This is a genomic window from Dyadobacter sp. HNCC25DJ185 (assembly GCF_056895195.1).
The window spans coordinates 115,344-173,014 of record NZ_JBXHAR010000011.1 but is presented as its reverse complement, the minus strand read 5'-3'; the positions used below and the strand labels follow the sequence as shown (position 1 = coordinate 173,014).

At 46.1% G+C, this 57,671-nt stretch carries 55 protein-coding genes (2 of these 55 cut by a window edge); 17 read left to right on the top strand and 38 right to left on the bottom strand.

Annotated elements, in window-relative coordinates:
* From AC1XUF_RS27390 to flxA, 17 genes are all read right to left on the bottom strand, one after another.
* Positions 1-1,729: the 5' portion of a sodium-translocating pyrophosphatase gene (locus AC1XUF_RS27390; RefSeq protein ID WP_483345053.1), read on the bottom strand. The gene continues 503 nt to the left of window position 1, outside the view; only the first 1,729 of its 2,232 coding nucleotides appear in the window; its start codon is at positions 1,727-1,729; its stop codon lies off the left edge, out of view.
* Between the two features lie 150 nt (positions 1,730-1,879).
* On the bottom strand, positions 1,880-3,049 hold the full coding sequence (locus AC1XUF_RS27385) for a DUF2062 domain-containing protein (RefSeq protein WP_483345052.1): 1,170 nt from the start codon (positions 3,047-3,049) through the stop codon (positions 1,880-1,882).
* A 68-nt stretch (positions 3,050-3,117) separates the two neighbouring features.
* On the bottom strand, positions 3,118-3,474 hold the full coding sequence (locus AC1XUF_RS27380) for an ApeI family dehydratase (protein ID WP_483345051.1): 357 nt from the start codon (positions 3,472-3,474) through the stop codon (positions 3,118-3,120).
* 17 nt (positions 3,475-3,491) lie between these two features.
* Entirely contained in the window at positions 3,492-4,127 is a 636-nt protein-coding gene (gene lolA2 / locus AC1XUF_RS27375) for a flexirubin biosynthesis/transport protein LolA2 (protein ID WP_483345050.1), read from the bottom strand.
* Positions 4,114-4,884 (bottom strand): polysaccharide deacetylase family protein, encoded by a 771-nt coding sequence (locus AC1XUF_RS27370; RefSeq protein ID WP_483345049.1) that lies wholly within the window; start codon positions 4,882-4,884, stop codon positions 4,114-4,116. The genes lolA2 and AC1XUF_RS27370 overlap by 14 nt, the downstream gene beginning before the upstream one ends.
* The gene (locus AC1XUF_RS27365; protein ID WP_483345048.1) at positions 4,874-5,812 is read right to left on the bottom strand and encodes a beta-ketoacyl synthase chain length factor; all 939 of its coding nucleotides are present in this window, start codon (positions 5,810-5,812) and stop codon (positions 4,874-4,876) included. The genes AC1XUF_RS27370 and AC1XUF_RS27365 overlap by 11 nt, the downstream gene beginning before the upstream one ends.
* 11 nt (positions 5,813-5,823) lie before the next feature.
* Positions 5,824-7,008, bottom strand: coding sequence for a beta-ketoacyl-[acyl-carrier-protein] synthase family protein (locus AC1XUF_RS27360; RefSeq protein ID WP_483345047.1), 1,185 nt, complete (start codon positions 7,006-7,008; stop codon positions 5,824-5,826).
* A 14-nt stretch (positions 7,009-7,022) separates the two neighbouring features.
* On the bottom strand, positions 7,023-7,280 hold the full coding sequence (locus AC1XUF_RS27355; protein WP_483345046.1) for a phosphopantetheine-binding protein: 258 nt from the start codon (positions 7,278-7,280) through the stop codon (positions 7,023-7,025).
* 18 nt (positions 7,281-7,298) lie between these two features.
* A complete protein-coding gene (locus AC1XUF_RS27350; RefSeq protein ID WP_483345045.1) occupies positions 7,299-7,928 on the bottom strand; it encodes a hypothetical protein in 630 nt (209 codons plus the stop codon).
* The gene (locus AC1XUF_RS27345; RefSeq protein WP_483345044.1) at positions 7,925-9,007 is read right to left on the bottom strand and encodes a beta-ketoacyl synthase N-terminal-like domain-containing protein; all 1,083 of its coding nucleotides are present in this window, start codon (positions 9,005-9,007) and stop codon (positions 7,925-7,927) included. Before AC1XUF_RS27345 ends, AC1XUF_RS27350 begins: the two co-directional genes overlap by 4 nt.
* Positions 9,008-9,046: 39 nt before the next feature.
* On the bottom strand, positions 9,047-9,460 hold the full coding sequence (locus AC1XUF_RS27340) for an acyl-CoA thioesterase (protein ID WP_483345122.1): 414 nt from the start codon (positions 9,458-9,460) through the stop codon (positions 9,047-9,049).
* Between the two features lie 17 nt (positions 9,461-9,477).
* Complete coding sequence (locus AC1XUF_RS27335) at positions 9,478-9,897, bottom strand: hotdog family protein (protein ID WP_483345043.1); 420 nt, start codon at positions 9,895-9,897, stop codon at positions 9,478-9,480.
* Positions 9,897-10,763 (bottom strand): LpxL/LpxP family acyltransferase, encoded by an 867-nt coding sequence (locus tag AC1XUF_RS27330; protein ID WP_483345042.1) that lies wholly within the window; start codon positions 10,761-10,763, stop codon positions 9,897-9,899. Before AC1XUF_RS27330 ends, AC1XUF_RS27335 begins: the two co-directional genes overlap by 1 nt.
* Before the next feature lie 3 nt (positions 10,764-10,766).
* Positions 10,767-11,033, bottom strand: coding sequence for an acyl carrier protein (locus tag AC1XUF_RS27325; protein ID WP_483345041.1), 267 nt, complete (start codon positions 11,031-11,033; stop codon positions 10,767-10,769).
* 193 nt (positions 11,034-11,226) lie between these two features.
* Complete coding sequence (locus AC1XUF_RS27320) at positions 11,227-12,444, bottom strand: beta-ketoacyl-[acyl-carrier-protein] synthase family protein (RefSeq protein ID WP_483345040.1); 1,218 nt, start codon at positions 12,442-12,444, stop codon at positions 11,227-11,229.
* Between the two features lie 3 nt (positions 12,445-12,447).
* Complete coding sequence (flxB, locus tag AC1XUF_RS27315; RefSeq protein WP_483345039.1) at positions 12,448-13,179, bottom strand: flexirubin biosynthesis SDR family reductase FlxB; 732 nt, start codon at positions 13,177-13,179, stop codon at positions 12,448-12,450.
* Positions 13,176-14,705, bottom strand: coding sequence for a flexirubin biosynthesis tyrosine ammonia-lyase FlxA (gene flxA / locus AC1XUF_RS27310; RefSeq protein WP_483345038.1), 1,530 nt, complete (start codon positions 14,703-14,705; stop codon positions 13,176-13,178). Before flxA ends, flxB begins: the two co-directional genes overlap by 4 nt.
* Before the next feature lie 160 nt (positions 14,706-14,865).
* On the opposite strand from flxA, the gene AC1XUF_RS27305 reads away from it, so the two are divergent.
* The 3 genes from AC1XUF_RS27305 to AC1XUF_RS27295 are packed head-to-tail and all read left to right on the top strand — an operon-like array spanning position 14,866 to position 21,498.
* On the top strand, positions 14,866-18,684 hold the full coding sequence (locus AC1XUF_RS27305) for a 1-acyl-sn-glycerol-3-phosphate acyltransferase (protein WP_483345037.1): 3,819 nt from the start codon (positions 14,866-14,868) through the stop codon (positions 18,682-18,684).
* 44 nt (positions 18,685-18,728) lie between these two features.
* Positions 18,729-20,261 carry a phytoene desaturase family protein gene (locus AC1XUF_RS27300; RefSeq protein WP_483345036.1) on the top strand — a complete coding sequence of 511 codons (1,533 nt, stop codon included), beginning with the start codon at positions 18,729-18,731 and terminating at the stop codon, positions 20,259-20,261.
* A complete protein-coding gene (locus tag AC1XUF_RS27295) occupies positions 20,254-21,498 on the top strand; it encodes an NAD(P)/FAD-dependent oxidoreductase (protein WP_483345035.1) in 1,245 nt (414 codons plus the stop codon). Before AC1XUF_RS27300 ends, AC1XUF_RS27295 begins: the two co-directional genes overlap by 8 nt.
* Here AC1XUF_RS27295 and AC1XUF_RS27290 read toward each other — a convergent pair.
* On the bottom strand, positions 21,470-22,543 hold the full coding sequence (locus AC1XUF_RS27290; RefSeq protein WP_483345034.1) for a beta-ketoacyl synthase chain length factor: 1,074 nt from the start codon (positions 22,541-22,543) through the stop codon (positions 21,470-21,472). The genes AC1XUF_RS27295 and AC1XUF_RS27290 overlap by 29 nt on opposite strands.
* A gap of 35 nt (positions 22,544-22,578) precedes the next feature.
* A complete protein-coding gene (locus AC1XUF_RS27285) occupies positions 22,579-24,210 on the bottom strand; it encodes a glycerol-3-phosphate dehydrogenase/oxidase (protein ID WP_483345033.1) in 1,632 nt (543 codons plus the stop codon).
* A 402-nt stretch (positions 24,211-24,612) separates the two neighbouring features.
* On the opposite strand from AC1XUF_RS27285, the gene lysM reads away from it, so the two are divergent.
* Entirely contained in the window at positions 24,613-25,071 is a 459-nt protein-coding gene (gene lysM, locus AC1XUF_RS27280) for a peptidoglycan-binding protein LysM (RefSeq protein WP_483345032.1), read from the top strand.
* A 57-nt stretch (positions 25,072-25,128) separates the two neighbouring features.
* On the opposite strand, the gene rplI is transcribed toward lysM, so the two are convergent.
* The 4 genes from rplI to AC1XUF_RS27260 form a co-directional block, all read right to left on the bottom strand.
* Positions 25,129-25,575 carry a 50S ribosomal protein L9 gene (gene rplI, locus AC1XUF_RS27275; RefSeq protein ID WP_483345031.1) on the bottom strand — a complete coding sequence of 149 codons (447 nt, stop codon included), beginning with the start codon at positions 25,573-25,575 and terminating at the stop codon, positions 25,129-25,131.
* A gap of 20 nt (positions 25,576-25,595) precedes the next feature.
* Entirely contained in the window at positions 25,596-25,847 is a 252-nt protein-coding gene (gene rpsR / locus AC1XUF_RS27270) for a 30S ribosomal protein S18 (RefSeq protein ID WP_483345030.1), read from the bottom strand.
* 3 nt (positions 25,848-25,850) lie between these two features.
* The gene (gene rpsF / locus AC1XUF_RS27265; RefSeq protein ID WP_483345029.1) at positions 25,851-26,231 is read right to left on the bottom strand and encodes a 30S ribosomal protein S6; all 381 of its coding nucleotides are present in this window, start codon (positions 26,229-26,231) and stop codon (positions 25,851-25,853) included.
* A 137-nt stretch (positions 26,232-26,368) separates the two neighbouring features.
* The gene (locus tag AC1XUF_RS27260; protein ID WP_483345028.1) at positions 26,369-27,310 is read right to left on the bottom strand and encodes a hypothetical protein; all 942 of its coding nucleotides are present in this window, start codon (positions 27,308-27,310) and stop codon (positions 26,369-26,371) included.
* A gap of 140 nt (positions 27,311-27,450) precedes the next feature.
* Here AC1XUF_RS27260 and AC1XUF_RS27255 point away from each other — a divergent pair, with 140 nt between their 5' ends.
* Positions 27,451-28,113, top strand: a complete 663-nt coding sequence (locus tag AC1XUF_RS27255) for a YggS family pyridoxal phosphate-dependent enzyme (protein WP_483345027.1) — start codon at positions 27,451-27,453, stop codon at positions 28,111-28,113.
* Between the two features lie 6 nt (positions 28,114-28,119).
* Here the strand turns inward: AC1XUF_RS27255 and AC1XUF_RS27250 are convergent, their stop codons facing one another.
* Entirely contained in the window at positions 28,120-29,178 is a 1,059-nt protein-coding gene (locus AC1XUF_RS27250) for a glycosyltransferase family 9 protein (protein WP_483345026.1), read from the bottom strand.
* A gap of 196 nt (positions 29,179-29,374) precedes the next feature.
* On the opposite strand from AC1XUF_RS27250, the gene AC1XUF_RS27245 reads away from it, so the two are divergent.
* Complete coding sequence (locus tag AC1XUF_RS27245) at positions 29,375-29,752, top strand: DUF423 domain-containing protein (RefSeq protein ID WP_483345025.1); 378 nt, start codon at positions 29,375-29,377, stop codon at positions 29,750-29,752.
* On the opposite strand, the gene rodA is transcribed toward AC1XUF_RS27245, so the two are convergent.
* The 3 genes from rodA to AC1XUF_RS27230 form a co-directional block, all read right to left on the bottom strand.
* Complete coding sequence (gene rodA, locus AC1XUF_RS27240) at positions 29,753-31,036, bottom strand: rod shape-determining protein RodA (protein WP_483345024.1); 1,284 nt, start codon at positions 31,034-31,036, stop codon at positions 29,753-29,755. It lies immediately after the preceding gene.
* A 37-nt stretch (positions 31,037-31,073) separates the two neighbouring features.
* Positions 31,074-32,984 (bottom strand): penicillin-binding transpeptidase domain-containing protein, encoded by a 1,911-nt coding sequence (locus AC1XUF_RS27235; RefSeq protein WP_483345023.1) that lies wholly within the window; start codon positions 32,982-32,984, stop codon positions 31,074-31,076.
* 120 nt (positions 32,985-33,104) lie between these two features.
* The gene (locus AC1XUF_RS27230; RefSeq protein ID WP_483345022.1) at positions 33,105-34,676 is read right to left on the bottom strand and encodes an NFACT RNA binding domain-containing protein; all 1,572 of its coding nucleotides are present in this window, start codon (positions 34,674-34,676) and stop codon (positions 33,105-33,107) included.
* A 219-nt stretch (positions 34,677-34,895) separates the two neighbouring features.
* On the opposite strand from AC1XUF_RS27230, the gene AC1XUF_RS27225 reads away from it, so the two are divergent.
* From AC1XUF_RS27225 to AC1XUF_RS27215, 3 genes are all read left to right on the top strand, one after another.
* Positions 34,896-35,273, top strand: a complete 378-nt coding sequence (locus tag AC1XUF_RS27225; protein ID WP_483345021.1) for a hypothetical protein — start codon at positions 34,896-34,898, stop codon at positions 35,271-35,273.
* A 223-nt stretch (positions 35,274-35,496) separates the two neighbouring features.
* Positions 35,497-35,892 (top strand): VOC family protein, encoded by a 396-nt coding sequence (locus tag AC1XUF_RS27220; protein ID WP_483345020.1) that lies wholly within the window; start codon positions 35,497-35,499, stop codon positions 35,890-35,892.
* 240 nt (positions 35,893-36,132) lie between these two features.
* Positions 36,133-37,293, top strand: coding sequence for an FAD-dependent oxidoreductase (locus tag AC1XUF_RS27215; RefSeq protein ID WP_483345019.1), 1,161 nt, complete (start codon positions 36,133-36,135; stop codon positions 37,291-37,293).
* Between the two features lie 102 nt (positions 37,294-37,395).
* On the opposite strand, the gene AC1XUF_RS27210 is transcribed toward AC1XUF_RS27215, so the two are convergent.
* The 5 genes from AC1XUF_RS27210 to ruvC form a co-directional block, all read right to left on the bottom strand.
* On the bottom strand, positions 37,396-38,970 hold the full coding sequence (locus AC1XUF_RS27210; RefSeq protein WP_483345018.1) for a DHA2 family efflux MFS transporter permease subunit: 1,575 nt from the start codon (positions 38,968-38,970) through the stop codon (positions 37,396-37,398).
* Between the two features lie 32 nt (positions 38,971-39,002).
* Complete coding sequence (locus tag AC1XUF_RS27205) at positions 39,003-40,112, bottom strand: HlyD family secretion protein (RefSeq protein ID WP_483345017.1); 1,110 nt, start codon at positions 40,110-40,112, stop codon at positions 39,003-39,005.
* A gap of 88 nt (positions 40,113-40,200) precedes the next feature.
* Complete coding sequence (locus tag AC1XUF_RS27200; RefSeq protein WP_483345016.1) at positions 40,201-41,544, bottom strand: TolC family protein; 1,344 nt, start codon at positions 41,542-41,544, stop codon at positions 40,201-40,203.
* Entirely contained in the window at positions 41,522-42,166 is a 645-nt protein-coding gene (locus AC1XUF_RS27195; RefSeq protein WP_483345015.1) for a TetR/AcrR family transcriptional regulator, read from the bottom strand. Before AC1XUF_RS27195 ends, AC1XUF_RS27200 begins: the two co-directional genes overlap by 23 nt.
* A 430-nt stretch (positions 42,167-42,596) precedes the next feature.
* Positions 42,597-43,190: a crossover junction endodeoxyribonuclease RuvC gene (gene ruvC, locus AC1XUF_RS27190; RefSeq protein WP_483345014.1), complete on the bottom strand. Its 594-nt coding sequence runs from the start codon at positions 43,188-43,190 to the stop codon at positions 42,597-42,599.
* On the opposite strand from ruvC, the gene AC1XUF_RS27185 reads away from it, so the two are divergent.
* Entirely contained in the window at positions 43,189-44,193 is a 1,005-nt protein-coding gene (locus tag AC1XUF_RS27185; RefSeq protein WP_483345013.1) for a lysylphosphatidylglycerol synthase domain-containing protein, read from the top strand. The two genes, ruvC and AC1XUF_RS27185, sit on opposite strands and share 2 nt — an antisense overlap.
* Entirely contained in the window at positions 44,190-45,311 is a 1,122-nt protein-coding gene (locus tag AC1XUF_RS27180) for a glycosyltransferase (protein WP_483345012.1), read from the top strand. The genes AC1XUF_RS27185 and AC1XUF_RS27180 overlap by 4 nt, the downstream gene beginning before the upstream one ends.
* 64 nt (positions 45,312-45,375) lie before the next feature.
* On the opposite strand, the gene AC1XUF_RS27175 is transcribed toward AC1XUF_RS27180, so the two are convergent.
* The gene (locus AC1XUF_RS27175) at positions 45,376-47,478 is read right to left on the bottom strand and encodes a choice-of-anchor A family protein (protein ID WP_483345011.1); all 2,103 of its coding nucleotides are present in this window, start codon (positions 47,476-47,478) and stop codon (positions 45,376-45,378) included.
* Positions 47,479-47,860: 382 nt separating this feature from the next.
* Complete coding sequence (locus AC1XUF_RS27170) at positions 47,861-48,652, bottom strand: XRE family transcriptional regulator (protein ID WP_483345010.1); 792 nt, start codon at positions 48,650-48,652, stop codon at positions 47,861-47,863.
* A 155-nt stretch (positions 48,653-48,807) separates the two neighbouring features.
* Here AC1XUF_RS27170 and AC1XUF_RS27165 point away from each other — a divergent pair, with 155 nt between their 5' ends.
* The 6 genes from AC1XUF_RS27165 to AC1XUF_RS27140 all read left to right on the top strand — a co-directional run bounded on the left by AC1XUF_RS27165 (position 48,808) and on the right by AC1XUF_RS27140 (position 53,818).
* The gene (locus tag AC1XUF_RS27165; protein WP_483345009.1) at positions 48,808-49,701 is read left to right on the top strand and encodes a MerR family transcriptional regulator; all 894 of its coding nucleotides are present in this window, start codon (positions 48,808-48,810) and stop codon (positions 49,699-49,701) included.
* Positions 49,691-51,196, top strand: a complete 1,506-nt coding sequence (locus AC1XUF_RS27160; RefSeq protein WP_483345008.1) for a phytoene desaturase family protein — start codon at positions 49,691-49,693, stop codon at positions 51,194-51,196. The genes AC1XUF_RS27165 and AC1XUF_RS27160 overlap by 11 nt, the downstream gene beginning before the upstream one ends.
* A gap of 3 nt (positions 51,197-51,199) precedes the next feature.
* On the top strand, positions 51,200-52,036 hold the full coding sequence (locus tag AC1XUF_RS27155) for a phytoene/squalene synthase family protein (protein ID WP_483345007.1): 837 nt from the start codon (positions 51,200-51,202) through the stop codon (positions 52,034-52,036).
* A 70-nt stretch (positions 52,037-52,106) separates the two neighbouring features.
* Positions 52,107-52,637 carry an isopentenyl-diphosphate Delta-isomerase gene (gene idi, locus AC1XUF_RS27150; protein ID WP_483345006.1) on the top strand — a complete coding sequence of 177 codons (531 nt, stop codon included), beginning with the start codon at positions 52,107-52,109 and terminating at the stop codon, positions 52,635-52,637.
* A 9-nt stretch (positions 52,638-52,646) separates the two neighbouring features.
* A complete protein-coding gene (locus tag AC1XUF_RS27145; protein ID WP_483345005.1) occupies positions 52,647-53,120 on the top strand; it encodes a sterol desaturase family protein in 474 nt (157 codons plus the stop codon).
* Positions 53,117-53,818 (top strand): lycopene cyclase domain-containing protein, encoded by a 702-nt coding sequence (locus AC1XUF_RS27140; protein WP_483345004.1) that lies wholly within the window; start codon positions 53,117-53,119, stop codon positions 53,816-53,818. The genes AC1XUF_RS27145 and AC1XUF_RS27140 overlap by 4 nt, the downstream gene beginning before the upstream one ends.
* Here AC1XUF_RS27140 and AC1XUF_RS27135 read toward each other — a convergent pair.
* The 4 genes in view from AC1XUF_RS27135 to AC1XUF_RS27120 are tightly spaced (at most 10 nt apart) and all read right to left on the bottom strand, a layout consistent with a single transcriptional unit that may run on beyond the window.
* Positions 53,815-54,957, bottom strand: coding sequence for an NAD(P)/FAD-dependent oxidoreductase (locus tag AC1XUF_RS27135; protein WP_483345003.1), 1,143 nt, complete (start codon positions 54,955-54,957; stop codon positions 53,815-53,817). The genes AC1XUF_RS27140 and AC1XUF_RS27135 overlap by 4 nt on opposite strands.
* Entirely contained in the window at positions 54,932-55,636 is a 705-nt protein-coding gene (locus AC1XUF_RS27130; protein ID WP_483345002.1) for a methyltransferase domain-containing protein, read from the bottom strand. Before AC1XUF_RS27130 ends, AC1XUF_RS27135 begins: the two co-directional genes overlap by 26 nt.
* Positions 55,629-57,587, bottom strand: a complete 1,959-nt coding sequence (locus tag AC1XUF_RS27125; protein ID WP_483345001.1) for a UbiA family prenyltransferase — start codon at positions 57,585-57,587, stop codon at positions 55,629-55,631. Before AC1XUF_RS27125 ends, AC1XUF_RS27130 begins: the two co-directional genes overlap by 8 nt.
* A gap of 10 nt (positions 57,588-57,597) precedes the next feature.
* Positions 57,598-57,671, bottom strand: the end of a protein-coding gene (locus AC1XUF_RS27120; protein WP_483345000.1) for a glycoside hydrolase family 26 protein. It continues 1,039 nt past the right edge of the window; the window shows 74 of its 1,113 coding nt (coding positions 1,040-1,113); the start codon falls outside the window, past its right edge — the gene reads right to left on this strand; it ends in the stop codon at positions 57,598-57,600.

Here is a 57,671-nt window from a genome sequence, read left to right as displayed (position 1 = left end):
CAACGCATTTATCGTATTCCGGCTTGGCGGTACCTTCCATAATGCCGGGAATTTCACGGAATTGACGGCGAACCTCTTCCACCATTTTCATGGCTGCACGACCCACCGCCGCAATCGCCAATGAGGAGAATATGAATGGTATCATAGCCCCAACAAACAAGCCGGCGAGCACATTTGCTTTGTAAATATCGATGGAGTTAATGCCTGCAACTCCACAAAAAGCTGCAAACAGGGCAAGCGAGGTAAGGGCAGCGGATGCGATCGCAAAGCCTTTTCCTGTCGCAGCTGTGGTATTCCCCACGGCATCCAGAATATCTGTGCGTCCGCGGACTTCTTCGGGCAGATGCGACATCTCGGCGATCCCCCCGGCATTATCTGCTATAGGGCCAAACGCGTCAATGGCCAATTGCATGGCGGTTGTCGCCATCATACCGGCGGCTGCAATGGCAACTCCGTATAAACCGGCAAATTCATAACTGATGTAAATACCGGCGGCCAGCACCAGTGTTGGAATAACCGTCGATTCCATACCCACCGAAAGTCCGCCGATAATGTTGGTAGCATGACCAGTGGAAGACTGATTTACAATAGATTGGACGGGACGCTTACCCATGGCCGTGTAAAATTCTGTCACCATCGACATGATCGCTCCTACAATTGAACCGAGCAAAATAGCCAGGTATACATCCATTGACGTAAAATCGACGCCACGAATTGTCAGGGTACCTTCCGGCAGCATCCACATTGTCAGCGGATAACTTACAATGAGGACAATGATGATAGATCCCCAGTTACCCCTGTTCAAGGCAGCCTGGACGTTGCCATTATCATCGCTTACCCGTACCAGCAGCATACCGATGATCGACGCGATCAACCCCATTCCGGCGATGACCATTGGCAGAAGAATAGGTGAAATGCCTCCAAAATTATCTGTTCCCTGTGCTACGATCTCACGACCTAAAACCATGGTAGCCAGAATTGTAGCCACATATGATCCAAACAAATCGGCCCCCATACCCGCAACATCGCCTACGTTGTCGCCCACGTTATCTGCAATGGTAGCCGGGTTGCGCGGATCATCCTCAGGGATCCCCGCCTCCACCTTACCAACCAGGTCGGCTCCAACATCGGCTGCTTTGGTGTAAATCCCGCCACCTACCCTCGCGAAAAGCGCGATGGATTCGGCACCAAGAGAAAAACCGGCCAGTACTTCAAGCACTTTTTCCATTCCCAGCCCATTGACGTCATTGGGATCAACAAATACGGAATAAAGTATAATGAATAACCCTCCCAGACCGATCACAGCCAGACTCGCTACCCCAATGCCCATTACCGAACCACCTGTAAATGAAACTTCCAGCGCCTTAGTAAGGCTTGTACGGGCAGCTTGTGTAGTCCGTACATTGGACTTGGTAGCAATATTCATCCCGATATAACCTGCAAAAGCAGAAACAAACGCACCGACCACAAATGATATACCAATAAAAGCACTGGAGTTCTCAACGAGCGTGCCTGAATAACCTAATAAAATACTGACAATAATACCAAAAACGATGAGTACGCGCCATTCGGCTTTCAGGAAGGCGAGCGCTCCGTCGGCGATAGCGTCCGCAATTTCTTTCATTTCAGGAGTCCCCGAATCCTGTTTGACCACCCAGCCTCGTTTAAAGAACATAACCAGCAAGCCAATTAGACCCAATGCCGGCACTAAATAGGTAATGTTACTCATGCGCGTTTCAATATTTGGTTAAAGGTTTTATAATTTCGTAAATATAGAGAATGGTGCATCATAACAAAATCGCAAAAAGCTTATTTTTGATTAATTCGTATAGATTTTATGAAATTTTGTAGACTACACCTGTGGCTTGCCGGACGAAGTCTACCCAGCTTTGTGCTTCGGACGCAGAATTGAAAGCAATGCATAGGATATCACAAAGCTGGCCCCCCCCATCAATACGGAGAGTAAAATCCCTCCCAAAAAATACTGTACGAAATTGACATGAATCGATTCCAGGGTAAGGTCGTCCATGGAATCAAGCTGCACACCATTTTTGTAAAATATGCCGCCGAATTTGTAACTCCCGAATATGATAAAAGGTATTAGCGGCGGGATGCTGATATTGGCGGCAGTCAGGAAAAGCACTTTGTTCATTTTGAAATAAATGGAAAGCGGAATGCCGACAAGCAGCTGAAAACCCCAAATAGGGAGGATTCCCATGAAAAAACCAAAGCCGATAGATTTAGCCTTACTGAAATTAGACTCTTCCGGTTTGATCGCCTCGTGTTTGATAACCTGCCAGAGGCCCTTTTTTCGCAACTCGATCCATAGTCTTTTGGGCAGATAATATAAAAGCGTCAGGAGTACCAGCCAGGTGTTCAATATACTGATACGAGTAAAGTCCCTCCATGGCCGGAAATGCGTAACCCGTTCATTTTTATCGTAAATCACCTGGATATTTACAGGGAGGATGGGCACGTTCTTCCACGCCAGCTTGACGATTACTTCAATCTCTGTTTCAAATTTGGTGGTGAACAGTTTCGTCGTTTTCAGTGGTTCCAGCGGGTATAGCCGGAAACCGGTCTGCGTGTCCGGCAAAGTGAGACCTGTTTCAAACTTGAACCAGAAATTAGAGAATTTGTTTCCAAATGAGCTTTTGCCTGGCACACCTTCCTGATCCATATTTCTGGAACCCATCAGCAAAGCGCCCGGATTTTGCATGGCTGCTTCCACGAAAACCGGTATATCCGATGCAAGATGCTGTCCGTCCGAATCAATGGTGATCGCATTTTTGTAGCCTAGCTTGATTGCTTCCCTAAAGCCTCTGCGGAGCGAATACCCTTTGCCTCGGTTGCTATTATTCGTGAGCACGGTCAATTTTAAACCGTATGACGATAAAATGTAAATGGTCTGATCCGTGGAACCGTCATTGATGACGATGACAGTTTGTTTTCCTGCAATCTGAAGCACGCTGTCTATAACCCTTCTAAGCGTATTTTGATTATTGTAGGTAGGAATGATAATGCAACACTCGATATCGGAAAGCGTCATAGAGAAGTTAAATAAACTAACTGAAATAATTTAACGTCCGTTGAGATTGCAGAAAGAGAGGTGTGTGTTTAAAAATAGGTGGCTTGTAATTTAAAAAAAGTTGTTCCGGAGTACTCCCCCGATGCTACGATATCCAACATGCCCATATCTTTATATCTGATATGGATGTTGACTACCGGTGTGTGGTTCGGGTCCAGGACTTCCAGAAATTTGCAGGACCTGATGCTCTTCAAACGAAAGTCCCTGTTCAGCTGACGCTCTAAAACAACCTTTACCAGTTCCAACTGGATCACCCCCGGGGTAACCGGAGCACCAGGAAAATGTCCCTCAAAAACACGGTGCGCTGCATTGATCCGTACTTCCGAAAAAAGGCCTTCATCGGTTTCTCCGATGCTTATGATAGCGTAAAGATCGTTTCCAAGCATTGGCTAACACATACTACTTACAAATCCTGAAAAAGGCTATCCTTAATGTCCTGATTAAATTTTTCGTTCTGAAACTTCATGATGCTCTTGTCACCCGCTTTTTCGAAAAATGCCAGTTCTTTCAACTTCAGCGAAGTTTTCGAAAACACCAGGGAGATTTTCGAATAAATGTTCCTCAGTCTCCTGTTCACCGGCGTGAGCACGATCAGGTACTGTTCTCCGTTTTCCTGGCAGGATAACGAAAAAGCCTTATTTTGCTGAAAATCACCGTTTACAAGGCCAATCATCAGCTCTTTAATCTGCCCGGCCATTCTGCCGGCCTGGCCAACATTTTTCTCTTTTCCCGCCTCCTGCACACGTAGTTGGTTTCCATTAATCAAAATGACATACTTCAAGGGCGCCTTCTGCTCCCACCTCATTTTGTCTTTTTGTTTATAGAAAAAGATACCCGACGAGACTTCCGGTTCTTTCAGCACAGAAAGATATTTTTCTTCAGTAAATGAGGCTTGTATGGACGTTGTTTCCTGGGAAGCTCTCCGCAGCTCTGCCAGTATCTTTTCAGGATTAGAAACTGGCTTGAATGATTGCGCACACAACTGCGACAGATACAGAAAACTAAAAATAAGCGCGGCCAGAGACCTAATTCTGATCATAGGGTTCTTTCTGAATGAGTTGAGGAAGAGGTACGATTTTCAAACCTGTATGTAAGCAATGCTCAATGACGTCTTCCAGGGCATCTGCAGTTACTTGCAGGTGATCGTGCAGTAAAATGATATCACGTGCTTTCAGGCTTGCTATTATTTTGTTAATAATCTGATATTTGCTTTTGGCCCTGGTATCCAGACTTCTCAAAGACCAGCCGATCGAGTTCAGCTGCAGATCTTTCAAAACGGAAGCGTAGCGCGGATTGGTAACACCGAAAGGCGGCCGGAAAAGCACCGGCGTTTTGCCGATCACATCCCTGATCACTTCATTGCAATGCGCGATGTCGGTTTTAAGCTTTCTGGGAGAGAAAAAACCAATGAGGTAATGATGGCTGAACGAATGATTGGCAATCACATGCCCCTCATCGTGCATCTGGCGGAGCAGTTCAGGAAAGCGTACCGCATTTTTGCCGATCACAAAAAATGTTGCCTTGATATTCTTTTCTTTTAAAACCTGCAAAATCCTGGGCGTAGTATCCGGATTGGGCCCGTCGTCGAACGTCAGCGCAATGGCTTTTGTCTTCCCGCTGTTAATTGATTTCAGGAAATAATTGGCCTGGATCTTGAACGAACCATAAGCTGTGGCGCCCATGTAAAGCAGGATGATCAGAATTAAAACAGGCCATAAAAAATCCGTCTCCCAGAAAATGATTCCACTGAGAGCAAAAACGGTAATGGACGTAAATGTGGTGATGTTATGTTTCAACGGATTGGATTAGCGTTAACCCTAAATTACCTTTTAACAGCGAGTTATAAATTAAAATGGTCTTTATATCTTCACGTCGCCCGATTATATCAACTGCATAATGTAAAGCGAAGGAGGAAGCGGTAGGGTAAACCCCTGCAAGATCGGTGTAATTCACCAATTTATCCGGTTTCATTCCTTTTGATTCCAATTCGGCCCCAATGCTCCCAGCGTATAAAACCAGGTCAGGCTCCAAGATGTCATTTTCATCGCAAAATGCCCTTATTTCAGTATGTGCATCATTCACCAGACCAAACGACCGCACGTCTTTGATCTTCGCGAGAGAACCTGGTTTTTGTTCATCGGATACCACAAAAAAAGATGCCCCGGAAGTCAGTTTCGCCTGATCATAGACATGCAGCCGTTCAGAAACCTCATCAAGAAACTCAATATGTTCATCTGCTGCACCAACAAGGATACATTCCTCCCCTTCCTCCAACAGCATCATCGCGTCCTGCAATGCGTGCTCAAACGAGAGCGTGTTCTGGGTATGCGTCATGTTATATCCGTGATTGCCGATGCTTAGCGAAATCTGGCCGGCCATTGTATTATGTGTCGACTGGATAAATGATGTCGGAGGAAGCAGTCCCTCTACCGTGATGGAGTTATTCAGAAACTTTTCTGTATCCTGCAGACAGCCTAATCCCGTACCTACCAAAATCGCTCCGGGCTGATCAATGCCGGCCTGTTCCAGACAATCTTTTGAACAGGCGACGGACATTCGCAGGATCTTACTCATCCTGCGCAACAGGCCAGCCTCTATAAAGGCTTTATAATCAGGACTAATCAGCACCGACTCAGCTTGTATAGGCACAATCTTACCCGAAAATCCCGCATTTTGAAATGTAGGTTGATGAGAGATTGTCGATGCAGCTGAGATATAGGGCACGGGACCGGGTTTTAAATGTGATCTGTAAAGACCAAAGATGAATTATTTCCCCCAAAACCAAATGAATTCGAAAGGACTGCGTGTATTGGTATATTGGTTTGCATACGGGTAACGGGAACGAGCCCCGTTGCCAATATCGGGTCTTTGAAATTCAGGTTTGGGTAAATGAACTGGTTTTGAATAGAAAGCACTGAAAATACCGCTTCTATCGCCCCGGCGGCGGCCAGTGTATGGCCGGTGAAAGCTTTAGTTGAACTAAATGCAGGTATATCTTCTCCAAAAACGTTTTTCAGTGCCACCGATTCCGACAAATCATTGTTCTTTGTCCCCGTTCCGTGCGCATTCACATAAGATATATCCTTTAAATCAAGTCCCGATTTGTTAATTGCGTTCTTGATGGCCAGGGTAGCACCGGTTCCTTCCGGCGATGAGGCGGTTTGATGGTATGCATCCGCTGCATTTGCCCAGCCATTCACAAAACAGATCACCCTGTTTCCCGTGATCTGGATACTTTTCTCGTTTTCAAGTAGCAGGAAACCAGCGCCTTCCCCGAGGTTCAATCCACTTCTGGATTCATCAAAAGGTCGGCACCATTGCTCGTCATAGATCATTAACGAACGAAAACCGTCGATGGTAAATTTGGTAAGCGCATCCGAGCCTCCCACCAAAACCCTGTCCAGCTTGCCCTGCTGCAACAGCCGTGCACCTAACATGATTGCGTTTGCGCCCGAGGAACAGGCCGTGGATAAGGTATTGATATAACCTGAAATACCCAATTCAGCGGCGATGCGCTCAGTAGTGCTGCCACTGTCGTGGGTCTTTAAAATCGAAAAGTCCGGATCAGATCGGGAGAGATAGTCTTTGAAAAAAACCTCGGTACGGTCCATCCCTCCGACAGACGTGGCCGAAATAATCCCGGTCCGGAGCTCTTTGAAAAGCCTGTTGCCGCCCCAGGCTTCCCTGGCCGCTTTCAGGCCCAATAACGAGGTTCTGGAAATGCTACGCGGGCCGGTTGCGAGATCTCTTTTCAAATCCTCGCTTGACAACTTAACTTCTCCGACTAAAAGCGAACGTTTCAAATCCAAAAAGGCCACTTCTTCAATCCCTGTCCTTCCTTCTTTCAAGGAAAACAGGTTCTCTTCCACGGATAATCCAATTGCAGAAACAATGCCAATTCCGGTAATGCGCACGCCCATTAAAAACAGGTTTATCAGTTTTTTCTTTTTCGGATGTAGTCAGCCATCGTATCAATCGACTTAAAGGCTTCTTTTCCCTCATCCGGATTTGTAACCTGGATACCATGGTATTTTTCCAGTAGCACGATAAGTTCCAGGGCGTCGATCGAGTCAAGCCCCAGGCCGGCATCATTGAACAACAATACGTCGTCCCCAATGTCGGCGGGTGTAATATCTTCCAGGTTAAGCTGTTCTATGATTTGCTTTTTGAGGTCTTCTTTTAATTGATCCATCAGAAATTGAGTTGAGCTTCAGTTAATTGTTGTTAGTCTCCTACCGGCAACACCAAGTAAATTTTCCCGGTTGAATTTTAAAGCGCCATCGCCACTCTGTTCCACCAGAAAAAGGAATGTACTGATCTGGTCCCCTAAAATTTCAAGCCACCCGCAAAGTGCGGCCTTTGAGCCGCCGGACAGTAAAATCCGGGCATAATTGAGAAAAAAATCAGGTGCGAATTTAGGTAAAACGGCAAACATATTCTCACCATACCATTTGTTGAGGATTGCAATTTCGCCCAGTACGATATTGGGCAATGTATATACAAATAAGGAAGGGCTTGGCGACCCATTCTTTTCGTAAGAGTTGATAAACCGCAAATCGGTATCGGTGCTAGACGACCTGTTGGCAAAAATCAAAGCGATTTCGTCATCCGCATAGTCGGTAACGATATGGGGATTGGCACGTTTGATCAATTCAGATGCCAGGAATCCCGCCTGGGACAGCATGTCCATCTTGTAAAATTTGGGATAGACAAACTCCTGCGCCTTGTAAATCTGCTTGAACCAGGAGTCGTCGGAGTCAACGTCCCGTTCTGCAACGATTTCTCCGTTTACTGAGCAGGTATCTTCACTTAAATGACAATATGCTGTAATTACACTCATAAACTCCTGATCAACAAAGAGGCATTTCCACCGCCAAATCCGGATGCCGTTTTTAAAATGGTTTTAATGGCCTTTTTCCTGTTTTCCGTGATGAGGTTAAGCGGCCGGGAAGTTCCCGCATGCTCGTACCCTGCACTTTTAACCAACACTCCATGTCTCATCATTTGCATGGACGCGGCAGTTTCAATAACACCGGCGGCGCCAAGCGTATGTCCGAAATATCCTTTCAGACTGCTCAAAGGTGTTTCGCTCAACCCTGCCCGATCGAATGCAATGGCTTCCATTTCATCATTGAAAACGGTAGCCGTTCCGTGAGCAGATACGAAGTCGATTTCAGCTGGATCTACCCGGTTCATTTCCAACGTTTTCCTGATGCTCCTGAAAAGCCCCTCGCCCGTCCGTGAAGGCCCTGAAATATGGTTGGCGTCATTGGCGCTGGTACCAGTAAGTAACCTCAAAGGCGGGTTTTTGTAAATTTCTTTTGTTGCTGATACCACTACGCCGCCACAACCCTCCCCCAGGGTAATCCCATTTCTTGCGGCATCGAAAGGTGCACAGGGCTTGTCGCTGATCGCGAAAAGCGACTGAAAACCAAACAAGACAAAATCCGAAATTACGTCACAGCCAATCACAATAGCATGGTCGTATATTTTCTGGCGTACGAAACTGCCTGCCGCATTGATCGCCAAAACGCCGGATATACATGCATTTGAAACCACGACAGGCTCATTTGCAAGCCCGAAAGTGGAAACGATTTTGGTTTTTGAGGATTCAAACTGATCGCTTACATCGGTATCGAGAGCGCCTTTGGTAGAGCTGAGCAGGACGATCGTGCGGTCGGAAGTCAGAATAAGCGGGTCGATATGCTTTGCAATTTCCGACAGGGCTCTTACGATCAGCTGCGTAAAACGATTTGCACTGTCTAGGTTTATCATTCTGGACAAATACAAGTTTTCTTTATTAAAGCCTGCGTTCTCAAGAAGCGAAATCCCTGTGTGGTTCTTCAAAAGGCCCAGCCAGTTTTCGCTGGCCGTTTCTCCCAATGGGCTAATGATCACTTCGGCACCTATGTGTGTCATTTTCAATGCAAAAATATTAGGGTGTGGATCGAGTAAGGCCTAAACCCGATTTTTTTCTTTCCATTGCCTGTAAAAATCAGGCGTAATCAATTCCAGCACCCTGGTTTCTTTATCCAGAAAAACCTGCATGGTTTTGCCAACCGCACACAATTCACCGGTTGTAAGATTGACTACTTCGTACTCGAACTGAATTTTTGCAGACTTGGCAGGAATATATCGGGTAATCACTTTGATTACCTGTCCGTAGTACACAGGTGCTTTGTGATCGATCTCCGACTTTACGATGGGCGTAAAATAACCTTTGTCAAAGATGGTCAGGTATTCCAGTCCATATGCTTTCCCAAATGCTTCACGTCCGTCTTCAAAAAATTTGAGGTAATTTCCGTGCCACACAACTCCCATGGCATCTGTCTCACTAAATCGTATATCTATCTCGATTTCCGACGCAATCATATTTTTCAAATTAGGGGTTAGCCGGTAACGACAATCTTCATTTCACATCCTAGCAATATACGCCCTTCCATGAAACTTTCCCCTTTAACCAGGTAAATATTTCCCAGCTGATGTGTGGGGGTAACAATCGTCTGAATGGTTGCATGGACCGGCGGAAGTTCGAAAACCTCTAGCTTGCTGATCGCTCCGATAAATCCGATTTTAGGCTGCCCATTCGCTTCCCGGTCCAGGTATCCAAACGAGACGGCACAGGTTTGAGCAATATTCTCAATCAGTCCGGACTCCTGTAAATATCCTTTTTCGACAAGGATATTGTCCGGTTCAATGAAAAAATCCGTTTCAAATCTTTCGTGCCCGACTCGTACCAGGTTGTCTATCATCACAAACGGCGGACGATGTGGAATGAACTGCGTAATCGTTTCTTTCGGGACAACCATCAATTGAAAAAATTGAAGTAATTAAACCATTGCTCAGGATATTCTTTCACTTTTCTCTCCAATTCAGCGACGTAGAGACCCGCAATCTCCTCGGGTTTCATTTTATTCGTAATCGGCAGCGTCGAACTTAAATGGTAGCTATACTTACCATCTTTGGCGGCAAAAACAAAAGTAACCGGCGCATCAAATTTAGCCGCAATGACAAATGGGCCATACGGGAACTTGGCTTTCTTACCCAGAAAGGCCAGCTCAATGTATTTCGCGCCGTCCATATACCTATCAGAATGTATGGCAACAAATTCGTTGTTGACCAAGGCATTGCGAATGGAAATAATGTGCGACAGGTCATTCTTGATCGGGATGACCTTAAACCGTGAACCGCCTGTGGACAGGTCCATATATTTCTTGATGTTCTCCACCTCGGCGTCGAGCATCACAATATTGATGGTTGGCGTAATCCGTCCTTTGAGCAGGTTGCCCGCGGTTTCCCAGTTTCCCAGATGCGCACTTAACAAAATCCCTCCTTTGCCCCGATCACGGATATCGATCAGATATTGTTCATTTTCAAAGACATGGGTAAATTTCTTGTTCTTGCCGAGAAGGAAAGCGGCCCGGTCTACCAGGGTTTGCCCGAAAATGTAGAAGTTCTTTCGGACTAGTTTCCGGGCCTCCCGGCCCGAGACGTGCAATGTATCCTGATAGAAATCTAAGAGTGCTTTTTTAGGTTTGTCCGCAAACAGATAGTAATAATAGGTAACTATCCTTAAAAGAAGATATGCAAACTCTAGACCAAGGAAGTTGATGAAAAACAGAAAAATCTTGTATCCCGTTAGGGATCCCCTGGTCTTACCGTCCCAACGGCTCATTTTTTACAATGAAAGTTTCTTGCGGACCAGCTGATAAAAATCGCCGAAGGTGACAATTTCCTTAAAATCTTCGCCGGTTAATTTAACGTTCAGGTTTTCTTCTATCAAAACGACCAGATCTACATAATCAAGACTGTCCAGATCCAAAGTATCTTTCAGACTATTTTCAGGAAGAATAAGATCCCGGTCTACCTCAAATTCCTCAGATAAAAAATCTCTGGTCTCTTCAATTACTTCTTCCCAACTCATTTTTACGTCGTTATCATGCATGGCTGCAAAATTAGTTTATTCTGACTGATAGTTTAAAAATATTCCCGAATTTTAAAATATAGCTACGCGGCCATACAATAATTTCAAACCAAATTCATTGCCAAACCAGGTATATTCAAGGTGAACAAAAATACTAAATTTCCAGCAGCAGAAACTGCCGCTTGAGAAGATCAGGGTAAGACTGAAGTGAAATTTAGATCTTTCTGAGAATCAAAGTAGAGTTGGTCCCGCCGAATCCAAAAGAATTAGACAGAAAGCAATTGATGCCCTGCTCCTTGGTTTGAGGAATGATATTGATTTTGGCAGAATCCTCGTCAGGATTGTCAAAATTAATGTTTGGGGCGATAAATGAGTGCTGCATCATCAGCAGGGAATACACAATCTCACTTGCGCCGGCCATCCAGCATTCGTGGCCTGTCATCGATTTGGTGGAGCTGACGGGTACTTTTTCACCAAAAACCTCATAGATCGCGCGTGCTTCGCTTCCGTCGCCCACCGGCGTGGACGTAGCATGGGCGTTGATATAATCCACTTCCCCGGTCGTGATTCCCGCCTGCTTTAAAGCCATCCGCAAGGAACGTACCTGCCCGTCGATGCTCGGGTTGGAGATGTGGTCACCATTGGAAGAAAACCCGTAACCGATCAACTCGGCAAGTATCGGTGCACCGCGGCTCACTGCCGACTCATATGATTCGAGGATGACCGTAGCCGCGCCGCCACTCGGGATAAGTCCGTCCCTGTCGCGGTCGAACGGACGTGAAGCCTTCGACGGCTCGGACTCACGCACCGAAAAGGTACCCAGTCCGTCGAAACTCGCCATTGAAATTGCATTGATCTCCTGGGCACCGCCGCAAATGATCCTGTCCTGCAATCCCTGACTGATCATCAGATAACCCATCCCAATAGAGTGGGAACCCGAAGCACAGGCTGCACTTAGTGTGAAATTGATCCCTTTCAGTTTAAAGATCGTCGAAAGGTTCATGTTGACGGTGCTGTTCATATTCTGAAAAATAGCACCACTTCCGATCAGCGTCGTATCGTGTTTTTCCTTTACTTTATCTATAGCCTCAACCACGGACGCGGCCGTACTGTCATTTCCATAGATAATTCCTGTCTCGGACTTTTCAAGAAAATCAATGTCCAGGCCCGATAATTCCAGCGCTTCTTTCGTCGCCATGTAGGCATATATCGCGGGCTGGTGCATGCCTACACGTTGTCTTCTGGAAAGAAAATTCTTGAGGTCCGGCTCCTTCACCATACCTGTCAGCGCAGAGCGAAAGCCAAAGTCCTTCCTTACCTGATCAAATATAATCCCGCTTTTCCCGGCATGCAGTGATTTTGTCACCTCTTCCAGGTTTTCGCCAAGGCAAGAATAAATTCCAATTCCGGTAATGACAACTCTTTGACCCATGGATTATGAATAGATTCCCCCGTTGATATTGATCACCTCGCCGGTGATGTATGCCGCTTTATCCGATACCAGAAAGCTTACCAGATGCGCCACTTCCTCTGCTTTCCCAAAACGGTTCATCGGGATCATTTGTTTCAATTCCTCTTCATTCAGATCCTTGGTCATATCGCTGGTAATAAATCCGGGCGCAACCGCATTGACCGTAATCTTACGTTTCGCGACCTCCTGCGCCAATGCCTTGGTACCTGAGATGATCGCACCTTTTGCTGCCGAATAATTCATTTGGCCGGCCACACCTTTCATTCCCGAAACAGACGCAATGTTGACAATCCGGCCGGAACGTTTCCGGAGCATTTGCTGAATGGCGTTTTGGGTTACATTAAAAAGACCCTTAGCCGAAATATTCATCACATCGTCCCAATCCTTTTCCGGCATCCACATCAACAGCCCGTCACGGGTAATTCCGGCGTTATTCACCAGGACACTGATGTGTTTATCTTCGTTTTTCGCCTTCCAGCCGTTTAAAGCTTCATCCACTTCTGATTTGGTCTGCACGTTAAACTGAATCAGTTCTCCGTTTCCGCCAGCGGACTGTATTTCAGCCAGTGTTTCCTCAGCAGCCTGCTGGTTTGAAGCATAATTCACGAGGATATAGAGCCCATGGTCTTTGGCCAGCTGAACCGCGATAGCCCTGCCAAGCCCCCTGGATGCTCCGGTAACCAATGCACAGCTCATAATTGAAACGGGATTTCTTTAATATATTCGTAAACAGCCGCAATGCTTTCGGCCTGGGGCAGATCTTCCTTTATAAAGTGGGCCTTTTGCCTAATCTGACGGTACACAGACAGCGCATTGGGCGACAATCTTTCTTTTTCGTCGGGATCAAGCAAATCGATCGCCTGGCAGATCGCCATGATGTGGATAGACATCACCTGGAACGCGTTCTCCAAAACCTGCTTAGCCAATACGGCACTGTTGGTACCCATGCTCACAATGTCCTGGTTATCATTGTTGTTTGGAATACTATGGACGTAAACAGAATTGGAAAGGGCCTGATTCTCGGCGGTTGTAGAGGTCGCCGTAAACTGTACGCCCTGAAAACCGAAATTAAGTCCCCAGGTACCGGCATTCAGGAAAGGAGGAAACTTGTTATTTAACTTACTGTTCATCAAAAAGTTAAGCTGCCTTTCCATGAGCATCGACAATTTCGTCAGGACAATTTTGACCTTGTCCATTTCCAATGAAATGTAGTCGCCATGGAAGTTACCGCCATGAAAAACATTGTCGTCCTCCGGGCTCACAATCGGATTGTCGTTGGTAGAGTTCAGCTCATTTTCAACCACTTCCTGTGCGTATTGCAAAGTGTCCAGTATAGGCCCGAGTATCTGGGGAACGCAGCGGATGGAATAATATTCCTGAATTTTCCTTTCAAATTCCTTACGCTGCATGGCGGTATCGTCTTTGAACAATTCCTCCCGGTTGCGGATCATCCCGCTTCCGGCAACGAAATCGCGCATCTGCTGGGCGATCAATTGCTGGCCCTTGTGGTGTTTAACCGCATTAAGCTCCTTTGAAAAAGAATCGTCAAATGCTTCGATCACCTCGTTCAGCATCGATGACGCCGCTACCGCCCATTGAACCAGTCTTTTCCCGTAAATCAGGTTGATTGCCGCCATACCTGTCATGCAAGACGTCCCGTTGATCAGTCCAAGACCATCCCGCAGCTCCATTTTGAGTGGCGAAATGCCTTTTTCCTCCAGTACTGCCGCTGTCTTCTTCCTGATCCCGCCTTCGTACACATGCCCTTCCCCGATCAGGTTCAGGCCCAAATGCGACAATTGGACCAGGTCGCCGCTCGCACCAACGCTGCCATGTTCGAAGATTTCGGGTGTGATGCCGTTGTTCAAAAATGCCACCAGTTGCTTGATTACCCCCGTGCTTACCCCGGAATTGGCTTGCAAAAAAGAATTCAGCCGGGCTACCATCACACTCCTGGCATAGATATCGTTCAGCGGCTTCCCGATCCCGCTGGAATGGCTGCGGATCAGGTTGTATTGCAGGTTACTTAGTTTGTCGGTCTCAATCCGGTATTGCGCCATAGGGCCAAAGCCGGTGTTGATTCCGTATATAATTTTATCTTTGGAAAAATTCGTTAAAAAGGCAAAAGATTTTGATACTTGATTGAGGGCGTCTTCGGCTAAGATAAATTCCTTCTTTTCAAAAGCATACTGCTCGATCTGAGCTAATGAAATACGATTCATTTAGGGATGGCGTGATTAGTAGTGTAAAATAAATCTTTTTTTGCGGTTTTGGCAAACCAGGACACCCCCTTATGAGCCATCGGATGAACGTTGCCGGAATTATACATTTCATTAATTTTGTCAGACACTCACGTTTTACCTTTCAATGGTTGGAGATTTTTTGTTAAGACTGAATCAATTTCTTTCCCGCCACAAGACCGCGTTCTTTCTTAGTCTGATCCTGATTATCATCGCACTACTCGCCGGCATTACCCGCCTCCGGGTTAGCGAAAGTATTTTTGCAACCCTGCCCAAAGGCAAAAGCTTTGAAGAGTTCAACCGGCTGGTAGAAAGCAAAAACATCATCAACCAGATTGTCTTCTCCATTGAACTTCCTGCAGAGACCACAACGGATGATGCGAAATTGGTTACTGAGGCATTCTCCGATTCGCTCAGACGGCATACCAAAGGTTTGATCCGCAACATCCAGGCCGAAAGGCCCAATGTGCAGGAAGATGTTTATCAATACGTTTACAGCCATTTCCCACAATTGATCGATGCCGGATACTATCAGCATATTAGCCCCAAACTCCTGCCCGACTCGATCCGGTTCTCGGTACAATCTGTTTACAATCAACTGCTAACGCCCGGTGGCTCATTCCTCAAAAAGTTTATCCTCAATGATCCGCTGGGAATAACAGGCCGATATTTCCGTGAACTCAACGCCAGCAACAATGCGGGTGGCATGGTGATGGACGACGGCATGATGTTCACCGCAGACCGCAAGAAAGTCCTCGTTTTCGGATCGACCAGCTACGATTCGGGTAACTCGGAGAACAATGTGGCGTTATTTGATCTGACAGAAGCATTTAAGGAAAAATGGAATAAACAGCATCGCTATAACCATTTTTCCTACTTCGGGACCTTTGAAATATCGGCCAGAAACGCGATCCAGGTAAAAAAGGATTCCTATTATACTTCCTTCTTTGCGCTTGCCGGCATCTTGCTGCTGCTGGTATTTTACTACCGGAAAATGCTGATCCCGGTTTACATCATTCTTCCGGGGCTGTTCGGGGCCATTTTCGCACTAGGGATCATTGGTTATATCCGGCCCGATGTTTCCGGCATTTCGCTGGCTACGGGCGCCGTGATTTTCGGTATCCTGCTGGATTATGCGTTCCACTTTTTTACCCATTTAAGACATACCCATTCCATTCCGACGGCAATCAAAGAAGTCAGCGCACCGCTCCTTACAGGAAGTTTTACGACTGTGATGGCGTTCAGCGCACTGCATTTTGCAAACTCCACAGTTTTACAGGATTTCGGTCTTTTTTCTTCATTGAGTTTGCTGGGCGCTGCACTATTCACGCTCATTGCATTGCCGGTCATATTAGCCGCCACGTCTTTTGATTATCAAAAAGCCGCGCATACAGAAAGGACGTTCAGTTTTCCGGCCATTCCCACCCGATGGCGTACCGCCATACTGGGTATGATCGCCGTCCTGACATTGGTTTTTCTGTATTTCGCCCGTTTCACCGAATTCGACAGTGGTTTTGAAAATCTCAGTATCCAGGACGAAGACCTGCGGACGCGCGAGGAGGCACTGACTGGGATTGATCCGAAAAAAGAAAAAAGGATCTACGTTTTCGCTTCCGATCCAACAAGAGCAAACGCTGAGAAAGTCAATTTCGAAGTTTATCAACAGTTAAGTTCGCTCCATCATCAAGGGCGTATCAACAGTTTTGTCTCATCTGGTTCCCTGTTAATCCCCCAGGATCTAAGGCTGGAAAGAAGCAGGCGCTGGCACGAATTCTGGAATCCGGGCCGCAGAGACTCTACTTTCAAAACGCTCGATAAAGCTGCGTCGGCGACTGGGTTTAACCGGTACGCATTCGATGATTTCAAAAGCTGGACTGCCGCGCGGGGACAGTCTTCTGTCTCGCTCGATACTCTTTTTAATGAGCTGGGGATCGACAATCTGATCGACTCCAAATCGTCGGGCACCACATTCATTTCTACGGTTATCCTGAAACAAAGCGAGCTTTCGGGCGTCAAACAAGAGCTAAGAAAAATCAAGGGTGTGGAGATTTTTGACCGGGGCGAGCTGGCCGGTGAAATGCTTTCCATGGTCAGGGACGATTTCAATTACCTGCTGCTGATTTCCGCAGCTATCGTCTTTTTTACCTTATTGATAGTTTATGGTAGAATCGAGCTCACCTTGCTATCCTTTCTACCCATGGTCATCAGTTGGATCTGGATACTTGGCATTGCGGTGATCCTCGACATTAAATTCAATTTCGTGAATGTGATCGTAACGACTTTCATATTCGGCCTGGGCGACGATTTCAGCATTTTCGTTACCGACGGATTGCTAAGCAAATACAAATACAAAAAAGACACACTCCGCTCCTATCAGTCCGCCATTGCACTATCGGCAACCACTACGATCATCGGGACCGGCGTATTGTTTTTCGCAAAGCATCCCGCCATTCACTCCATTTCGCTGATCAGCGTCCTCGGGATTGTTTGCATCCTCTTTATCTCGTTCGTTTTCCAGCCGGTACTTTTTGATTTTTTTGTCCAAAACCGCATTGCACGCAAGAAAGCGCCGGTGACCATGCTGCCCTTCCTGATCAGTGTTTCGAGCTTTACCTACTTTCTGTCCGGCTGTCTTTTCCTGCATTCCAAGCTGGTCACCATCCTGATATTGCCGATCTCGAAAAAAAGAAAGAAGGCCATGATCAACAGTTCGCTTTCTTTTTATGCCAAAACGGTCATCTACTCAGGCCCTCATGTGAAGAAGACCTTCTCAGGGCTCGAAAATCTGGATATGAACAAACCCGTGATTTTCATCGCCAACCATACCTCGTTCCTGGACATTCTTTTGGCGATCATGCTGCATCCAAAGATTGTATTGATGGTCAAAGGCTGGGTTTACAATTCGCCTTTTTTTGGCCCGATCATCCGGTACGCAGGATATATTTACACCGACGACGGCCCCGAAGAAAACATTGAGAAGGTAAGACAGCTGGTCAATGACGGCTACTCCGTAATGATATTTCCTGAGGGAACACGATCGGAAGACGGGAAAATTGCCCGGTTCCACAAAGGCGCATTTTATCTTGCTGAGCAGCTAAACCTTGATATCCAGCCCATTCTGATTCACGGAGCTTCGTACGTGCTCCCCAAAAACGACTTTTTGATCCGCCCGGGCGCGTTAAACGTACGTGTATTGCCGCGTATCCATTACGCGGACATATCCTGGGGTAACACGCTTCGGGAAAAGACCAAAAATATCACCACCTATTTCAGGAAGAAATTCGAGGCTTTTGAATATGAAATGGAAGATGCAGACTTCATGAAGTATAAGATCTTTGCGAACTATGTCTTCAAAGGGCCCGTACTGGAATGGTATTTTAAGATTAAATGGACGCTGGAAAGCAAAAATTACGAGGCTTACAATGAATGGATCGGAGATCGTAAAGCAATTTTGGACATAGGTTGCGGGTATGGATATCTGTCATTTTATCTGCACTATAAGAATGAGGACAGGATGGTCACCGGGATTGATTACGATGAAGAGAAAATCCTGATCGCACAGAACAGCTATCTCAAAAACGACCATTTGAGCTTTGTTTACCAGGACATTATGGCAGCGGATTTTGGTAAAAAAGACGTGATATTTTTAAATGATATCCTTCATTATTTATCCAGGCTGAAACAAGTTAACTTGCTGGACAGATGTGCAGCGGCACTCAACCCAGGCGGAATTATTTTTGTCCGTGACGGGATTACTGACTTGGAAGACAGGCATCGGAACACACGAAAAACCGAAGCTCTTTCGACCGGCCTGTTCTCATTCAATAAAAAAGCCGAAGCATTCCATTTCATTTCCTCAGGGGACATAAAGGAATTTGCTGAAAAATACAGCCTCAGTTACGAAATGATGGAACATTCCAGCAATACGTCCAATGTTCTGTTCATTTTGCGGAAAAACTGATACCTGGCTACACTAAATCTCACCTTATCACTCTAACAACTTAAATGCAATCTTCCAGGCCTCAAAAAGAGTATGATTTCGTGATTGTAGGGAGCGGCCTCGGCGGTTTGGCATGTGCCAGTATCCTGGCAATGGAGGGTCACAGCGTGATCGTCCTGGAAAAAAACCATCAGATCGGCGGGCACCTTCAGGTTTACAGCAGGGATAAAAGCATTTATGATACGGGCGTCCATTATGTCGGCGGCATGGATGAAGGGGAGAATCTTTTTCAGTTTTTCAAATATTTCGGTATACTGGATAAACTGAAACTGAAAAGAATGGATGACGATCGTTTTGATGTGATCCGTTTTGATGACGGTAGCGAGTACTGGTATGCGCAGGGTTTTGAACATTTCGAAAAGCAACTCACAAGTTATTTCCCCGAGGAAAAGACGGCCATTGCAACTTATTGCAGCAAAATCAAGGAAATATGCAGCAAATTCCCGCTCTACAACCTCGAAGTATCCCATGCCGACTATCAGATGGACGGGGATGTTACCAGCGTGAACGCACATGATTACATCGCATCGCTGACAGATAATGTGCGCCTGCGCAATGTGCTGGCCGGGTCTAATTTGTTATACGCCGGTGTAAAAGGAAAGACCCCTTTTTATGTGCATGCACTGATCATGAAAAGCTATTTGTCCGGTGCCTATAAATTCATCGACGGCGGCTCTCAGATCGCCATCCAGATGAGCAAGGTGATCCGGCGACACGGGGGAGAGATCCATAAACATAAAAAAGTAGTTTCGGCCAACTACAACAGCCTGGGCGCGGTCACAGAAGTAGTGCTCGAAAATGGGGAAACGGTCAAAGGAAAACAGTTCATCTCCAATGTACATCCCGCTGTAACCATTGATATTTTCGGTTCCGAGCGTTTTTTGAACGTTTATAAAAACCGCGTACAAGGATTGGAGAACAGTATTTCAACATTTCTGGTCCACATTTCTTTCCATGAAAAAAGTTTTGAATATCTTAACTACAACATTTACCAGCATCACATCGACGACGTATGGGATGGAATTGACTATGATGAACAGACCTGGCCGCAAACCTATTTCATTTGCACACCCTATATCTCTAAAACCGATAAATATGCCGATTCCATGTCCATCATGACCTATATGAACGCGCAGGAAACCGCCCAGTGGGCCGACTCGTTCAGTACTGTTGCAGAACCGGGAAAAAGGGATGCTGAATACGGGCAGTTTAAAAAGGCCAAAGAAGCCCAGGTCATTAGAAAGCTGGAAACGGTGTTTCCCGGGATATCCTCCAAAATAAAAGCGGTCCATAGTGCATCCCCGCTGACTTTCCGGGATTATATAGGCAATCGCGACGGCTCTTTATACGGTATACTGAAAGACTCCGGATCTTCGGCCAGAACGCAGATCAATACAAAGACCAAAATTCCCAATTTGCATCTTACCGGGCAGAATATTTCCCTTCACGGGATATTGGGTGTCACGGTAAGTGCTTTTATTACTTGCTTTTCCTTCGTTGATAAAGAAATACTAGTCCAAAAAGTTAAAAATGCCTGATCTCATACAAACGGTTGACGTGGTTGTCATTGGTGCCGGACCAGCCGGAACTGTAGCAGCTTCTTATTTAAAAAAACAGGGTTACGATGTGACCATCCTGGAAAAAGAAAAATTCCCCCGCTTTCAGATTGGGGAAAGCCTTCTGCCATGTTGCATGATGCACTTGGAAGAATCGGGTTTACTGGAAGCCGTACAAGCGAAAAACTTCCAGAAAAAAACCGGCGCCGCTTTTATGAAGGGGGACCAGCGTTGCGAATTCTTTTTTTCGGAGCAGTTTACCAAAGGATGGACATGGACTTGGCAGGTAAAACGGGCAGACTTTGACTTAGCCCTGGCCGAGGAAACTCGCGCAAAAGGAGTGGATGTTAATTTTGAATGTGAAGTGCTGAGTGTAAGCTGCTCTTCGGAGAAGCAGGTCCTCCAATACCGGGACAACGAAAACAGGCATCATACCGTCCAATGCAAGTTCATTATCGACTCCAGCGGATATGGGCGCGTTCTACCGAGGCTGTTCGACCTTAGCAAGCCTTCGGCTTTTATGCCCAGAGGGGCCGTATTTTCTCATTTGGAAGATAAAAACAGGACTGAAAAAGCAAGCAACAATATTTTCGTTCACTCCTTCGACAACAATAAGTCCTGGATCTGGGCAATCCCTTTCTCCGACGGATCAACGTCTGTCGGAATTGTCGGGGACAAGGAGAAGATCATAGAACTGGCAGAGAATGACGGCGAAAAGTATAAAGAGTTCATCCGGAATTTTGAAGATTTACACGGCCGGTTCAGGGATTCAGCGTTCAAGTTTGAGCCGAGACATATTCTGGGGTATTCGATCGGAGTAAAGAAAATGTATGGAGAAGGCTTCGTACTTTCCGGAAACAGTACCGAATTCCTGGACCCTATATTTTCCTCCGGTGTGACCTTCGCAACGGCATCCGGGTTGCTGTCAGCCAAAATGGCCCACAAACACCTGCAAGGAGAAAAAGTAGATTGGAAGACAGAATATGAAGAGGTGATCCAAAAAGGAATCGATGTGTTCCGAAGCTACGTAACAGGCTGGTACAGCGGCGATTTCCAAACCATCGTTTTCGCGCGCGAAGTTGATAATGATATTAAAAACCAGATTTGCTCGGTATTAGCGGGATATGTATGGGACCAAAGTAATCCGTTCGTAAAAAAGCATGACACCATTTTGCCTACATTGGCCAAAGTCATCCGAATGAAAGAGCAGGCGACCTGAATTTTTTGTCCATTAAAATGAAGCCGTGTTGAACGCCTTTTGTGTGGTTATAAATCAATATATTTTGGGGACTCTCTGTTGAAATACGACTGAAAATGCACGCAGCGGGTATCTGCTTCCCGCCCAAAAGGTTAACCCCAAGCCAGGTAGCGAAAGCAGATGCCGTAGGATAGTCGCCTACCATGTTTTTGTAAACATAAGTATTGCTGTTCGGAAACAGTTTCTGGTGTACATCTTTATAAATATGATCTGTTCGGTTATCGCCGCTGATCCCAAGCACCAGGGTGTCAATGTCTGAAAAAATAAGTCCGTTTCGATGTAGAAAAGCCTCCAATCTCCTTTCAAGGTCTTCCTGTAAAAGATAACTGCTCTGAAACACATCTGCCAGGCGTGCAATTGCTCCCTCTTTATCTTCGGAGCTAACTACAAACATTGCAGCGCCTTCCCCATTCACAGATCCAGGGCTGTCGGAATGAAGCAATGTTTCCGAGGTAAATTCCCCGGTTTTGAAGGAACCTCCCAGCGAATCTATATTATGATTATAGTCTGATATTTCCTCCACGCTGCCAACCAGCAGCGTTTTCCCCTTTTTCTCTTCCAGTAACATCATCGCATCCAACAAAGCAGCCTCAAAAGCCAGGCCTTTATGTACATGCGTGGTATTGTATCCCGTTGTTTTGCTCATCAATGCGAGATTACCCGCAACCGCATTGGGGGTGCTCTGCACAAAGTTGGTGGGCGTCAGCGTACCTTCATTGTAATCCACGATCTGGTTGAGAAATTTAAGGCAATCTTCCAGGCCACCATTGGCTGTTCCCAGAATAATACCCTCAATGTCAGAAGATCGAATCAGCGGAAGCCCTGCACCGACTCCCATTCTCACCGCCTTGCCCATTCTCCTGAGCAACCCTGCCGGGATAAGCCCGCCATAATCCGGCTCGATAGCGGGGTATCTGTCGCCATGATAAACCTTTATCCTGCCGTCAAAAAAAGAATCATCGAATGTTTGCTGAGGCGATATGCAGGCGGTGTTGGTAATATACATCCTTAAATGACAATGGGTTTGATGGTTGCAGCCGATTACCTGGTGTCCGAGATAAACCTGCGGATTTCCTGTTCGTATTGATCAGCATGCTTTTGCTTTTCTTCCTCACTCCACCCCAATTCCTGTGCCATCAGGCTTACAACCTTGGGCAAACAGTTGAGGGTTTCGGCCCAATCGGTGATTTCCAGCCTGATCCTCCTCGCCAGGAAGTCCCTGGGCACAACGGCCATTTCATTCCGGACCCCATAAATCACCTCTGCCTTGATATAAGGATATTTGTCAACCAGCTTTTCTTTCCATGAGGGATTGTCCCGGGTTAAGTCAGCCACTGACCATGCCCTTGAACCGTATTTTCTAACCAGGTGCTGGCTGATTTTTTCCGATAAGCCATATTGCTCAGCCAATTCTTTCCACAGATCAAAGTTATAGTTTTCCCCACCTGCCAAGACGTGAGTGCCGGTAGTGCAAACATTTTTCCTGGCAAAAATCTCATCCGCCTGATCGACCGTGTCCTTTGCCATGAGCCGATAGGTAGTCCATTTACCTCCCAGTAAACTCACCAGGCCAGAGACCGCATCCACTTCGACCTCGTGATCCCGCACAAGGCTTTTTGTTGATTTGGAAGGATCGGCCGATAGTAAAGGGCGCAATCCGCCGAAACCGGCTTTCAATTGGCTGATATCAATCTGATTGGCAAGATACGGGTTGAGCGTATCGGCCAGGTATTGCTTTTCTTTTTCATTCAGCGTAGCCTCAGTGTCAATGTCATCGCATTCCGTGTCCGTAGTGCCAATCATCGTCGCCCCTTCAAATGGAATTGCAAACACCACCCTGCCGTCCGAAGTTTTGGGAATCAGCATGGCATACTCACTGTTGAGGGTTTCGGGTGGCAGCATAATGTGGACACCCTTACTTGGCCTGAGGCGCTCCGGCAATGCCGCGTTGGCCATCAGCCTTACCTTATCCGAAAATGGCCCGGTGCAGTTCATAACCATTTTCGATCTGATGCTAAACCGCGTTCCGCTTAATGCATCTTCTACGGTCACTTTATTCAATTTCCCTTGTTCATCCTTTTCAAATCCCGACACGTTCACATAATTCGCGATAACAGCCCCTTTTTCTGATGCTGACTGCACCAGCGCAAGACAGTAACGTGCGTCATCCAGCTGACCATCGTAGTACAACACACCGCTATGCAGTTTTTTCCGGTTAAGCGTCGGAATCTTCGCCAAAACTTCGTTTTTGTTGAGCCATTTGCTTTTAGGCAATGTATCGTTGATCGCGAAAGCGTCATACATCTGCAAGCCAATTTTGAAGTACAAACCTTCAAACCAGGAATTTACGGGAGTCATCAGGGCAAGGGGCCGTGCCAGATGAGGCGCATTTTTTAGCACAATATGCCGCTCCTCCAATCCATGGCGGACCTGCTTGAGCTGGGCAAAATCCAACTTCTTGAATGCCTGTTCCAGATACCGTACTCCACCGTGAATCAGCTTGGTAGACCGCGACGACGTTTCGGATGCAAAATCCTTTCTATCGATGAGCGCGACCTTATATCCCCTCAATACCGCATCCAGCGCACAGCCGGCACCACTCGCTCCGGCACCAATGATACAAATATCAAACTCTTCATTTTTCAGCCTTTCGAGAGATTCAATGCGGTTCATTATAGGTCTGTATAAATTATGCCTGTTCAAAAGTACGAAGTAGGGGGTTAAAAGCAGCCATTGATAAAGCTTCGGATAGCTAAATTAGGGACATTAATCAAGATCTATTTCATTCACAAATATCCTTCCTATTACCAGTGCAATGACACCAATGAGCAATTGCCTGTCCTGAATCTCATAAATCATGCTGTAATCTGCCTCACATACCCGCCCTTACCATTTACTGCTGACCTGGCCTTGAACTCGTTTCTAAACTTGAAATGGATTCTAATGATAGGCGGTGCGGCATGATCACCCATATGATATTAATCAGATTCGGAATCATGGTACAATAATTGCTCGCACTACAATGAGTCTGAGCATTTTTCTCAGCTCTTTGTCACATTATAAAATTTCAAAACCATGGGTTTACTATCATTTTTTACCGGTACAGGCGAAAAAGTTTTCAAAAAAGAAGAAACGGCCGCCCCTGCCCCTGCTGCGGAGCCCCTCCGTGCGAGCGCATTGCTGGCGCATGTGAAGGCGCTCGGTCTTGCATACAAAAATCTGACGGTTAAAACGTCCGGTGATACCGTCACGATAGAAGGAGACGTGGCTACACAGGAAGATGCTGAAAAAATTGCGCTCGCCGTGGGCAATGTAGAAGGTGTAAAAGTGGTCGATGACCGGCTCAAGGTCGCTACTGCCGCCCCGGCTGCGACTTATCATACTGTGGAAAAAGGGGACACCCTTTCGAAGATCGCAAAAACTGTATATGGAGATATGATGAAGTACCCGATTATTTTTGAAGCAAATAAACCCATGCTGACAGATCCGGATAAGATCTACCCCGGACAAGTACTGCGCATTCCGGCACAATAAAAGCATAAAAAAAGCAGCCTTTTTTCAAGGGCTGCTTTTTTTATGCTTTCTAAAAGATTAATCTTCCTGTGCAATGACGTTCAAAGTAATCTTGTGCTTCACTTCCTTATGAAGGTCGATTGTTGCAGAATAAGTACCGATCGATTTTACATCGTCAACGGTGATTTTCTTGCGGTCGATCTCGAAGCCTTTCGCTTTAAGGATATCCGCAACCTGGGTATTGGTAACGCGTCCGAAAATACGTCCGCTTTCTCCAACCACTGTTTTGATATCAATTGTCAGATCCCCGATAGCCGATGCGATATCTTCTGCATCTTTTTTCAGTTTCTCAGCTTTGTGGGCCGCCTGACGTACGTTTTCAGTAACGATCTTGCGGTTTGACGGATTGGCCAAAAGCGCATATCCCTGAGGAATAAGATAGTTACGACCGTATCCTGCTTTCACGGCTACGATATCGTTCTTATAGCCTACTCCTGCTATATCAGTTAAAAGTATGATTTCCATTGTTTGTAGCTCTTTCTTTGTTATTTCAATTGATCAGCAACAAATGGCAATAACGCCAAATGACGCGCTCTTTTAACTGCCTGGGACACTTTGCGCTGATATTTCAGGCTGGTTCCGGTCAGACGACGTGGAAGGATCTTTCCTTGCTCGTTGATCAGCTTCAACAAAAAGTCAGGATTCTTGTAGTCGATATATTTAATGCCTGCTTTCTTAAAACGGCAATATTTTTTGCGGTTATTGTTTTTTTCAACCGGCTCGTTTACTAGTGACATAGCTTATGCGTTTTCGGTTTTAGATTCGGTAGATTCTTCTCTTTTCTTTCCTACCAATCCTTTACGTTTCTTCTCGTTGTAAGCAATCGAATGCTTGTCAAGGACGATAGTCATAAAACGCAAAATGCGCTCATCACGACGGAATTCAGTTTCCAAAACGTCGACCACGTTTCCTTCTGTTGTGGTGTATTCCACAACGTGATAGAAACCTGAGTTTTTCTTTTGGATGGGGTAGGCCAGCTTGCGCAATCCCCAATTTTCTTCATGTACAATCGTCGCACCATTTGAGGTGAGGATTGTAGTGAATTTTTCAACGGCGTCCTTTGCCTGGGCCTCAGACAAAATGGGAGTTAGAATGAACACCGTTTCATATTGCTTAGACATACGGTAATTGATTAATTATTATAAATGTAAAACCCTCATATTGGAGTAACTACCAAAATGAGGGTGCAAAAATACGGCTTGAAATTCAAAATTCCAAGCAGCCATCAGACATAACTATAAGTTATTCAGTCAAAATATCATTTGACTGTAAAATCACCCTGCCCGATTTTGAAGCCCTCACTGTAGACTTCAATCGCATATTTTCCATCCTTAAGAGGAATTCCGCCGCGGCCATAGAAAATATCTACGGATTGGCCGGTGTTTGTGAAGGTTACTGTTTGTTTAGAACTGTAAATCAGCTCCTTGCCATTTACCATGAAAGAACCCGACCCAGTTGCCATATCCGACAAAACCGCCCCGTCAGGATCAAGTATCCGTAAGAAAATCTCTTTTTCATTCTGTTTCGCCAACGCGTTTTCTCCCAGCTTGAAATTCACTTTGAGCTTGTCGATGCGTTTAGCCTTGTATTTTCCGCCTTCCCGCTCTTTGCCTTTTGCAGAAACGGCATTAACCGTAAGATTTTCCGCCCTTAATGCAGAAGCAATATTGACTTTTTCGCTCAACTCTTTATTTTGGACGGAATAGTTGACGACCGAGTCGGCCAGCTGCTGTTTCTCTGTTTCCAGGCCGGTCACCTTTTGGCTAAGCTCCTCATTTTTACTTGTGACTATTCCCAATTCCTCTCTCAACCTTGCTATCTCCCCATCCTTTTCGGATAAAACCGATTCATAAGACCTGATTTTCTTGTTGTAATTGGCGGCAGAATACGTGCTTGCATTTTTTAATTCCCTTTTGTCCTTTTCCAGTTGTGCTTTCAGGGAAATCAACGAATCCACACTTCCGCCCAGCTTTTGAATTTCCGCTATTTTCACATCCAATTCGACAGAAATAGAGTCCAGTTTGGTCTTAATCGACAACACTTCCTCTGTTTTGGCTGTTATGATTTCATCCTTGGCAAGATTCTCCTGTTTTTCGTGGTATATAAAGTACACAAGCACCAAATTAAGCAATAGTAAAACTGCCAAAGCTGCCCATAACAGTGTCTTTCGATCTTGCTTTTGTTCCTGGTTGTAGTCCATACAGAAGGTTAAATTTTGAATTTAGTTGGTAAAAGAACTATGTTTTTTTCAATTTTGAAATATGTTAACATCGAATTCTGGCAGCAAATAGGTAATTTCTTGCTTTAATCAATTAATTATCAAAAAATTAGTCCCGCTCAATGCCTTCTATCTCCGAGAATATTGCCCGATTGGAAAAAGGATTAAAACAGGAAACGAAACTCGTTGCCGTAACAAAAACCAAGCCAGTTGAGGCTCTTCTGGAAGCTTATGCCGCTGGCTCCAAGAGGTTTGGGGAAAATAAGGTTCAGGAAATGGTTTCCAAATCCGAAGTCCTTCCAAAAGACATCGAGTGGCACATGATCGGTCATCTCCAGAGTAATAAAGTCAAATACATTGCTCCCTTCGTTGCCCTGATCCACTCGGTGGATAGCCTTAAATTACTTAAGGAAATCAATAAAGAAGCTATTAAGAACCAGCGTGTCATTGACTGCCTGCTGCAGATGTTTATCGCCCGGGAAGAAACCAAGTTTGGCCTGTCAGAAGATGAGGCCGTCGAAATACTCGAATCCCCTGAACTTAACCAGTTGGAAAACATCCGGATCATCGGATTAATGGGCATGGCCTCCAATACAGATGATCTTGAAATGGTAAGGTCCGAATTCCGAGGGTTGAAAAATACTTTTGAATCTTTGAAGAAGTATGAAAGCACCCGTGTCGTCATGAAAGAACTGTCTATGGGAATGAGCGGCGACTATCTGATTGCAATGGAAGAAGGCAGTACGCTTGTGAGGGCCGGAAGCGCCATTTTTGGCTCCCGTTGATCCTGTTTAAGCAATTTTCAGACCACTGCTCAATACCTGCTCCACCCTCTCCCGAACAAATTCAAATGTCAACTCGCGGCAAGGTACGCCGTGTTGACGGACAAAAACAGCATTTTCCTGGCGGCCAAATGCCCCTGAATAGGGATTATAGTCCGGAAAATTGTTCAGTGACCCCATTAAAATAACCCCATAGGTGCCGGTCGCATTGGCCAGATGCGAGGGCCCGCTATCCAATCCGATGAACAGGCCTGCCCTTCTGATCACCTCAGCCGTTTCGAGTATCGATAATGGCCCGCAAAGATTCCGGTAAGACTTTGTTTTGACTCTCAGGTCGCTGGCCTGCCCGATCTCAACGATACCATAGTCATAATGGTCAGCAAGCCATTCGACTAGCTGTTCCCAACGTTCCGATGGCCAATCTTTAGGCGCATAATTAGACCGGCAATGCAATACAACAAAACGTTCGGGAAGCCCAAGCGAATCTACTTTCTTGCGATGCGCATCCTCCAGATAAAGTCGCGGCTGGTCATCAAATGGAAATATCCCCCTTTCCGGAATCAGATCGCCGGTTTGGGCGAAAACTTCCAGCAGGTTTCCGTAATCGAAATAATTATAGATATTGATGTTCCTGCGCAATGCGACAGGGTTTTCTACAAATACATTACAAACCGGACAGTGGTTATTATTTCTGAACTGCAATTCGAAGACTTTATCAAATACACCTGACTGGAAAAGCACCTTTCTCTGAGTCACGCAGAATTCACTAAAAACCTCGTTAACAGCAGGATTTAGCGCAACAAGGCTGTTATAAGACGGTTTTACAAACCAGGCGATATGCGCATCCGGATGCAATGACCTCACATACCTGGAAATCGGCTCAGCCGCAATAATGTCCCCGAAATGTTCCGTACGAACGATGGCGATCAGCTGTTGCCCCTTTTTTAACCGGGATTTAACACCCCTGAAATGAAGCGCGGCTTTATAGCCCAGTAAATGGGCCTTAAAAATGTGTGAGTATTTCTTATAACGATGAGTCCAGAGCTGGATAAAGCTTTCTAACGCCATTTTGTAAATCTTTTCCACGAAAAGCGACGAGTGCTGCGGCGCTTTAATTCCAATCCCGCAAGATAATAAAATTGATTCAAACAGTTGGTTGCCCCTCGTCCACGGTCTAACTTTGCCCAGAGCCCCAAACAGCTTGCTTGTTTGGGGCTCTGGGTATTCTTATATTTTTTCAATTCAATAAAATCACTTCTTCACTATGAAATTTATGATTCAGGCCGGAGGTATTCTGGGTGCTCTGGCCGTCGCACTCGGCGCGTTCGGAGCGCACGCGCTAAAAGGGATGCTGGAAGCGTCAAACCGGACAGACACTTTCGAGACCGCTGTCAAATACCAGTTTTACCATGCATTAGCCATGGTTTTGGTGGGCTTGCTGATGCAGCGGGCCGGTGAAGATTCGGTCAGATTGCTTGGGTGGTCGGGCAATGCATTCGCGGCAGGGGTGATTATTTTTTCGGGTTCACTTTATGCGATCTGCTTTACGGGCATTACCAAATTTGGCGCAACGGCTCCTATCGGCGGCGTGGCATTAATTGCGGGCTGGGTTCTATTAATTATGGCTGCGGGCAAATTGTAATCAGCCCCTGGATAAGGTGAACGGACGTTGTGCGTCGATTTTAAGAAAAATAAAGAGCAAAATCGAAAATGACCACAACGAAGACCCTCCATAACTAAAGAACGGAAGAGGGATCCCGATTACGGGCATCAACCCGATCGTCATGCCTATGTTTACCAGAAAGTGAAAGAAAATAATCCCCGCGACACAATAGCCGTAGACCCTCGCGAACCGGCTGCGCTGTCGCTCAGCGAGGATGATCAGCCTGGAAATCAGCGCAATAAAAAGAAAAACCACTATCGCTGTTCCGACGAAACCGTGCTCTTCTCCCACCGTACAGAAAATAAAGTCGGTACTTTGTTCTGGCACGAAATCGAATTTCGTCTGTGTGCCTTGTAAAAAGCCCTTTCCTGTAAAACCGCCCGACCCGATCGCAATTTTAGACTGAATTACATTCCATCCAATTCCGCGGGGGTCCGAATCCGGGTCCAGAAGCACCATAATCCGGCCTCGCTGGTGTTTTTGAAGGACATTGTTCATGAAAAAGTCAACCCCAAAAACAATCCCGATCATGACAAATGCGACGATCACGGTAGCCCAAAGTCCACCTCTGCGCCTGGTCATCACAGGCATTAGCCAGATCACCAGCCCTGCAATAACAATGATCGCTCCTGCGATATACCATTTGACGAACAACAAAGTGATGATCAGCAAAGCGGCCATTACAATACCGATCGCCGGTATAAAACCGGGCATACCTTCCCGGTATAACACGATCGCAAAGGAGGCAAACACCAGCATGGAGCCGGTTTCATTGGACGCCAGGATCAGGAACGCCGGTAATGCGATGATCCCTAAAATCGGGTAATAGTCTTTTAGCTTCCTGGAAAGGCTTATGGCAGGGTCGCTCAGGTATTTTGAGATAGCCAAACTTACCGCTAGTTTGGAAAACTCGGCCGGCTGCAATGAAAACGCGCCTATCTTGATCCATGACCGGGAACCATTGATATTGGACCCTGCAAACAAAACCATGACCAGCAACAGGATAACCACGGCATAGATAATGAAGGAAAACGTTTCGTAAAACTTATAGTCGATCACGAGGATACAGATGATCAGCAAGGCAGCGGTGCCGATCCACATCAACTGCTTACCGGCATTGTTTGACAGGTCGAACATGCTGGTGCGCACTTCCGGATTGTACACGGCCGCATAAATATTGACCCAGCCAATACCAAGGCAAGCGATATATATGAGTACGACTACCCAGTCTACATTCTTGGTGATGGGTTTATTTTCAGCCATTTCTTTGAAATTGAAATTTTATATCGTTGATGAAATCCTAGTTATCTATCGAAACAGGCTGGTTAACCGGCGATTTGACGGTAATAGAAGGCTTCTTTTTGGTCGTATCAACCGGAGCTGGTTTCTTTTGTCCCGACAAAACCACTTTGCTCATAAAATCCGCTTTGAACATTCTCTCTTCCAATGCCTTATTGGTGATCTTCCTGGTGAGAAATTTCTCGATCAAAAGGTTGGCGATCGGCGCTGCTGCGGATCCACCGGCACCGGCATATTCCACAAAAACGGCAATCGCTATCTTGGGATCATCTACCGGTGCGAAGGCAATGAAAATGGAACTGTCGTCACCGCGCTTGTTTTGCGAGGTGCCCGTTTTGCCAGCAATCTCGATGCCCTCCACTTTGGACCTTCTGGCCGTTCCGCCTTCAACGGCACCGATCATTCCTTCAATGACAGGTTCAAAATTCCGTGCGTCGACTCCGGTTTCGTGCCTGATCAGGAACTCGGGGTTCACCGTTCTTTTATCGCCCACGCCGTGGATCACGTGGGGCGTGTAGAAATAACCTCTGTTGGCAATGATTGCAGCGACATTGGCCATTTTCAGTGGGGTGATCAACAACTCTCCCTCGCCAATGCTGAGCGAATAAATATTGGAAAACTTCCAGCGGTATTCCCCGTAAAAACGGTCATAATATTTTTTATCCGGCAAATTACCCTTGTACTCGCTCGGCAGGTCAATGCCAAGCCGCTGCCCGATCCCAAACTTGGCGATGCGGTCGTGCCAGTTATCGAGCCCTACAGCCGATGCCCTGAAAGTGTTTCTGATATTGTTTTTGTAAATAATCCGCCTGAAAACATTGTAGAAATAAGGGTTGCACGAATGCATCACCCCCAGAGCTACTGTCCCTGTTGCCGGGTGATTGTGGCAATGCATCGGGCAATTAGCATGTGTAAATCCACTGCCCGGGGTAATTACACCCTCCTGCAGACCAATCAATGCCTGGATCAATTTGAATGTTGATCCGGGCCGGTAACTTGCCATGACCGGCCGGTTAAACAAAGGCTTGTAAGGATTTCGGGCGAGAGCGGCAAAGTTCTTCGAAAAATACCGGCTCGCCAGAGAATTAGGATCGTAAGTCGGGGCCGATACCATGGTGATGATGCGGCCGGTTTTGGGCTCGATGGCCACAACACTACCTACCTTGTTAACCATCAAACTATCGGCATATTGCTGCACTTCCAGATCGATGCCGGAATACAGGTTTTCGCCGGCAACTGCCATAGTATCAAGCTCCCCGTTCTTCCAGGGCCCCTTGTAAACACCGCTTACATTCTGCATTACGAACTTAGTCCCTCGCTTTCCCCGCAATTCATTTTCATAGATTTTCTCGATCCCGCTCTGCCCAATGTAATCGCTTTGGCGATAGTAGGGCTCCTCCTGTTTTTCGAGTTGCGACTTGGTAATCTCACTCACATAACCCAAAGTATTCGCCAACGTAGGTGCAGTGTACGTACGCAGGGAACTCTTGGCAAATTCAAATCCCGAGTAATCGACCATCACGTCCTGAATGGAAGCGAAGTCCTCCTTGGATAGCTGGCGCAAAAACAACGACGGCTTTACACGGCTGTAGGCACTTGCGGCGGCCATTAGACTATCAAAATCCCGCCTTTCAATCCCAAGTACCTGGCAAAAACGAAGGGTATCGTCCACCCGTGCTTTGTAAGGCGTTACCAGTAAATCATAAACAGGGGTATTGTATACGATCAGCTTTCCTGTGCGGTCGTAGATCTGACCGCGGAAGGGGATTTCAATAACACGTTTAATGGAATTGCTGGACGATTCGATGGAGTAACTTTCATCCAAAACCTGTAAGTAGAAAAGTCGCAGCAAATAAATTAAACCAACTAAAGCAAAAAAGCCAATGATTACAAAGCGACGATTTTCAAGCATTCCGCACTAAAATTCCTGTTCCAATTTTCACACGAAGATCGTCATATCAAAAGAATTATCAAAGTCCTGGCATCCGGCAAATTCTGCAAAGTCTTTAATGATGAATAAATCATTTACGTACTACTCTCCTTTCGCGACTACCATCAAAACGTTCTCCTTATCTACAACCACCGCACCCTCAGGCAGGCCTTTGGGTTTTCTGACAAATTTCTTGGGGGTATAAATAACCGGGCACAACGAGTCGTTTTTACGTTTGGAATAAAACGCGGCAAGTTCGGCCGCCCGCTCGATTACAGGAGCAGGGAAGTTTTTGCCCGATTGGTTTTTAACCACGACGTGCGAGCCGGTCACATCCTTTGCATGCAGCCACAGGTCCTCTTTCCCGGCATATTGCTTCGTTAAAAGATCATTATTCTTTGCATTTCGTCCAATGAGTATGGTATATCCAAGAAACTCTACTTTTTTGAATAAATCCTGTACGGCAATAGTTGCTTTTGCCTGGTCGAGGTGATTAGTCTTGATATAAGCACGCAGTTCCCGAAGCGATTCCATTGCCTCAATCTGTGCCAGATGGCCATTCAACTTCACCTTATCCGCTTCCCGGGCCTCCAGACTTTCGTTCAGGCGCCCTATCTCGATTTTTTCGTTCTTTGATTTCCGGTAATAACCTTCGGCGTTCTTCTGGGCCGAGAGGTCCTTTTTCAATTTGACAATAATGGGCTGGTCGCGGTAGAAATCGTACAACTCTACTTTCTCGGCCCGCTCGGGTATCAGGTTGAGATTGGCCATGAGGATGTTGCCTATTTCATCATTTTTAATCGCGCCTTCGAGCTCGACCAGCTTGCCAAATGTATTTTCAAGATAGTTTTCAGTTTGCTGAATGCGTTTTCTCAAAATCCGAATGATATCCGCTTTTTCCTTTTCTATCCCGCTTTGTCGGATATATAAAAGGTAAAATGCGTTCAGCGCCTCCACGGGATCTCTGTACTCCTGGATGATCTCGCCTGTCTCAACCAATGACAAAACGGGTTCCAAATCAATTTTGCTGATGTAAAACCTTGAAGCATCCAGTTCCGCCAATACTCCCTGGATCACTTTCCAGCGTTCGACGGGATCCTCATTGCCTGCCAGCAAGGTGTTCACATAGGCATTTACCTGCTTCCCGAAAGTCGGAAAAAGGGCTTCATGCTTCATCCCATGCCGAATGTAAGCCTCAAATGATTGATCAATATCCCGGTCCAGGGAGTTTATTGTAATATTTTTATCCGCAGATAACTTATTGTTAAAAAGTTGGGTCGCCCTGTTACCGGCGTCAAATCCGATGAGATTGGAGCGGTTTCCAAAAAGTTTAAAGACCAGTTTTTTCTGGTCAGCAAACTCAATCTGAATGGCCCGCTCATTCCGGAAAACTTTTACAAAATCGACTTGCACGTTCTCGAAATCGGAAAACAAGTTCACGCTGTTTTTGCGTGCACGGTCAAATTTCTCGGGAAAGCTCAGGCAAGAAAACCGGGATGTAAGCGTGGCCTTGATAAAAAACGGATCAACCAGCTGGTACGGGCTTTCCGACGCTGCAAATACCATCACCAACTCGTCCTTCTCCTGGCTAAAAGCTTCTATAAAGACTTTTCCGGCCAGTTGTTCATGCAGCCGGGGAGCTAGGTGTTTTAAGAAATAATAGTTCTGATGCACGGGTACCCTTTGTTTTCGGGCAAACTTAGGGAGATTTTGCTCCGGGCTGAAATTTTTCGTTTGAACAGCCACAAATGATCCGCGACAAACCTACCGGAAAACCTGCATTTCAGGCCGTTAGAAAATTGATTTGACTTTATTCCGCATAACCTGTTACCTTTTAAAAACCCTGCGTCTAAGTGAATAGCCTAATTATTTTTTCGTTTAATCGTCGTTTTTATGGGGTTATTGACCCGATTCAAGAAACGCATTTGTACTTCCGCCCAAAGCTGGGTGGGCTTAAGCAAACTAGTTGTTTTTACGTTACTGCTGCAAATTCAGGTACCCGATTTAAGCGCCCAGCAAACCAACAGCCGCAACTACATCATTTCCCGCACTTACAAACAATCCGGCGCAGACCCCAATGATGTCAGCAAGGCGGGCAAAGAGGTGGCTTCTGATATCTCCAGAAGAGCTAATGATTTGTTAACAGAGCCGACGCTCCCACCTCAAACTATCGTAATTAAGGATGGGGTGCAAATTGTACACTATACAAAAGGAGAGATCATGGCCTTCCTCATTTACATGTCAAGGGAGGTTAATTATAATCAGCAATGATTGCAATGGAAATTTGAATATTTCATGGAGTAAATGGGCGATCAAGTAGCCCAATGCTACTGTTACGGCGAATAATCGCGAACAAATTCAGAAGGCTTGGTGAGAATTTGTTTGTCCAAGTCTTATGAAACCTGAGTTTTCACCTCAGGCAAAGATTATTGACAATAATATCGCTTGTAACACTTCTTACAGGCAGTGATTCGACAATTAAAAAACAAACCATATGAAAGACAAAAACGAAACACCGAAGGTGACAGGAATTGGCGGTATTTTCTTTTTTTCAGAAAATCCGAAAGAAGCAAAAGAATGGTATACCAAAAATTTAGGCATTGAGATCAATGATTGGGGCTCTTCAAGTTTTGAATCCAGGAATATAGACAGGCCCGATGAGATCAATTCCCTTCAATGGAAGCCCTTCAAAAAAGGAGACGAATATTTCTCCCCTTCCCAGAAGGATTTTATGATTAACTACCAGGTTCAGAACCTTGAAGGACTGGTTGAAAAACTCAAAGAAAACGGGGTAACCATCCTGGACAGCATAGCAACTTACGACTTCGGGAAGTTCATCCATATTATGGATGCGGAAGGCAACAAGATCGAACTATGGGAACCTGCCTAAGAACGCAACCAAAGGTGATTTGACACTTCGCTATCACTCAAAGACTTTCCCTGCCCACTTGAACAAACGAAACGGCATAACCACCACCGTTTCGTTTGCATCTTGCCCAATAAGGTCTCATTGCTCACTACCAGGCTGGTGGCTCCTGGTTGTGCCTGAGCTCAGTTATTTTGTCGCGTTTATACAAGACTGACTGTTGTGCGTTCCGGAATTTTGTACCACAAACATCAGACAGAAGTTATGTTGGTACAAAACAAACAAATCGCCATAGTGGGCGGCGGTCCCGGCGGACTAACCTTAGCAAGGCTTTTACAACTGAAAGGCGCAACCGTAAAAGTATACGAAAGGGATTTTGATAAAAATGCCCGTTTAGTAGGCTCTCCACTTGATATGCACTACGAATCAGGAATGGCAGCTTTGCGCCAAGCGGGTTTGCTGGACGAATTTAAAAAGAACTTTCGCCCGGCTGCAGCTAAAAAGGTGATCGTCAATGAACGTGCTGAAATACTGTTCAGCAACCACAAGACCGAACTTGATGCAGATTTTGGAAGTGTGCTTTTTCGCCCAGAGATAGACCGCGTTTCATTGAGAAATATGTTGCTGGAATCCCTCCTGCCCGAAACGGTTATGTGGGGCATGCATTTTATTTCAATGGAAATGAAAAATGAGGGCTGGTTGCTGCAATTCAAAAACGGCCAGTCTGCTTACGCAGATATTGTTATTGCTGCTGATGGCGCGCGTTCTAAAATCAGGCCCTACATGACCAGCATCAAGCCTTTTTACACGGGTGTTACCATGGTTGAAGGCAATGTTAATGATGCCGAAAGGGCAACGCCTGCTATCAGCGGGTTGCTCGAGGGCGGAGCATTGCTGGCTTTCGGTAACACGAAAAATCTGTTCATGGGATTGAAAGGCGATGGGAATTTGACTTTTTACATCAGTTTTAAGACAGATGAGAGCTGGGCGGCAGGCAATGGACTGGATTATTCTGACAATACACAAATGCTGGATTGGTTCAAACAAGCGTATGCAGGTTGGAGCAGTATCTGGTACGGCCTGTTTGAACATGCTGCAGCACCTTTTGTACCCCGCCCACTTTATTGTATGCCCTTGGATCAAACCTGGGAAGCCTTACCCAACCTGACCATGCTTGGAGACGCGGCGCACGTGATGCCACCCTCTGCCGGAGCAGGCGCGAACCTGGCCATGTTTGATGCCCTGGAATTAAGTACATGTTTAACATCTGACCGGTACTCTACTTTGCGCGAAGCTATTTCCTCTTACGAAATAAGTATGCAAAAAAGGGCAGCGGAGGCAGCGAAAATATCCTTAGAAAACGGGGATTGGATGCATAGCCCCGGCGCGCTCGACAAAATGCTGGCGTTTTTTCGGGTAGCGTAAATCCCGGGGGCGCCAAATAAGAGAAGCTTCCCAAACCCGGGAAGCTTCTTCAATAACACTACTACACTTAAAAATGTTAATGCTTTTTGTGAGAGCGGCTGTTTAGTGGGCTGCCGAAGCGTCCACTTTGCTTTTGCCGCTTTTGGTCCATAATACAAATGGGACGCAGATCAGGAACATCACGCCCAGGTAAAGGAACACGTCCATATAGGACATCACCTGTGCCTGTTTCGAAACAGTAAAGTCCAGGATCTTATAGCCGCTTTGCAAGGCGATGTCAGGGGCCATACCTTTCGCAATATAAGAATGTTGCAAACCATCGACACGCTGCTGCACTGCCGGATTATTGATATCCAGCTTGCTGACCAGGTCGTTTCGGTGCACCATATTCTGCCGGGCGATGAAAGTGGTGATCACCGCCACCCCAAACGATCCGCCCAATTGCCGCATCATACCTGTGAATGCCGCTCCTTCGCCAATTTCACGTCCTTTTAAAGTCGATAATGCCAGCAGCGTGATCGGAACAAACAGCAGTCCCAATCCGATACCACGAACAATCAGCATATTAAAAAATGCATCTTTGCCCGTATCGGGGGTTAATATTAAGTATCCCCAATAGCTATAAATGAAGAAAAATATCATTCCCAGGGCAACCAGATATTGCTGTTTAACGCCTCTTTGCAAAAGTTGGCCTACAACCGGCATCATCATGGCGGTAACAACGGCTGCCGGGACCATCAGCATTCCCGATTGCGACGCTGTCCAGCCCAAAGTAGCTTGTGTATACAGTGGAATGATGAAGGTAGAACCGTATAACCCAAAGCCGAGGATAAAGGAAAGCACTGTTCCCACCCGAAGATTTCCATTGGACAACACGCGTAGGTTTACGATCGGATTCTTGTAAGTCCACTCTCTCCAGATGAAGAAAAAGAATGCGAAAACAGACGTTACCGAGAGGGTGGTAATGATTTCGTCGTTGAACCAATCTTCTTCCTGGCCTTTTTCAAGAACATATTGCAAAGACCCGACTGCGACAGCCAGCAAAAAGATACCCAGCCAATCAATTTCGCTGGCCTTTTTCTTCAGCGAAAAACGGGGGCTTTTTACAAACTGCAGGGTAAGCATTGCAGCTATGATACCGAGGGGAATATTGATGTAAAAAATGTAAGGCCAGCTGTAATTATCCACGATATAACCTCCAAGCGGCGGCCCTAACGTAGGCCCTACAATAACGCCCAATCCGTAGATGGCCTGGGCCATTCCTCTCTTTTCGGGAGGATAGCTTTCCGTGATCAGCGTTTGGGCAGTAACCAATAGGGCACCGCCTCCCAGCCCTTGTATCAGTCTGAAAAACACAAGCTCCCAGATATTATCCGCGTTACCGCAAAGAAATGAGGCAACGGTAAAAATGATAATGGAAGCTGCAAAATAATTCCTCCGGCCAAACTGCTGTGAAAGCCAGCTGGTCATAGGCACGATGATCACGTTACCGATCGCATAAGCTGTAATAACCCAGCTTACTTCCGACAAAGTGCCGCCCAGGTTTCCCCGCATGTCATTGAGCGCCACGTTCACGATCGTCGTATCAACGATTTCCAGTAAGGCGCACAATACAGCGGTAATGGTGATGATCACCCTCCGGAAACCGTATTCAACCAATGATTCCTGTAATTCCATTTAATATTGATTTAGAATCAAAATACTGATCCTCAGTTCAGTTCAACATCCACAAATACATTCATTCCCGGACGCAATTCTGAAATAAACTTGTCCTGCGGATTGGCGAACTCAATTCTTACGGGTAGGCGTTGTACCACTTTTACGAAGTTCCCGCTGGCATTGTCGGGAGGAAGCAATGCAAAGCGCGCGCCTGTCGCAGGAGAAAATGAGGCCACCTTTGCTTCAAACTCATGATCAGGATAGGCGTCGACATGCACACGTACGGTTTGCCCCAGTTTCATTTTCGTCAGCTGCGTTTCCTTGAAGTTGGCTACCACCCACGGCTCTGTAGTTGAAATGATACTGAAAAGCGACTGACCTGCCTGCAGGTACTGGCCCAGTTGCGCATTCACCTTCGAAACGCGGCCGTCGGTTGGCGCCGTGATCACGGTGTAGGACAGGTTCAGCTCAGCATTGGCAATTTCAGCCTGACGGGCCTTGATATTCGCATTGGCGACACTGGTTTGTACGGACGTGGCTTTGGTTTGTTTTCCGGCAGCTTTAGCCTGGCGTTCAGCCGCATTCCGTTGTGCTTGTAAAACGGCGAGCTGACGCTCCGCAGTTTGTTTTGCTGCGGAAGCCTGTTCAAATTCCTGTTGGGTGATTGAGTGGTCCTTGATCAGATTCTCGTACCTGGTGTAATCCTGGCTTGCTCTCCAGAGATTCACTTTTGCCTGTTCGATCTGTGCATCCACAATGCTGATATTCGCCTCATAAGTAATCCCGCTGGCAGCTGTTGCACTGGTTGTTGCATTGGCCACAACCAGGCTTCCTTCCGAACCTGCAAGGGATGCTTTGGCCTGTTCCAGCTTGATCAACTGGTCGCGGTTGTCCAGTACGATCAAGGTATCTCCTTTTTTAACATTCTGATTGTCTTTTACCCTGATCTCCGTCACATATCCGGAGATCCGCGGTATAACCGGGCTGATATTTGCGTCGACCTGCGCATCATCGGTTTCTTCGTGATGCAGGCCATGATTGTATTTGGTAAATCCCCAGGTGCCACCTGCAATGATCAGGACGGCAAGGATAATGACGAAGCGGTAACTTTTCTTTTTCGGTGCTTCTTCCGTTTCAATTGTGTTTTGCTTGGTTTCCATATTTTTGATTCTTGACTGACCGATTGGCCGATTCTTAAATTTTGAACGATTGAATGAGTGACCGGAATGCCGGTGCGGGAACTGAATGCTAGTTGATTACACCTGCGACTTGTTCCAGTTTTTTAAAGGCTACGATGGCGTCCGCTCTGGCCGATTCGTAATTGATCCTGGATTGGACCTGGGCTACATCGGCATCGAGCAAGTCGGTTGTGGTTACTAGGCTGTTATCGTATTTATTCTTGGTAATCCGATAATTTTCATTGGCTTGTTCCACAGCCTTGGCATACACGTCGATCTTCCTTTTACTCAATACATAATTATAATAAGCCGTATTGATTTCGAGGTGGATCTGGTCCGCGAGGATTTCTTCGTTGGTTTTTAACTGGTAAACCTCTGTCCTGGCTTTTGCAAGTTTCGCCCCCGACTTCCATAGCGCCGCAATATCATATTTAAAGCCAATGCCCGCGTTGACCGCATTAGGTATCACCGCAACCCCCGGAATATTCAGCGCCACATAACCTGCTGTCAGCGCCACGCTCGGGTAAAAGTCGGCCTTGGCGACCTTTATATCCGTATTGGCGGCTTTCTGGCGAATGCCATTGGCCGCGTAGTCTTTCCGGTGTGTTAATGCTGTCTGTTCCCAATCCGCTGCGTTACCTTCTTCTTTGAGATTTATGAAACTGCTCGAATCGGCCAGGATTGCCGTATTTTCCGGCATCCCAAGTAACAGGTTTACATTGATCGTGGTGATTTTCAAATCGTTTTCAGCGTCCAGCAAGGCAAGTTCTACATTAGATTCCTGAAGCTTGGCTTTCATGAGGTCGTTCCTGGCTAACATACCGTTTTTTTCACGGTTTGTAAATTCTTCAACGCGCTGACGTTCCCGTAAAAGGTTTTCCGAAACCAGGTCAACCGATTTTTTGGCTTTATATAAATTCCCGTAAGCAGCTATGGTATTTTGGATCACGGCGTCCCTGTCGTGTTCCGCGTCGAGCTTCGCAGCCTGTTCTACGTAACGTGCCGACTCCAAGCCATACTTGAACCTGAATCCCGAAAAGATCGGAAGCGAGGCACTCACCATTCCGTACATCGCCTGATGGACAGGCGGCGTACTTCCTCCACTGGTACCTGTGCTATCATTGCCGCTTTGTTTGATTTTAAGATTAATATTGGGCGTGTTAACGCGGAGATAAGAACCCGAAACACTAAGCGTTGGAAGCTGGTTTTCTTTGATCTGCCGGATGTTCAATCCGGCGACATCTACATTTGTCTGGCTTAATTTGAGCTGTTTGCTGTTTTTCAAACTCATTGCAATAGCCTCTTCCAACGTAATGGTGCGTGCGGTTTGGGCAAATGAATGAGCTGCGGTCAATAGCCAGAAAAATCCGGCTGCGCCCCCTAGCATTCTTTTAATTTTCGATGTGGTGTTCATTAGTAACTGTCGATTTGAATAAACTTTTCAGGTGTTGGCTAAGTTTGCGTTTGAGGTACTTCTGAAAATCTTCTTCGCTCAAAGATTCCAGATTATTTATTTTTTTATAAAAATCCTGTGTGGCTATCGCATAATTAATCGTGCCATATAGTGTGGTGGACATCAGGCTCATATCAATATTTTTCCTGAAAACCCCCGCATTCTGCCCTTCCAGAATCAGTTTCTGCATCAGCTCAACATTCCGCAACTTCAGGTTCATAATATGTTCCGAAATAATGGGCGTCCTCTCCGAGGAAAGCTGCTCCCGCAGCATAATGTTATGAAAGCATTGATTCCCCATCAAACGATCTATTACACTCTCTATCAGTATGTTGATCTTCTGCATCGGAACCAGGTCCTCGTCCATTAAAAGTGTCTCCAGCCGTGACCGCGACTCGGTCATCCGCAGTTGGAACAGGGCTTCGATGAGTTTTTCCTTGGATCCAAAATAATAGGAGATCATCGATACATTCACGTCGGCTTCCTGGGCTATGTCACGCACCGAAGTTCCTGCAAAACCCTTCTGAGCAAAGAGTTGCTCCGCTACCTCTATAATTTGCAATTGTTTGGTGTTGTATTCCATTTAACTTCCTCATTAACAATATTTTACTTTTATCATTCTTGAATGACGCTTCAAAGTTAAAAGGATCAGGAATATAAATCAAACACTTGTTTGATTTATTTAAACAATCGTTTGATTCTTAGAAGTAATTATTCGATTAGTACCATTAAAAAAAATTTAATGATAAAATTAAAGCTGCTGTCATTTGTTAATCAAGACAGACTGGCCGACCGACTTGCGGCTCTTACGTAAGGTAGCCGATCCCGTTCGATGCAAAATGTCCATCGCGTTCTGTCTTCCGAATGCCGCTCAAGCGGAACTGGAACCCTTCCATATACGTGGGCAAAAGGTCATGGGCTGAAAGGCCGAATTGTAGTCGCCTCTCCTTACATTTGCCGGCTAACGATAGGCAAAAAAAAACTAAAATATTGAAAATGAACAAGATAAGTGCTTATTTCACCCGCTGCGGGTTTTCGCTGACAAAAGCTCCCCAGCCCCCTTTTTTCGCTTTTTTGGAAGTACCCGAAGAGAGAGACGCGGGAGAATTCGCGTGGTATTGATGGCATATTGCGATCGCAATGCCATCGGTAGCGTCCATAAACTCCCTGCTAAGCTCCATGTTGAGAATCTTTTCGAGCATATAGGCCACCTGCTCTTTTGATGCGCTGCCACTTCCGGTGACCGATTGCTTAACTTTTTTAGGTGAGTACTCCACAATCGGAATGTCCCTGGCCAGTGCCGCCGCCATCGCTACGCCCTGGGCACGACCCAGTTTAAGCATGGACTGTGGATTTTTACCGTAAAAAGGGTCTTCGATCGCCATTTCATCCGGCAGATAATCCACGATCAGCTGGGTAATGCGTTCAAAGATTTTCTTTAACTTCAATTCATGGCTGCTATATTTGCTTAGATGAATCACACCGTACTGAATAAGCGTAATTTGCTGGCCTTTCACCGAGATCACACCATATCCCGTCACCTGCGTACCTGGATCGACCCCAATAATAACCTTTTCGGTAACCTCAGTTTGCTGCGTTTTGATCATGGTGCAAGATAACGAACTCTCTACTCCAAAAGAAAAGATCGTGCAGCCGAACCTGCTCTGGCTGGGAAAGCTGACTGTCACACTATTGATCCTGGGATACATATACCGCACTTTCCAAAATGAGCGGACAGGAGCGGGAGAAGTAACGGCCGTCCTGATTAACCTTCTAACTATTAACAACTTACCTATACTAGCCACCGTGTTCACACTCGTTCCGGTTAACTGGGCGCTGGAAAGCCTTAAATGGCAGAAGCTCGCGCAAAAAGTGATGAACATTACTTTTGGAGAAGCTTTCCGCAGCACGTTGACGGGCCTTGCAGTGGGTGTAGCTGTGCCGGCCCAGGTAGGCGACACTATTGGAAGGATTGCCTCGCTGAAATCCGATCGAAGGCTGGAAGCAATTGGCGCAGCACTGGTTTCCAATGGTATCCAGTTTTACGTTTCTGCCCTGGCGGGGACCTTCGGCTGGTTATTTGTCAAAGACCAGTTACCTATTCCTTTAGTTACAAAACAGTTGGTGAGCGCATTGCTTTTCGGGATCATCGTATCTGGGCTAATGGTAGCAATTTTCCGAAAGTCACTGATTAATTGGAATCCCAAGAAACCCATCTCCATAAAAGTGCATTCATACCTGCACATTGCCGGAACCTACACAACCCGGGAACTGGCGTGGTCCACATTTTACGGGGCGATGCGTTACCTGGTCTTTTTAAGCCAGTTTATCCTCATCCTGTCCTTATCCAATTTCCCCATCGGTATACTTGATCTTGCTTCCTGCGTTTCCCTTATTTTTCTTGTAAAAACACTGATACCCGCTATCAATGTATTGGGAGATCTGGGATTAAGAGAATTTACGGCATTGGTTGTTTTTGCCGCGTACGATCTGCCTGCCGAAAAAATCGTCGCAGCAACTTTTCTTGTCTGGGTCGTGAATGTGCTGGGACCAATCCTGGTGGGAATCTTTCTGATCTGGAAATACAAATGGAAAATGATCCGCTTATGATTGGGGCACTCTGGACTATAATTGGCAGTTATGCGGCGTTCACTTTTATCCTGACCTGGTTCTGGAAAAAAATAAAGCGGCGCACCAGTTCCGACGTGTCTTCCGTCTTTATCACTGTGGTAATCCCGGTTCGCAATGAGGCAGACAATATCGCCGCGCTTTTGCGGGATCTGGCTGTACAGACCATGCCTTCCGATCAGTTTGAAGTGCTGGTTGTCAATGATGGTTCTACCGATGATACTGCCAGGATCGTAGAGCATTTCAGCCTGCAAAACACTTGTACTGTCAAACTCATTTCGCTGCCCAATGCGGCAACAACATCTCCCAAAAAGCGCGCCATCGAAACCGCGATCATGCACGCCAGGGGCAATCTGATCGTCACGACCGACGGCGACTGTCGAGTGAAACCAGGCTGGTTGCTTTCCATTGCCGGCTTTTATTCCGAAACTGGGGCCAAACTGATCAGTGCGCCGGTCACATTTCTCCCTGAAATTTCTCTGACAGATCACCTCCAGACTGTGGAATTCGCGAGCCTGATCGGCAGCGGTGCCAGTGCGATTGAAGCAGGTTATCCATCTCTGTGCAATGGGGCAAACCTGACTTATCAGAAGCAGGTATTCCTGGAAGTAAACGGCTTTGAAGGCATAAGGCACATTGCCTCAGGCGACGATGAATTTTTGATGCATAAAGTGGCTGCGAAATACCCCGGTGGCGTTTTTTTCTTAAAAGATCAAAACGCGGTAGTACGTACAGCAGCGCACCGTAACTGGTCACAGTTTTTCAGACAGCGTAAAAGATGGGCAAGCAAATGGAAACATTATCAGAGCAAAACCCCACTGACACTCGCTCTTTACGTTTTCGCCTGTAATTTTACGCTGATCGCAAGTGGCTTCTTATGGGTTACAGGCTTTTTGCCCGTCGAGACCTTTGTAGCACTTCTGGCTGCCAAATGGGTACCTGAATGGATCTTTCTGGGGAGTGTGCTGAATTTTCTGGAAAAGCCCAAATCCATTCTTTACATTCCCGTTACCCAAATCATATATCCATTTTATGTCTGTTTTTTTGGATTAGCCGCACAAAAGCCTCAATATGAATGGAAAGGAAGAAAATTGGTTTGATCTAACGAAAAAAAGCCTGCAAAAGCGCAGGCATTTTAATAGTCATATAACGCTATATAAGATTTTACCTTTTCAGAAGCTTTGAAGAAAATTTACCTTCCGCATTGACCACGTTCACAATGTACAACCCTTGTGCAAATGCCCGGACATTTACTTTCAATTCAGTTTCATGCTGCCCCGGTGTTGCCTGAAACACTTTCTTTCCACCCGAGGTGAATATTTCCACCTTTTTAACCGGCGAATAGCTTTTTACATTCACTTCATCCTGAGTGGGATTAGGGTAAAAATCAACGGCCAGTCTGGCGTCACAGGTACCGGCATCCACACTACGGATGGCACTGTATTCAAAGGTTTCGTCGGTATCAACCTGTTGCAGACGGTAATAGTAAGACCTGGCGGGAACCGTTTCGGAAGCAAAGGGAGAATCTGAAAAACTGTATTTGCTTTGGTTCGGTTGATAGCCGATGTCGCCCAGGGAACTGAATGTCCTTGCATCCGTCGACCTCTGCACAACGAAATGTGAGAAATTCTTTGCTTCGGTCACTACCCATTTCAATTGGATATTACAATTTTGTTTTTCGGCTGTAAAACTGGCCAGGGTTACCGGCAAAGTATTTCCGGGAGGCGGGCTGGTGTAGCAAGTACCAGCAGACTCGGGATAGGTAATATTAATGATCTTCCAGGGATCAACCGTAACCCTGATCGTAGCACCCGGGTTACGCAATGAACCGAAACGGTCGGCAACCTCCTGCCATTTTCCCCCAACCTTTTCCCAACCGGGCCAGGCCGATCCGTTTCCGTCGACATCGAGCGCGGCGCCTGGAAATAAGATACTCCCGGTCAATTCCTGGTCATTATCTTCCTGTATTACTTTGCCCTCCGCATCTATCCACTCAATTTTGGCCTTTTTACCTCTTACATCATAATTAGGTGTAACCGTATAATCAAGATAGGGGGCATTTTTATAGCATTTGGAACTGGCAACAACCTCAATAGCATCCTCTACCGGCTCAGCAACGGTTGGAATAAATGGTCGGAAATGGATTTCGTGCCCATCGTGAATAAAGCTTTTCGCAATCACCTGGCCCACCAGGTTTCCGTTATTCTTCTTGGCGACATCTGCCTGCGGAGCCAGGATTGAGCCCCAGATTACAGCACCTGTCAATGTCAGCCCTTTTGATGCGTCAGGAAAATTATAGACAATAAAGTTACTTTTCGGATCGTCGAGGCCGCCTACATTCGGAAATTTCAACTCATTATTTCCACTCTTGCTTGCGCAAAAGGTCGGAAAGTCCACAATGTTAATGATCAACCCAAATTTACCGCCCGACGCTTTATACTGCTCGTCGGTTGTTCCCAGTTGCGGGCCAGACGGCATGTTTTCGAAAATGACGTTATTAAGGCTGTTCCAAACAGCAGCCGAAACGGTAAGCACATTTATCTTGTCCGGATCGACCTTGATAACCGGATTCTGATCGAATATGCCGGTAGTCAGATAAGGTCCGATTGCTGCTCCTGGAATTGGCGTGCGATTCTCTTTGAGAATGGGAAGGTTATCCGGAAGGTCCTTTAATTGGCCGGATTTTCTGATAAGTGTTGTAAAAGCGGCATCGATATCGATCTGGCCCGGGCTTGATCCAAACACATTTTCAAAAACAGGATTGTTGGATTCGCTCACTTTATATCCTGATTTGAAACCACTTGCATTGGTGTTGATGATAAAATTGGGAGAACTGTCGAAGCCGCCATTGACATCAGTGATACGAATGTTGGATTCTGCATTGTTATTGTCTTTATACCAGATTTTAAGATTATTTCCGACCGAACTGTTATTTGGAGTGCCGTTTCCAATTTTCACGTAATTTCCGCCGTCCACTTTTACGGAGCCGCTGTTGAGCTTCACTGCCCCCCTCACTGCCAATCCGATGGAAACGCCGTCGACAAAAAATACGCCGTTGCTTTTATTAAAAGTAATTTGATACTGGTTAGTGATCAGGTTACCTCCCACTGCGATCGGGCCTTCCGTTTCATTCGGTGATACTGTAAGGTCACCTTTCACAAAAATGTTAAACCGCTGCGCGGCCGCCGTCGGACTTTGAGCTTGGGCTTGATTAAGATTTAATACAAGGGAAGCTAGTGCGTAAAAGAGTAAAAGTTTAGAGGACATTTTCGAGTCGAGTTTTTATTTCTCGACGAAATTATGTTGCCCTTAAACATTCATATTTTTTTTGTGACCAGTCCCATAAACTTTGGGGTAACAACCGTGTTTCCCGGGGTTTCCACATTTTTAAAATTGTACTTATTCAATACAATACCAATACACAGCTGGAACTACATAGCAAAGCAAGTCGACCAATTTCGGTAAATAAATCATATATTTCTACAAAAAGTTACCCATCAATAGAAACTATGTACTTATTTATTGGATTATTACTACAAGAACGACCACGCGAGGTTCTTTTTAACCTGAATTTAATAATATAATTAAACCGTGGTGGCATCAGTGGCGAAATCAGTCCGTTGTCTGTATAAAAACGGCCGTTATCCCATTATTTGGATGTTTGGCGCCCCTTGATTTCTTTAATTTCATTTTGCATTTCCTGCAACATCCGCATGAGCTGCTGCATGTCGGATTGCGGTTCGGGAAGCTCTTTACTGTGAAAGCTGTAATATTCCCAAAGTTCGATCACCTCGGCGATCGGCACGGTGTAAGCAAAATACTGTTTGTTGAACGATTGCAAAAGCACCGTTCCGTCCTTGTTGATGGTAACCTGTTTAAAAACAAAGTCCTGATCGCCTTTCAAAATGACAATGCAGGGCGTTTCAGGTTTCAGTGAAGTCCAGTCCTGAACATATCTTGTGATGATATCCGCACCTTCCGGAACCGGTAGCATGGAATCCCCAACAGTGGGGAACATGCGGAAGGTGCCATTCTTGGGAACTGTAGGCAAATTGAACCTGGGCAATGTTGATAAAAATTCAGGGTCGCTGTAGCCAGAGCGGTATCCTGCCTTTGCATGTACCGGAACATATTCAATATTCTCCTTATCCTCTTTATCGACCGTAATGGCGAGCACACGTATCTTGTCCCCTTTCATGAAGAGCTCGCTACCTTCTTCCAGGTCCTTGATCTTCTGTTCGGAAAGCTTTGTCAGGTCTATTTTCAGGATACTATCAATGCTCATCCTGAAAAATTCGGAGAAATTGATCAGGTCGTCAACCGTTGGGTTTGCCGTTCTGCCACTTTCATGCGCATTGAGCTTAACCCTGCTGATCCCCAGCTTCTCTGCCAGTGCCTCCTGGCTCAGTCTTTGCCTGAGTCGAAGGAATTTAATATTCACAGACCAAAATATTTCCTGAGCTCCCATATTGATTGATATTTTAAAAATCAAATATAAGATATTTATGATATCAAAAATAAAAAGCGGTTTTATTTTTTTAACGTCATACTTCTCGAGTATTTTTGTTTAATCTTTCTCAGAAAATATTAAACAAAATGGGTCATTATTCGATCAAAGACCTCGAACGGATCAGCAGCACCAAAGCCCATACGATCAGGATCTGGGAGCAGCGCTACAATTTGCTTGATCCCGAAAGGACAGATACCAATATCCGGGTCTACAATGATGATCAGCTCAAAAAGTTGCTGAATGTATGCACCCTAATAAACCATGGGATCAAAATTTCCAGGATCAGCAAGCTCACCAAAACGCAGCTTGCCCAGGAGATTGACACGATTATCGCAGGGTCATTCCAGGGCGATATGCACATTGAGGCGATTATCAACCAATTGCTGATCGCCATTGCCACTTATGACACCGGCCTTTTCAACGAATTGTTTTCAAATGCCTTGAAAAAACTCGGGTTGAAGAAAACTTATGAGAAGATCATTTATCCCCTCCTGGTAAGGACAGGACTGATGTGGATTAAAGATGATCTCTTACCAGCGCAAGAGCACTTTCTGTCCAACCTGATCCGTCAGAAACTTTTCGCAGCGATCGATTCGCTTCCGCCTGCCGGGGATGCGGACCAAACCTGGGTATTGTTCCTGAGCGAACAGGAAGAACATGAAATAGGACTCCTTTTTGCTTATTACCTGATCCGCCAATATGGAAAAAAAGCGGTATACCTGGGCGCAAGAGTTCCATTGGCCGATCTTTCCGACGTTGTAAAGCAGGTCAGGGCAACACATATCTATTCCTTTTTCATGCTGCCGCCTGAGATAGAAGTCGAAAGATTGCCAGATCAGCTTGCCTTGGATTTCGACGTACAGGTTTGCATTTCCGGAGGAAATGAAGTTTTAAAAGCGGTGCCAGGGTCAGACAGGCTGACCAGGATCCATACCGTAGAGCAGTTGATTGGGATTTTGAATAAGCAACATGTCGGGTAAAAGTATTAAGTCAGTTGGAAAACCGTCAAATGTAGCGGTAATCGGCTCCGGATTTTCAGGACTTGCGGCGTCGGCCGTTCTTGCGCAAAATGGTGCCAATGTTACGGTTTTCGAAAAACACAGTGAGGTTGGCGGAAGGGCCCGGACGTTTTCCCAAAATGGTTTCTTGTTTGATATGGGTCCGAGCTGGTATTGGATGCCGGACGTATACGAGCGGTTTTTCCAGCAATTCGGCGTGAACACTTCGGATTTTTACGAATTAAAAAAGCTTGACCCAGGATTTGCGATCATTTTCGGCGTTGCGGACGTCATGGATATCCCTGCGGACTTTGAAGAAATATGTGCGCTTTTTGAAAGCATTGAACCAGGCAGCGCCCGCAAATTGCGGAAGTTCATCCAAGAGGGCGAATTCAAATACATCACAGGCATGCAGGAGATGGTTTATAAGCCCGGACATTCGGTAACCGAATTTTTCAGCCTCAGACTTTTCCGCGACGCCCTGAAATTGCAGCTGTTCACTTCTCTCAGCACGCATGCCAGGCAGTACTTTAAAGATCCCAGGCTTCTGGCATTGATTGAATTCCCAGTGCTTTTTCTGGGCGCGATGCCGCAGGAAACCCCGGCCCTTTACAGCCTTATGAATTTTTCGGCACTGAAGCAGGGGACCTATTACCCGATGGGAGGGTTTGGGAAAGTGGCGCAATCATTCCGCAAAATCGCGGAGAATGCAGGGGTCAACTTCTCGGTTTCGCAAAATGTGGAAAAGCTGGAAACCAATAACCGGCTCATCACCCATATCCATTCCAACGGAACGAGAATAAGTACTGAGGCGGTCATTGGCAGTGCTGACTATCACCACATTGAAACGCAGCTTCTTGATTTTGATGATCGCTCCTATACCGAATCATACTGGGAACAACGTGTTTTCGCCCCCTCCGCGCTACTCTTTTACCTGGGGGTCAACAAAAGAATCAGCCGTTTGAGGCATCATAACCTGTTTTTTGATGAAAACTTCGAAAAACATGCCATTGAGATTTATAAGGATAAGAGATGGCCTTCTAAACCTTTGTTTTATGTGTGCTGCCCCTCCAAAACGGACCCTGCGGTCGCGCCGGAAGGCAGCGAGAATATCTTTGTGCTGATGCCTATCGCAACGGGGTTGAGAGATCCCGAAACTGTACGGGAAAATTATTACAACATACTGATGGACAGACTAGAACGATTTGCTGGTGAAAACATCCGCGATCATGTCGTGCTCAAAAAGAGCTATTCCGTGTCTGATTTTGTGAATGACTATCATGCGTATAAAGGCAATGCGTACGGGCTAGCCAATACATTGATGCAGACCGCCATTTTCAAACCGAAATTGAGAAGCAAAAAAGTTAAAAACCTGTTTTATGCGGGCCAGTTAACTGTTCCTGGGCCTGGCGTTCCGCCTTCCATTATTTCAGGCCAGATTGCAGCAACCGAATTGTTGAAATTCCTAAACAAATAAGTCATGAAAATCCTGTACGACACCTTATCGGCGTCATGTAGCAAGAAAACCACGCAATTGTACAGCACTTCGTTTTCACTGGGCATCCACTTTCTTAAAAAAGAATTTCACCAGCCCATTTATGGGATCTACGGATTCGTGAGGCTGGCAGACGAGATCGTGGATAGCTTTCATGGCTACAATAAAGAATTGATGATGAACAAGATACGGAATGACACGCAGGAGGCAATCCGGGAGCGCATCAGTATCAATCCGATCTTGAACAGTTTTCAGCATGTGATACACGCTTACCAGATTGAATGGGACCTGATCGACACATTTCTCAAAAGTATGGAAATGGATCTGCGCAAGAAAGACCATTCGCCAGACTCCTACCAGGAATATGTGCTTGGTTCAGCAGAGGTGGTAGGGCTGATGTGCCTCCGCGTTTTTACAGAAAGAAATACTGCGCTTTATGAAGAGCTCAAACCTTTTGCTATGAAGCTGGGCGCCGCATTTCAAAAAGTGAATTTTCTGCGTGACCTGGGTGCAGATTATCTGGTTTTGGGAAGGACTTACTTTCCAGGCGTCAATTTCAGCCGTTTTTCGGATGCAGACAAGCAATTGATCCAGCACGAGATAGAGGATGATTTCAGGCAGGCGCTCGTGGGGATCAAGAAATTACCTCCGGGTGCACGCAGGGGCGTTTACCTCGCCTATTATTACTACAGGAAATTATTCCTGAGGATCAAACAAATACCTCCGGAAAAAGTCATGGACGCGCGGATCAGAATCCCCGACTACGACAAAATCGGATTAATGTTTAGATCATTGTTAAGGCATCAATTTGATCTTTTATGACGTTTTTTTGTTGTCGATTTGAACAAAGAAACGTCATACCAGCCTTATTGAGGCCCTAAACTCCTATTTTATGAATGATCAAGTGGTTTTAGTCAACGAGAACGACATGGCCATCGGCCTGATGCCCAAGCTTGAAGCGCATCAGAAAGGTGCATTGCACCGTGCATTCTCGGTTTTTATTTTCAATTCAAAAGGGGAAATGCTCCTTCAGCAGCGTGCATACGGCAAATACCATTCGGAGGGACTATGGTCCAACACCTGCTGCAGCCATCCTTTTCCCGAAGAGCCCGCACATCAGGCGGCGGTCAGGAGACTGAGAGAAGAAATGGGTATCGCCACAGACCTGCATTTTCTGTTTTCATTTCAATACCACGCCAGCCTCGAAAACGGCCTGACCGAAAATGAGCTCGATCACGTTTTCTGGGGAATCTCGGACGCCCTCCCCGAGTTAGACCTCTCCGAAGTACACAATTACAAATATATAAAACCTGCCGAAATAAAGGCAGATATGATCAATAACCCCGACGATTACACCGAATGGTTTAAGATCTGCCTGGATGAGGTCGTCGATAAAATAGCAGCCAAAACCGGTATCCGTTAAACAAATTCTATGAGCCCCTGGATTTTAAACCCATTGATTGTGATTGCGGCTTTCGTAGCGATGGAGTGTGTGGCCTGGCTGGCACATAAATACCTGATGCATGGTGCATTATGGTCGTTACATCACGACCATCACCAGCGCGATGACGGCGATTTTTTCGAGAAAAACGATTACTTTTTCGTCATTTTTGCCACTCCCGGCATTACGCTGTTGTGGCTGGGGCTTAATGATGGCCTCAATTACCTGTTCTGGATCGGTCTGGGCATCACTATTTATGGCTTTACCTACTTCCTGGTTCATGATATCTTTATTCATCAGCGCTTCAAAATGTTCCGGAATACCGATTCTGTTTATCTGAAAGCGATCCGGCGTGCGCACAAGATGCATCACAAACATCTGGGAAAACACGAAGGCGAGTGCTTTGGAATGCTTTGGGTCCCGCTGAAGTATTTCCGGGAAGCGAAAAACACGGCCGCCAAATGAAGTCCCTATATTTAATTATCGACATTTGCGCCATTATTGTCCCCATCATTTTCTCCTTTCACCCCAAAATCGGTCTTTATAAGCACTGGAAACTGCTTTGGCTTGCCATCCTGATTTCTGCAACCCCATTCATTATCTGGGACAGTTATTTTACAAAAATGGGCATTTGGGGATTTACGGCGAGATATTTGACAGGACCGCGCTTCGCGGGTTTGCCCATTGAAGAAATACTTTTCTTTATATGCATCCCTTACGCCTGCGTTTTTACTTATTACTGTTTCCGGACCCATTTCGGCACCGGTTACCGTATCCGGAGCGAAAATCTCCTCACATGGCTTTTTCTTGTGTTTGCGGGCTTAATGGGAATTGTATTTTTCGGGCGTGATTACACGACCTATACGGCAATAGGCCTTGTTCTGTTTTTGTTATTTCTGAAATTTAAAGCCAAAGTGCAATGGCTGAGCCTGTTCTACTTTTCCCACCTGTTTTTGCTGATACCTTTCGTGATCGTGAACGGGATCCTCACCGGGACAGGCCTCGACGAACCGGTCGTTTGGTACAATGACAGTGAAAACATGGGGATCCGACTGCTTACCATTCCTTTTGAGGATATCTTCTATGGTATGCTGATGCTCCTCCTCAATACCTATCTGTTTGAATTGTTCCTGCGCAGGTCCGAAGCCAAAAAAGCAGCTTAAAAACTCTCACCGTGGGTCAATGAGACCAGCCTGTTCGTGAGTAAAGGCATTTTGGACAACACCCTGAGCGCGATGTCGGTCGTCGTTTTCTTACCAAATAGGTTCTGAAGATAGTACCCTGCCGTAACCCTTCGGCGAAACGCCTGGTCCCAGCTTCTACCGTAGCGTACCAATGCCTCTTCCTTTGTCTGTTTTTTATCAAAATATAAGAACAGCTCGGAAGCCAGTAATTTTGAGGCGCGCATACCCATGCTCATCCCATTCCCACATAGTGGCGTAATAGACCCGGCCGCGTCGCCCAATAAGAATATCCCCTCCGAATTAGTCTGTTTCTTGTTGAAGTGAACATTACTAACCACCAAGGGCTGTTCGTTAATGAATTCAGATTGGGAGAAATACTTTTTCAAATAGGGGTTTCTTTGGAGGACATTCCTTTCCATAGCTTTGATATCCTTTCCGTTTTCCAGTAAACTCCTGGCGGTTGCGAGATAACACAGGCAATGCCAGTCCTTATCTACTTTGGAAACGCCGCAATAGCCGCCTTTGAAATTGTGCAGTTCGATCCGGTTGGGTGGCAAGTCTGTTCTGATATGGTATTTCACCCCGATATACTGGTGGGCAGCACTGCTTCCTACGAGCTCGTCCCCGCTAAGTTTGATAAACTGGGGCGTGTATTTGCCATAACTCCCACAAACAATCCTGGCCTGAAAAGCCCCATGGCTCGTTTGAATGTCGTAGTACTTCCCCCCAACGTTTTTCACATCGTTTACCCGACAGCCAGCCAACACGCTTACGCCTTTCTTTTCAGCAATTCCGGCCAGATAATGGTCCAGGCTATAACGGCTGATCCCGAAACCGCCCATTTCCAGGTCGTGCTCCAGCATAAACCCCCGCTCGGAACTGACGCCCAATTGGTTAATAACCGGCAAATGGAGGTCATGGTAGGGTAACCCCAGGCTGATTAGAAATCCGCGGCTTTCCATGGAAATGTACTCGCCACAGACTTTGTGAAAAGGATAGCTGTTTTTTTCAAAAAGGACAACCGAAATCCCCTGGTCCGCCAGCTGGACAGCCAGGCATAAGCCAGCCAGGCCGCCACCGATTATCGCACAATCATACGTTTTCGCCGGAGTTTCCATAAATGATCACCTCATGCCTGAAAGCCCACTTGTTCCGTACAGAAAATTTTTCCACTCCAGCCTCCCTGATGAGCTGCAGCCACTCCTTTCGTTTAAAGCCCCGCAGGACCGAAAGCGGCGCGTCGTTTTTGACCAGGTACGATTTCGAGAAAATCCGGGTAAGCCATTTGATAGAATAATAAGCCAATGGATTGCGTTCCAGATCATTAATAACCAATATTGCCCGATGTTCCAACGCAAAATGCATTAGCCCTACTAACTGCTGGCTGGCCAGATGATGACAAAAAAGGCATGCGTGGATAATGTCGACATGTTTCAAATGTGCAAACAGGTTGCGGTAGTCATCGCAGATCAGCTGAACAGGCCTGTTTTTCAGATTTTGTCCCGCGTATGCAATGCAAACCGGTTTCAGGTCGATCCCATACAGGTCAAGGCTGAACTTTGCCTTCGTATTCCAGTCTGCTATCCGTTTTAAAGTATCTCCGCCGCCGCATCCGATATCGGCCACGATGTACGAGTTGCCTTTTTTCAAAACACGTTTCAAAGCAGAAAAGGAGATGTTATACCCTCCCAGCCAGTGGTTAATGAAATCCAGCTCCCTCAGGTTTTGAAATAAATCTTCTGCGGGGATCTCCTCTTGGTCCAGAAGCTCCTTTTTGGTACTTCTCGACTTAAACATACCGGAGCTGCATGGTTTCTATGCTCAGCCCGGGCCCGAAAGCGGCTGCGAAAATCCGGTTGCCCATATGGTCCGGTTTGGCTTTGTCGATCACTTCCTTTAAAACAAATAATACCGTCGGTGAGGACATGTTGCCGTAATTTTTAAGGATTTGATAGGTAGGTGCCATCAAACACTTGTCCAGTTCTAATTCAGCTGCAAAATCGTCTACAATGCGCTTACCGCCAGGATGGACTGCCCAATGTTTGTAATCCTCTGCATTCAGCCCCACCGACGAAAGCATGGGCCTGATGTTTTTCCGGATCAGGTCTGGGACATAAGATGACAAGTTCATAATAAAGCCCGTTTCTGAGAGGCGCCAGGCCATATCCGAATATCCATTATGCAGGATCATGGAGTTAAATCCGTCGATCCGGACGCCATGAAGATAACTGTCTGTCTGCTTTGAATCCACAAGCACAGCAACCGAGCCATCGCCAAAAAGCAAGTTAGAAAGCAGGTAATCGTCGCTATACTGCTTTTGGAAATGAATGGAACAGAGCTCGGTACATACCACCAGTACCCTGGCGCCAGGCTGGCTTCTGCAGACCGCATCTGCATTTTTTAAGGCGATGATAGCAGCATTGCAGCCCATAAAATTAATGCTGCTACGTTGTATGGAAGGTTTAAGCCCCAGTTCCCGCATGAGTTCAACATCCAATCCAGGGGCAAATAGGCCCGTGCATGTGACTGTGATCAAATGCGTTATACTATTTTTTATTTGTTCAAAACCCTGGATCTTCTTGATAGCTTTGACGGAAAGCTTCGTGGCATGTTCCTGATATACCTGCATTCTTTGCGTCAGGCTCGGTTCGGGAAGCAGGTCCGCGGACTTACTGAAAAATTCGTAATCCTCCGGTTTTTTATGAAAATCAGAAAGAACCGAATAACGTTTTTCAATGCCCGTTTTCCTGGCCATGATCCTGATCTTTCTTTTGTTAGTGAAGTCTTCTGTTGATCTGGCGTAAAACTCGGAAAGCGCTTCCTGCGAATAGCAATGGTCGGGGACGGCTGCCTCAATGGCTGATAGGTAACTCAAAGGGATTCTGTTGATAATAATTAATACAAGGAAACAACCATTCATGCATATCGCCGCAATCCAGTTCATCCGCATTGTATTTCTGAAACTGGCCTGTCTTCTGTCTCTCCAAACCAGATAAAACCAGTAGCCGAAATAAAGGACAATTGGGATAAAGAATACCTGAATGATATAAAAAATCATTCCAAGATCCTTAGCTGTAAAATACAAATAATAAAATACATTACAGAGCAAAAACATCAGTCCGGTAAACAGAAAAGTGCCCAGATAGCCCAATTTATAGCTTAGGGTGGTAATCCCGTCTTTCAGGTCCTGCTGGTGCTGGTAAACCTGGGTGAGCGGGTATGCGCCGGCGATCTGGAACGTACACGCCAGCAATACATACATGTTCACTTGTGTCAGGGGCAAAGCAGCACCAGAAACTCCGGCTATCGACATATAGTAAGTAAAGGCGCCCTGGAAAAACGTTACAGTCAGAAATCCGGCAATCGGGTACTTTTTTAGCCTGATCTGCCTTGAACTATAGGCCCTTGAAGCGCCAATGTACAGCATGAGGCAAACCGCGAACAAAGCATTTACGAAAATGAGGGCCAAAAGGGTTGCGGCTGCATCCAGAAAAAGCGTCAGGTAAAAAAGCTTTATCGTCGGCATGGGTGGTTTTTCCAGGCCGCCAATACTTTCTTCGTCCTTATCGACGAAGCTATTATAGCCATTGCTGGCAGGATAAATCAATAAATGAACGATCAGGAACGCCCATAAAGCCTGGCGATGCAATACCATTTCCGCCTGGCTGTACGCAAACAGGAACAGGGGCATCAGAAAAAAGGAGAAAGGAATCCTCAGAAGCTTGATTGTATTGCGGTCGATGAACATGTGCGGCGGCTTATTTGTAAATATTCCTCAAATCCTTCTCAAAAAATGTGTACGGATCGTTGTAGAACTTCACAAAATCCGGTG

Coding starts and splice junctions, on each gene's coding strand:
- AC1XUF_RS27300 (WP_483345036.1), top strand. CDS start 18,729: ATGCAATCTTCCAGGCCTCAAAAAGAGTATGATTTCGTGATTGTAGGG.
- AC1XUF_RS27125 (WP_483345001.1), bottom strand. CDS start 57,587: ATGTTCATCGACCGCAATACAATCAAGCTTCTGAGGATTCCTTTCTCC.
- idi (WP_483345006.1), top strand. CDS start 52,107: ATGAATGATCAAGTGGTTTTAGTCAACGAGAACGACATGGCCATCGGC.
- AC1XUF_RS27220 (WP_483345020.1), top strand. CDS start 35,497: ATGAAAGACAAAAACGAAACACCGAAGGTGACAGGAATTGGCGGTATT.
- flxB (WP_483345039.1), bottom strand. CDS start 13,179: ATGAGCTGTGCATTGGTTACCGGAGCATCCAGGGGGCTTGGCAGGGCT.
- AC1XUF_RS27205 (WP_483345017.1), bottom strand. CDS start 40,112: ATGGAAACCAAGCAAAACACAATTGAAACGGAAGAAGCACCGAAAAAG.
- AC1XUF_RS27335 (WP_483345043.1), bottom strand. CDS start 9,897: ATGGTTGTCCCGAAAGAAACGATTACGCAGTTCATTCCACATCGTCCG.
- AC1XUF_RS27340 (WP_483345122.1), bottom strand. CDS start 9,460: ATGATTGCGTCGGAAATCGAGATAGATATACGATTTAGTGAGACAGAT.
- AC1XUF_RS27355 (WP_483345046.1), bottom strand. CDS start 7,280: ATGGATCAATTAAAAGAAGACCTCAAAAAGCAAATCATAGAACAGCTT.
- AC1XUF_RS27295 (WP_483345035.1), top strand. CDS start 20,254: ATGCCTGATCTCATACAAACGGTTGACGTGGTTGTCATTGGTGCCGGA.
- rpsR (WP_483345030.1), bottom strand. CDS start 25,847: ATGTCACTAGTAAACGAGCCGGTTGAAAAAAACAATAACCGCAAAAAA.
- AC1XUF_RS27245 (WP_483345025.1), top strand. CDS start 29,375: ATGAAATTTATGATTCAGGCCGGAGGTATTCTGGGTGCTCTGGCCGTC.
- AC1XUF_RS27200 (WP_483345016.1), bottom strand. CDS start 41,544: ATGAACACCACATCGAAAATTAAAAGAATGCTAGGGGGCGCAGCCGGA.
- AC1XUF_RS27345 (WP_483345044.1), bottom strand. CDS start 9,007: ATGACACACATAGGTGCCGAAGTGATCATTAGCCCATTGGGAGAAACG.
- AC1XUF_RS27350 (WP_483345045.1), bottom strand. CDS start 7,928: ATGAGTGTAATTACAGCATATTGTCATTTAAGTGAAGATACCTGCTCA.
- AC1XUF_RS27225 (WP_483345021.1), top strand. CDS start 34,896: ATGGGGTTATTGACCCGATTCAAGAAACGCATTTGTACTTCCGCCCAA.
- AC1XUF_RS27155 (WP_483345007.1), top strand. CDS start 51,200: ATGAAAATCCTGTACGACACCTTATCGGCGTCATGTAGCAAGAAAACC.
- AC1XUF_RS27255 (WP_483345027.1), top strand. CDS start 27,451: ATGCCTTCTATCTCCGAGAATATTGCCCGATTGGAAAAAGGATTAAAA.
- AC1XUF_RS27130 (WP_483345002.1), bottom strand. CDS start 55,636: ATGTTTAAGTCGAGAAGTACCAAAAAGGAGCTTCTGGACCAAGAGGAG.
- lysM (WP_483345032.1), top strand. CDS start 24,613: ATGGGTTTACTATCATTTTTTACCGGTACAGGCGAAAAAGTTTTCAAA.
- lolA2 (WP_483345050.1), bottom strand. CDS start 4,127: ATGATCAGAATTAGGTCTCTGGCCGCGCTTATTTTTAGTTTTCTGTAT.
- rodA (WP_483345024.1), bottom strand. CDS start 31,036: ATGGCTGAAAATAAACCCATCACCAAGAATGTAGACTGGGTAGTCGTA.
- AC1XUF_RS27165 (WP_483345009.1), top strand. CDS start 48,808: ATGGGTCATTATTCGATCAAAGACCTCGAACGGATCAGCAGCACCAAA.
- AC1XUF_RS27285 (WP_483345033.1), bottom strand. CDS start 24,210: ATGAACCGCATTGAATCTCTCGAAAGGCTGAAAAATGAAGAGTTTGAT.
- AC1XUF_RS27235 (WP_483345023.1), bottom strand. CDS start 32,984: ATGCTTGAAAATCGTCGCTTTGTAATCATTGGCTTTTTTGCTTTAGTT.
- rpsF (WP_483345029.1), bottom strand. CDS start 26,231: ATGTCTAAGCAATATGAAACGGTGTTCATTCTAACTCCCATTTTGTCT.
- AC1XUF_RS27140 (WP_483345004.1), top strand. CDS start 53,117: ATGAAGTCCCTATATTTAATTATCGACATTTGCGCCATTATTGTCCCC.
- AC1XUF_RS27175 (WP_483345011.1), bottom strand. CDS start 47,478: ATGTCCTCTAAACTTTTACTCTTTTACGCACTAGCTTCCCTTGTATTA.
- AC1XUF_RS27210 (WP_483345018.1), bottom strand. CDS start 38,970: ATGGAATTACAGGAATCATTGGTTGAATACGGTTTCCGGAGGGTGATC.
- flxA (WP_483345038.1), bottom strand. CDS start 14,705: ATGAATCGTATTTCATTAGCTCAGATCGAGCAGTATGCTTTTGAAAAG.
- AC1XUF_RS27185 (WP_483345013.1), top strand. CDS start 43,189: ATGGTGCAAGATAACGAACTCTCTACTCCAAAAGAAAAGATCGTGCAG.
- AC1XUF_RS27145 (WP_483345005.1), top strand. CDS start 52,647: ATGAGCCCCTGGATTTTAAACCCATTGATTGTGATTGCGGCTTTCGTA.
- AC1XUF_RS27215 (WP_483345019.1), top strand. CDS start 36,133: ATGTTGGTACAAAACAAACAAATCGCCATAGTGGGCGGCGGTCCCGGC.
- AC1XUF_RS27320 (WP_483345040.1), bottom strand. CDS start 12,444: ATGGGTCAAAGAGTTGTCATTACCGGAATTGGAATTTATTCTTGCCTT.
- AC1XUF_RS27360 (WP_483345047.1), bottom strand. CDS start 7,008: ATGGGCGTGCGCATTACCGGAATTGGCATTGTTTCTGCAATTGGATTA.
- AC1XUF_RS27260 (WP_483345028.1), bottom strand. CDS start 27,310: ATGGACTACAACCAGGAACAAAAGCAAGATCGAAAGACACTGTTATGG.
- AC1XUF_RS27380 (WP_483345051.1), bottom strand. CDS start 3,474: ATGCTTGGAAACGATCTTTACGCTATCATAAGCATCGGAGAAACCGAT.
- AC1XUF_RS27325 (WP_483345041.1), bottom strand. CDS start 11,033: ATGCATGATAACGACGTAAAAATGAGTTGGGAAGAAGTAATTGAAGAG.
- AC1XUF_RS27250 (WP_483345026.1), bottom strand. CDS start 29,178: ATGGCGTTAGAAAGCTTTATCCAGCTCTGGACTCATCGTTATAAGAAA.
- ruvC (WP_483345014.1), bottom strand. CDS start 43,190: ATGATCAAAACGCAGCAAACTGAGGTTACCGAAAAGGTTATTATTGGG.
- AC1XUF_RS27195 (WP_483345015.1), bottom strand. CDS start 42,166: ATGGAATACAACACCAAACAATTGCAAATTATAGAGGTAGCGGAGCAA.
- AC1XUF_RS27385 (WP_483345052.1), bottom strand. CDS start 3,049: ATGACGCTTTCCGATATCGAGTGTTGCATTATCATTCCTACCTACAAT.
- AC1XUF_RS27290 (WP_483345034.1), bottom strand. CDS start 22,543: ATGTATATTACCAACACCGCCTGCATATCGCCTCAGCAAACATTCGAT.
- rplI (WP_483345031.1), bottom strand. CDS start 25,575: ATGGAAATCATACTTTTAACTGATATAGCAGGAGTAGGCTATAAGAAC.
- AC1XUF_RS27180 (WP_483345012.1), top strand. CDS start 44,190: ATGATTGGGGCACTCTGGACTATAATTGGCAGTTATGCGGCGTTCACT.
- AC1XUF_RS27330 (WP_483345042.1), bottom strand. CDS start 10,763: ATGAGCCGTTGGGACGGTAAGACCAGGGGATCCCTAACGGGATACAAG.
- AC1XUF_RS27160 (WP_483345008.1), top strand. CDS start 49,691: ATGTCGGGTAAAAGTATTAAGTCAGTTGGAAAACCGTCAAATGTAGCG.
- AC1XUF_RS27135 (WP_483345003.1), bottom strand. CDS start 54,957: ATGGAAACTCCGGCGAAAACGTATGATTGTGCGATAATCGGTGGCGGC.